Source organism: Mycobacterium sp. SMC-21, from assembly GCF_045310825.1.
Taxonomy (GTDB): Bacteria; Actinomycetota; Actinomycetes; order Mycobacteriales; family Mycobacteriaceae; genus Mycobacterium.
Map to the genome: position 1 here is coordinate 1 of NZ_JBJIAO010000032.1, position 57,671 is coordinate 57,671.

Annotated in this window: 48 protein-coding genes and 2 tRNA genes (1 of these 50 running past the window's edge); 19 read left to right on the top strand and 31 right to left on the bottom strand. The window is 67.3% G+C overall.

Features of this window, described 5'->3' with window-relative positions:
* Positions 1-138: 138 nt before the first annotated feature.
* Genes smc through ACJH6H_RS23060 form a run of 3 tightly spaced genes read right to left on the bottom strand, consistent with a single transcriptional unit; the run spans position 139 to position 4,460 of the window.
* Complete coding sequence (gene smc / locus ACJH6H_RS23050; RefSeq protein WP_406775884.1) at positions 139-3,726, bottom strand: chromosome segregation protein SMC; 3,588 nt, start codon at positions 3,724-3,726, stop codon at positions 139-141.
* A 51-nt stretch (positions 3,727-3,777) separates the two neighbouring features.
* Positions 3,778-4,056 (bottom strand): acylphosphatase, encoded by a 279-nt coding sequence (locus ACJH6H_RS23055; protein WP_406775885.1) that lies wholly within the window; start codon positions 4,054-4,056, stop codon positions 3,778-3,780.
* Positions 4,053-4,460 carry an OsmC family protein gene (locus ACJH6H_RS23060; protein ID WP_406775886.1) on the bottom strand — a complete coding sequence of 136 codons (408 nt, stop codon included), beginning with the start codon at positions 4,458-4,460 and terminating at the stop codon, positions 4,053-4,055. Before ACJH6H_RS23060 ends, ACJH6H_RS23055 begins: the two co-directional genes overlap by 4 nt.
* A 99-nt stretch (positions 4,461-4,559) precedes the next feature.
* Here ACJH6H_RS23060 and ACJH6H_RS23065 point away from each other — a divergent pair, with 99 nt between their 5' ends.
* From ACJH6H_RS23065 to ACJH6H_RS23080, 4 genes are all read left to right on the top strand, one after another.
* The gene (locus ACJH6H_RS23065; RefSeq protein ID WP_406775887.1) at positions 4,560-5,255 is read left to right on the top strand and encodes a hypothetical protein; all 696 of its coding nucleotides are present in this window, start codon (positions 4,560-4,562) and stop codon (positions 5,253-5,255) included.
* Positions 5,256-5,339: 84 nt separating this feature from the next.
* Positions 5,340-6,017, top strand: coding sequence for a hypothetical protein (locus tag ACJH6H_RS23070; protein WP_406775888.1), 678 nt, complete (start codon positions 5,340-5,342; stop codon positions 6,015-6,017).
* Between the two features lie 88 nt (positions 6,018-6,105).
* A complete protein-coding gene (locus ACJH6H_RS23075; protein ID WP_406775889.1) occupies positions 6,106-6,798 on the top strand; it encodes a hypothetical protein in 693 nt (230 codons plus the stop codon).
* 95 nt (positions 6,799-6,893) lie between these two features.
* A complete protein-coding gene (locus ACJH6H_RS23080) occupies positions 6,894-7,658 on the top strand; it encodes a hypothetical protein (protein WP_406775890.1) in 765 nt (254 codons plus the stop codon).
* 9 nt (positions 7,659-7,667) lie between these two features.
* On the opposite strand, the gene mutM is transcribed toward ACJH6H_RS23080, so the two are convergent.
* The 10 genes from mutM to ACJH6H_RS23130 all read right to left on the bottom strand — a co-directional run bounded on the left by mutM (position 7,668) and on the right by ACJH6H_RS23130 (position 17,830).
* On the bottom strand, positions 7,668-8,528 hold the full coding sequence (mutM, locus tag ACJH6H_RS23085) for a bifunctional DNA-formamidopyrimidine glycosylase/DNA-(apurinic or apyrimidinic site) lyase (protein ID WP_318985964.1): 861 nt from the start codon (positions 8,526-8,528) through the stop codon (positions 7,668-7,670).
* On the bottom strand, positions 8,521-9,252 hold the full coding sequence (rnc, locus tag ACJH6H_RS23090) for a ribonuclease III (RefSeq protein ID WP_212811911.1): 732 nt from the start codon (positions 9,250-9,252) through the stop codon (positions 8,521-8,523). The genes mutM and rnc overlap by 8 nt, the downstream gene beginning before the upstream one ends.
* Positions 9,249-9,821 (bottom strand): DUF177 domain-containing protein, encoded by a 573-nt coding sequence (locus tag ACJH6H_RS23095; protein WP_212811912.1) that lies wholly within the window; start codon positions 9,819-9,821, stop codon positions 9,249-9,251. The genes rnc and ACJH6H_RS23095 overlap by 4 nt, the downstream gene beginning before the upstream one ends.
* Before the next feature lie 56 nt (positions 9,822-9,877).
* Positions 9,878-10,615: a cell division protein SepIVA gene (gene sepIVA / locus ACJH6H_RS23100; RefSeq protein ID WP_020103794.1), complete on the bottom strand. Its 738-nt coding sequence runs from the start codon at positions 10,613-10,615 to the stop codon at positions 9,878-9,880.
* Between the two features lie 87 nt (positions 10,616-10,702).
* Positions 10,703-11,179: a pantetheine-phosphate adenylyltransferase gene (gene coaD, locus ACJH6H_RS23105; RefSeq protein ID WP_212811913.1), complete on the bottom strand. Its 477-nt coding sequence runs from the start codon at positions 11,177-11,179 to the stop codon at positions 10,703-10,705.
* Positions 11,180-11,222: 43 nt separating this feature from the next.
* Positions 11,223-11,780 carry a 16S rRNA (guanine(966)-N(2))-methyltransferase RsmD gene (rsmD, locus tag ACJH6H_RS23110; protein ID WP_212814854.1) on the bottom strand — a complete coding sequence of 186 codons (558 nt, stop codon included), beginning with the start codon at positions 11,778-11,780 and terminating at the stop codon, positions 11,223-11,225.
* Positions 11,777-15,160, bottom strand: a complete 3,384-nt coding sequence (locus ACJH6H_RS23115; RefSeq protein ID WP_318985962.1) for a pyruvate carboxylase — start codon at positions 15,158-15,160, stop codon at positions 11,777-11,779. The genes rsmD and ACJH6H_RS23115 overlap by 4 nt, the downstream gene beginning before the upstream one ends.
* A 34-nt stretch (positions 15,161-15,194) precedes the next feature.
* The gene (locus tag ACJH6H_RS23120) at positions 15,195-15,803 is read right to left on the bottom strand and encodes a vitamin K epoxide reductase family protein (protein WP_406775891.1); all 609 of its coding nucleotides are present in this window, start codon (positions 15,801-15,803) and stop codon (positions 15,195-15,197) included.
* A complete protein-coding gene (locus ACJH6H_RS23125; protein WP_212811916.1) occupies positions 15,800-16,633 on the bottom strand; it encodes a thioredoxin domain-containing protein in 834 nt (277 codons plus the stop codon). Before ACJH6H_RS23125 ends, ACJH6H_RS23120 begins: the two co-directional genes overlap by 4 nt.
* Positions 16,634-16,681: 48 nt before the next feature.
* Complete coding sequence (locus ACJH6H_RS23130) at positions 16,682-17,830, bottom strand: alpha/beta hydrolase (protein ID WP_406775892.1); 1,149 nt, start codon at positions 17,828-17,830, stop codon at positions 16,682-16,684.
* Here ACJH6H_RS23130 and ACJH6H_RS23135 point away from each other — a divergent pair.
* The 3 genes from ACJH6H_RS23135 (at position 17,829) to ACJH6H_RS23145 (ending at position 20,281) form a co-directional block, all read left to right on the top strand.
* Entirely contained in the window at positions 17,829-18,677 is an 849-nt protein-coding gene (locus ACJH6H_RS23135) for an aldo/keto reductase (RefSeq protein WP_406775893.1), read from the top strand. The two genes, ACJH6H_RS23130 and ACJH6H_RS23135, sit on opposite strands and share 2 nt — an antisense overlap.
* Positions 18,678-18,682: 5 nt before the next feature.
* Positions 18,683-19,519: an aldo/keto reductase gene (locus tag ACJH6H_RS23140; protein ID WP_406775894.1), complete on the top strand. Its 837-nt coding sequence runs from the start codon at positions 18,683-18,685 to the stop codon at positions 19,517-19,519.
* 372 nt (positions 19,520-19,891) lie between these two features.
* Positions 19,892-20,281, top strand: coding sequence for a hypothetical protein (locus ACJH6H_RS23145; RefSeq protein WP_212811920.1), 390 nt, complete (start codon positions 19,892-19,894; stop codon positions 20,279-20,281).
* A 323-nt stretch (positions 20,282-20,604) separates the two neighbouring features.
* Here ACJH6H_RS23145 and ACJH6H_RS23150 read toward each other — a convergent pair whose 3' ends face one another.
* Genes ACJH6H_RS23150 through ACJH6H_RS23160 form a run of 3 tightly spaced genes read right to left on the bottom strand, consistent with a single transcriptional unit; the run spans position 20,605 to position 25,225 of the window.
* Positions 20,605-21,312 carry an HNH endonuclease family protein gene (locus tag ACJH6H_RS23150; RefSeq protein ID WP_212811921.1) on the bottom strand — a complete coding sequence of 236 codons (708 nt, stop codon included), beginning with the start codon at positions 21,310-21,312 and terminating at the stop codon, positions 20,605-20,607.
* Positions 21,309-23,531 (bottom strand): ATP-dependent DNA helicase RecG, encoded by a 2,223-nt coding sequence (gene recG, locus ACJH6H_RS23155; RefSeq protein WP_318985955.1) that lies wholly within the window; start codon positions 23,529-23,531, stop codon positions 21,309-21,311. The genes ACJH6H_RS23150 and recG overlap by 4 nt, the downstream gene beginning before the upstream one ends.
* Before the next feature lie 2 nt (positions 23,532-23,533).
* Positions 23,534-25,225, bottom strand: a complete 1,692-nt coding sequence (locus ACJH6H_RS23160; RefSeq protein WP_406775895.1) for a DAK2 domain-containing protein — start codon at positions 25,223-25,225, stop codon at positions 23,534-23,536.
* Positions 25,226-25,443: 218 nt separating this feature from the next.
* On the opposite strand from ACJH6H_RS23160, the gene rpmB reads away from it, so the two are divergent.
* Positions 25,444-25,638 carry a 50S ribosomal protein L28 gene (rpmB, locus tag ACJH6H_RS23165; RefSeq protein WP_029105766.1) on the top strand — a complete coding sequence of 65 codons (195 nt, stop codon included), beginning with the start codon at positions 25,444-25,446 and terminating at the stop codon, positions 25,636-25,638.
* A gap of 97 nt (positions 25,639-25,735) precedes the next feature.
* Here rpmB and ACJH6H_RS23170 read toward each other — a convergent pair whose 3' ends face one another.
* Positions 25,736-26,419 carry a uracil-DNA glycosylase gene (locus ACJH6H_RS23170; protein WP_064860454.1) on the bottom strand — a complete coding sequence of 228 codons (684 nt, stop codon included), beginning with the start codon at positions 26,417-26,419 and terminating at the stop codon, positions 25,736-25,738.
* 9 nt (positions 26,420-26,428) lie between these two features.
* Positions 26,429-27,391 (bottom strand): thiamine-phosphate kinase, encoded by a 963-nt coding sequence (locus ACJH6H_RS23175; RefSeq protein ID WP_133425937.1) that lies wholly within the window; start codon positions 27,389-27,391, stop codon positions 26,429-26,431.
* A 69-nt stretch (positions 27,392-27,460) separates the two neighbouring features.
* On the opposite strand from ACJH6H_RS23175, the gene ACJH6H_RS23180 reads away from it, so the two are divergent.
* Complete coding sequence (locus ACJH6H_RS23180; protein ID WP_133425936.1) at positions 27,461-28,036, top strand: DUF3515 domain-containing protein; 576 nt, start codon at positions 27,461-27,463, stop codon at positions 28,034-28,036.
* Here the strand turns inward: ACJH6H_RS23180 and ACJH6H_RS23185 are convergent.
* The 3 genes from ACJH6H_RS23185 to ACJH6H_RS23195 are packed head-to-tail and all read right to left on the bottom strand — an operon-like array spanning position 28,033 to position 31,269.
* Positions 28,033-29,142, bottom strand: a complete 1,110-nt coding sequence (locus ACJH6H_RS23185) for a D-alanine--D-alanine ligase family protein (RefSeq protein ID WP_133425935.1) — start codon at positions 29,140-29,142, stop codon at positions 28,033-28,035. The two genes, ACJH6H_RS23180 and ACJH6H_RS23185, sit on opposite strands and share 4 nt — an antisense overlap.
* A gap of 20 nt (positions 29,143-29,162) precedes the next feature.
* Positions 29,163-30,266 (bottom strand): cystathionine gamma-lyase, encoded by a 1,104-nt coding sequence (locus ACJH6H_RS23190; RefSeq protein ID WP_133425934.1) that lies wholly within the window; start codon positions 30,264-30,266, stop codon positions 29,163-29,165.
* Positions 30,267-30,270: 4 nt separating this feature from the next.
* Positions 30,271-31,269: an NAD(P)H-dependent glycerol-3-phosphate dehydrogenase gene (locus ACJH6H_RS23195; protein WP_174814031.1), complete on the bottom strand. Its 999-nt coding sequence runs from the start codon at positions 31,267-31,269 to the stop codon at positions 30,271-30,273.
* Between the two features lie 43 nt (positions 31,270-31,312).
* Between ACJH6H_RS23195 and cofC the strand changes: the two genes are divergently transcribed.
* The 3 genes from cofC to ACJH6H_RS23210 all read left to right on the top strand — a co-directional run bounded on the left by cofC (position 31,313) and on the right by ACJH6H_RS23210 (position 35,185).
* Complete coding sequence (gene cofC / locus ACJH6H_RS23200; RefSeq protein ID WP_064860485.1) at positions 31,313-31,969, top strand: 2-phospho-L-lactate guanylyltransferase; 657 nt, start codon at positions 31,313-31,315, stop codon at positions 31,967-31,969.
* A 58-nt stretch (positions 31,970-32,027) separates the two neighbouring features.
* Positions 32,028-34,193 carry an RNA degradosome polyphosphate kinase gene (locus ACJH6H_RS23205; RefSeq protein WP_374704296.1) on the top strand — a complete coding sequence of 722 codons (2,166 nt, stop codon included), beginning with the start codon at positions 32,028-32,030 and terminating at the stop codon, positions 34,191-34,193.
* A gap of 62 nt (positions 34,194-34,255) precedes the next feature.
* Positions 34,256-35,185 carry an NUDIX domain-containing protein gene (locus tag ACJH6H_RS23210; RefSeq protein WP_406775896.1) on the top strand — a complete coding sequence of 310 codons (930 nt, stop codon included), beginning with the start codon at positions 34,256-34,258 and terminating at the stop codon, positions 35,183-35,185.
* A gap of 71 nt (positions 35,186-35,256) precedes the next feature.
* On the opposite strand, the gene ACJH6H_RS23215 is transcribed toward ACJH6H_RS23210, so the two are convergent.
* The 3 genes from ACJH6H_RS23215 to leuC form a co-directional block, all read right to left on the bottom strand.
* A complete protein-coding gene (locus tag ACJH6H_RS23215; RefSeq protein WP_029118439.1) occupies positions 35,257-35,913 on the bottom strand; it encodes an HU family DNA-binding protein in 657 nt (218 codons plus the stop codon).
* A 248-nt stretch (positions 35,914-36,161) separates the two neighbouring features.
* Complete coding sequence (leuD, locus tag ACJH6H_RS23220; RefSeq protein ID WP_020103818.1) at positions 36,162-36,755, bottom strand: 3-isopropylmalate dehydratase small subunit; 594 nt, start codon at positions 36,753-36,755, stop codon at positions 36,162-36,164.
* 12 nt (positions 36,756-36,767) lie between these two features.
* Complete coding sequence (leuC, locus tag ACJH6H_RS23225; protein WP_020103819.1) at positions 36,768-38,192, bottom strand: 3-isopropylmalate dehydratase large subunit; 1,425 nt, start codon at positions 38,190-38,192, stop codon at positions 36,768-36,770.
* A 75-nt stretch (positions 38,193-38,267) separates the two neighbouring features.
* Here leuC and ACJH6H_RS23230 point away from each other — a divergent pair, with 75 nt between their 5' ends.
* The 3 genes from ACJH6H_RS23230 (at position 38,268) to ACJH6H_RS23240 (ending at position 41,632) form a co-directional block, all read left to right on the top strand.
* Positions 38,268-38,969 (top strand): IclR family transcriptional regulator, encoded by a 702-nt coding sequence (locus tag ACJH6H_RS23230; RefSeq protein WP_029105769.1) that lies wholly within the window; start codon positions 38,268-38,270, stop codon positions 38,967-38,969.
* Between the two features lie 124 nt (positions 38,970-39,093).
* A complete protein-coding gene (locus tag ACJH6H_RS23235) occupies positions 39,094-40,407 on the top strand; it encodes a DUF1800 domain-containing protein (protein WP_322790396.1) in 1,314 nt (437 codons plus the stop codon).
* A gap of 10 nt (positions 40,408-40,417) precedes the next feature.
* Positions 40,418-41,632 (top strand): DUF1501 domain-containing protein, encoded by a 1,215-nt coding sequence (locus tag ACJH6H_RS23240; RefSeq protein WP_138248784.1) that lies wholly within the window; start codon positions 40,418-40,420, stop codon positions 41,630-41,632.
* Positions 41,633-41,685: 53 nt separating this feature from the next.
* Here ACJH6H_RS23240 and ACJH6H_RS23245 read toward each other — a convergent pair.
* From ACJH6H_RS23245 to ACJH6H_RS23265, 5 genes are all read right to left on the bottom strand, one after another.
* Positions 41,686-41,758 (bottom strand) — tRNA-Glu (locus tag ACJH6H_RS23245).
* A 60-nt stretch (positions 41,759-41,818) separates the two neighbouring features.
* Positions 41,819-41,890 (bottom strand) — tRNA-Gln (locus ACJH6H_RS23250).
* Between the two features lie 128 nt (positions 41,891-42,018).
* A complete protein-coding gene (gltX, locus tag ACJH6H_RS23255) occupies positions 42,019-43,476 on the bottom strand; it encodes a glutamate--tRNA ligase (RefSeq protein WP_138248783.1) in 1,458 nt (485 codons plus the stop codon).
* Between the two features lies 1 nt (position 43,477).
* On the bottom strand, positions 43,478-44,260 hold the full coding sequence (locus ACJH6H_RS23260) for a fumarylacetoacetate hydrolase family protein (protein ID WP_212811937.1): 783 nt from the start codon (positions 44,258-44,260) through the stop codon (positions 43,478-43,480).
* Positions 44,261-44,286: 26 nt separating this feature from the next.
* On the bottom strand, positions 44,287-45,477 hold the full coding sequence (locus ACJH6H_RS23265; RefSeq protein WP_406775897.1) for a prolyl oligopeptidase family serine peptidase: 1,191 nt from the start codon (positions 45,475-45,477) through the stop codon (positions 44,287-44,289).
* A 75-nt stretch (positions 45,478-45,552) separates the two neighbouring features.
* Here ACJH6H_RS23265 and ACJH6H_RS23270 point away from each other — a divergent pair, with 75 nt between their 5' ends.
* Positions 45,553-46,767, top strand: a complete 1,215-nt coding sequence (locus ACJH6H_RS23270) for an MFS transporter (RefSeq protein ID WP_406775898.1) — start codon at positions 45,553-45,555, stop codon at positions 46,765-46,767.
* A 244-nt stretch (positions 46,768-47,011) separates the two neighbouring features.
* On the opposite strand, the gene ACJH6H_RS23275 is transcribed toward ACJH6H_RS23270, so the two are convergent.
* Positions 47,012-48,610 carry a hypothetical protein gene (locus ACJH6H_RS23275; protein ID WP_237162782.1) on the bottom strand — a complete coding sequence of 533 codons (1,599 nt, stop codon included), beginning with the start codon at positions 48,608-48,610 and terminating at the stop codon, positions 47,012-47,014.
* Positions 48,611-48,981: 371 nt separating this feature from the next.
* A complete protein-coding gene (locus tag ACJH6H_RS23280) occupies positions 48,982-49,290 on the bottom strand; it encodes a helix-turn-helix domain-containing protein (RefSeq protein WP_082761789.1) in 309 nt (102 codons plus the stop codon).
* A gap of 193 nt (positions 49,291-49,483) precedes the next feature.
* Between ACJH6H_RS23280 and ACJH6H_RS23285 the strand changes: the two genes are divergently transcribed.
* The 3 genes in view from ACJH6H_RS23285 to ACJH6H_RS23295 are tightly spaced (at most 1 nt apart) and all read left to right on the top strand, a layout consistent with a single transcriptional unit that may run on beyond the window.
* The gene (locus ACJH6H_RS23285) at positions 49,484-52,894 is read left to right on the top strand and encodes a helicase-related protein (RefSeq protein ID WP_061001008.1); all 3,411 of its coding nucleotides are present in this window, start codon (positions 49,484-49,486) and stop codon (positions 52,892-52,894) included.
* Positions 52,894-55,713: a DUF1156 domain-containing protein gene (locus ACJH6H_RS23290; protein ID WP_064860468.1), complete on the top strand. Its 2,820-nt coding sequence runs from the start codon at positions 52,894-52,896 to the stop codon at positions 55,711-55,713. The genes ACJH6H_RS23285 and ACJH6H_RS23290 overlap by 1 nt, the downstream gene beginning before the upstream one ends.
* A 1-nt stretch (position 55,714) precedes the next feature.
* Positions 55,715-57,671, top strand: partial view of a Swt1 family HEPN domain-containing protein gene (locus ACJH6H_RS23295; protein ID WP_207546857.1) — the 5' portion only. It continues 1,373 nt past the right edge of the window; 1,957 of the gene's 3,330 nt are visible here — the first part of the coding sequence; it begins with the start codon at positions 55,715-55,717; its stop codon lies beyond the right edge, outside the window.

Consider the following 57,671-nt stretch of genomic DNA (forward strand, 5'->3'; position numbering starts at 1 on the left):
TCAAAACCCCAGGCGCACAACCTAAAATAGCCCCTGAACAGCGCAAAGGCGCCCACGAAAACCCGTGGAGCGCCACATGTGTTCGAACATGCCATCAAGGACCGACACGTGCCACAAAAGGGCCACGCCGAACCCCGCCTATGACTGGCTGGAAACCAACTCCTGGCCGCGCATGCGCTGCGAGATCACCTGGGTGATGCCGTCGCCCTGCATGGTGACGCCGTAGAGCGCGTCGGCGACCTCCATGGTCGGCTTCTGGTGGGTGATGACGATCAGCTGCGACTTCTCCCGCAGCTGCTCGAACAGACTGATCAGACGGCGCAGGTTCACGTCGTCCAGCGCGGCCTCGACCTCGTCCATGACGTAGAAGGGTGACGGCCGCGCCCGGAAGATCGCCACCAGCATCGCCACCGCGGTCAGTGACTTCTCACCGCCCGACAGCAGCGACAACCGCTTGACCTTCTTGCCCGGTGGCCGGGCCTCGACCTCGATGCCGGTGGTGAGCATGTCGCTTGGGTTGGTCAGCAGCAGCCGGCCCTCGCCGCCGGGGAACAGCGTCGAGAAGACCTGCGTGAATTCCTGCTCCACATCGGCGTAGGCCTCGGTGAACACCCGCAGGATGCGCTCATCGACGTCGGCGATGACGTCCATCAAGTCCTTGCGGGCGCCCTTGACGTCCTCCAGCTGGGTGGACAGGAAGTTGTAGCGCTCCTCGAGCGCGGCGAACTCCTCAAGCGCCAGCGGATTGACCCGACCGAGCTCGGCCAGTTCCTTCTCGGCCTTCTTCGCGCGGCGCTCCTGGGTGGGCCGGTCGAACGCCATCGGCGTGGGCGCGCTGACCTGCTCACCACGCTCCTTGGCCTGCTCGTACTCGGCCATCTCGAGTTCGGTCGGCGGCAGCGGCACGTCCGGTCCATATTCGGCGACCAGGTCGGCAACGGCCATACCGAACTGCTCCAGCACCTGCTGTTCGAGTTGCTCGATGCGAAGGGCCGCTTGCGCTTTGGCGACCTCGTCGCGGTGCAGCGCCTCGGTCAGCGCGCCGGCGCGGGCGCTGAGTTCGGACACTTCCGCCCTGACCCGCGTCAGACCCTCGGAACGCTGAGCCCGCTCGGCGGCCAGTGCATCACGCTTGCGTGCCGCCAGACTCACTGTGGCAGCGAGCTTTTCGGCCACCAGCCGGCCGGAATCGGCGACAGCGGCCGCGACCTTCGCCGCGTTCTCCCGGGCTTCGCGGGCCCGCGCCGCCCGCACTCGGGCCTCACGCTCGGCGGCCGCGGCCCGGCGCAGCGAATCCGCCCGCCCGCGAACGGCATTCGCGCGTTCCTCCGCCGTCCGCACTGCCAGCCGGGCTTCCACCTCGACTGCGCGCGCCTCTTCGGCGGCCGCCGTCGTCTCGGACCGGTCGACGAACTCGACATCGAACATCGGCTCCTGCTGCGCGTTGTGGAACCGGTCTTCCAGCTCGGCCAGCTCGGCCAGCGTGCGGCTGCGGCCGGCGTCCAGTTCGTCGCGCTGCCGGAGCAGCTGTTGCCATTCGGCCTCGGCGGTCCGGGCCTCGTGCCCGAGCCGGGCCAGTTGCTCGTAGATCGCCGAGATCGCGGCGTCGGACTCGTGCAGTGCGGCCAGCGCATGTTCGACGGCGTCGCGCCGCGCCTTCTGTTCGGCGAGGGCACCGGACAGCGCGGCGCCGTATTCGCTGGTCTGGCGTTCGGCCTCGACCAACGCGGCGCGCGCCTTGTCGATCTCCGCGGTGATCTCGAGCGCGCTCGGCTTGCGGTCGGAGCCGCCATTGACCCACCCGGCACCGACCAGGTCGCCGTCGGCCGTGACGGCCTGCAGGTCCGGTCGCGCCGCGACCAGCTCCAGCGCCGCAGGTAGATCCGCGACCACGGCGACCCGCGCCAGCATGGCGTGCATCGCACCCGAGAGCCGAGCCGGTACTTCGACCAGATCCAGCGCCCACTGGGCGCCGGACGGCAAATCCCCACGCGGCGAAGCGTTTTCGACGGGCCAGTCACCGAGCACGATGGCCGCACGGCCACCGTCACCCTTCTTGAGCGCGTCGACCGCGGCGCGTGCGGCATCGAAACTTTCGGCCGCGAGCGCGTCGGCGGCGGCACCCAGCACCGCGGCGATGGCTGCCTCGTGCCCCGACTGCACCCGCACCAATTCGGCCACCGAGCCGAAAAGGCCTGCGCCGTCATGGTTTTCCTGCAACCACGCCGATCCGTCTTTGAGGTCGAGGGTCACCGACAGGGCGTCGATACGTGCGCGCAGCGAGGCCACCTGCTTCTCCGCGGCGCGCTCGGCGGCCTGCAATTCGTCGACGCGTTCGTCGGCCTGCAACATGGCGTTGATGGTGCGATCGTGATGCTCATCGAGCCCGTACTCGCCGGCATCGAGCTCACCGACCTTGCTCTGCACGAGTTCGAACTCGGCTTTCGCCTGCTCGACGCGGGCGGCCGCCTCCTCGATGCCGCCGGTCAGCCGTACCGCGGCCTCGTCGATCGATTCGATACGGGTGCGCATGGTGTCGACCTGCCCGGACAACCGGGCGAGCCCTTCCCGCCGGTCCGCCTCGGCCCGAGCCGCCGCCATCTGGGCACGTTCGGCATCGGCCGCGGCGCGTTCGCATTCGGCCAGCGCACCGCGCGCCGCCTCCAGCCGGGTCCGGGATTCGGCGAGCTCGGCGAGCAGTTGTTCCTCATGCTCGGCGACGGCGTCGGCCTCGGCGTCCAGCGCGTCCGGGTCCGGCCCGGTCGACACCTCCGGATCAGAGTCCAGCAGGTTCGTACGTTCGGTGGCGATACGCACCGTGGCGCTGACCCGCTCGGCGAGCGCGGACAGCCGGAACCAGGTCTGCTGCGCCGCCTCGGCGCGGCCGGACAGGCCCGATACCGCCGCTTCGTGTCCCGCCAGTTCGGCCGATGCTGCTTCGAGACGCTCGGTCACCTCGCCGTGCTCACGCCGCAGCGCGGTCTCGGTCTGGTTGGTGTCGTCGAACTCGGCCTGGCGGGTCACCAGATCGTCGGCGGCCAGGCGCAGCCGGGCGTCACGCAGATCGGCCTGGATGGTCTGCGCGCGCCGCGCCATCTCGGCCTGCCGGCCCAGCGGCTTGAGCTGACGGCGCAGTTCGGTGGTCAGGTCGGTCAGGCGCGCCAGGTTGGCCTGCATGGCGTCGAGCTTGCGGACCGCCTTCTCCTTGCGCCGACGGTGCTTGAGCACACCGGCGGCCTCCTCGATGAAGGCACGACGGTCCTCGGGGCGCGATTCCAGGATTTCCGAGAGCTTTCCCTGACCGACGATGACGTGCATCTCGCGGCCGATACCGGAGTCGGAAAGCAGTTCCTGCACATCCATTAGCCGGCAGCTGCTGCCGTTGATCTCGTACTCGCTCGCGCCGTCGCGGAATACACGCCGCGTGATCGAAACCTCGGAGTACTCGATCGGCAGGGCGTTGTCCGAGTTGTCGATGGTCAGGGTCACCTCGGCCCGGCCCAGCGGGGCCCGCGACGACGTGCCGGCAAAGATGACGTCTTCCATCTTGCCGCCGCGCAGGGTCTTGGCGCCCTGCTCACCCATCACCCAGGTCAGGGCGTCGACGACGTTCGATTTGCCCGAACCGTTCGGCCCCACCACGCAGGTGATGCCGGGTTCGAAGCGAAGAGTCGTCGGCGACGCGAAGGACTTGAAGCCCTTCAGCGTCAGACTCTTCAGATGCATGGGGTGAAACCCTACCGTCGCGCCGGTTAAATGCCGGGGACCCCTGGGCTTCTAACGCTCAGAAAATCCCTCGATCGGGTCGCCCGCAGCGGCCCAGTCGTCGACCACCGTCGTCACCGTGCCAGGGGTGGTACCGCTGCGCAGGAGTGCCAGCAGCCGCTCGCAATCGGCACGCGGCCCCTGCGCGACGACGTGCACGCGGCCGTCCGGCTTGTTGCTGGCGTAGCCCGTGAGGCCCAACTCCAGCGCGCGGGCCCGGGTCCACCACCGGAACCCGACGCCCTGCACCTGGCCGTGCACCCAGGCCGACAGCCGAACTGCCTCGCTCACTTGCCGGCGAACCCGAAGGTGACCTCGGTGCCCGCCTTGAGCGTGCGGCCCACCGTGCAGACCTTGTCGATGGCTCGCTCGACGACGATCTTGAGCCGCTTGATCTCGTCCTCGGACAGGCTCGAGAGGTCCAACTCCATGGACTCCTCCAGCAGCGGGTAGACCTCGTTCTCGCGGTCCGGCGGGCCCGACACCCGGATGGTGGTCTGGTAGTCGTCGCCGAGCCGGGCGCGCAACGGCGCGTCACTGCTCATACCGCTGCACGCCGCCAACGCGATCTTGAGCAATTCCCCTGGGGTGAAGACGCCCTCGACGTCCTCGGACCCGACGAGGACCTCGGCTCCTCGCGAGCTGTGCCCGGTATAGCGGCGCACCCCGGTCCGTTCGACCCACAGTTCCGTCATGGCTCATTTGTACCGTGCCGACGCCATTGTTCCTGCGGGGAACCTCGTTGAGGCCCAGGTAATGTCAGGGTCCACACAACTCTCGGGGGGAGAGATCACATGACGTACCCACCGCAGGGCCCATATCCAGGCCCGTCCGGGTACCCGCAGCAGGGTCCGTACGGTGTCGGCCAGCCGGTTGCTCCTGGCTATCCCGCCTATGGCCCGCCTGGATACGGTCCGATGCCCGGCCAGCCGATGCCCTACGGCCATCCCGGTGCCACACCGCCGAACTCCGGCGGTCCGGGCAAGTGGCTTCTGATCGTCGGCGCGGTGGTGCTGGTTCTGGTCCTCGGCGGCGTGGGCGTCTACGCGCTGACCAGTTCCTCCGACGACGACCAGTCCACGTCCGCGAGCAGTCAGTCCGGCAAGCGCAAGGGTGCGGCGGGCAGCACAGGTTCGACGGACGAGGCCACAGCGCCGGGAGCGTCCGCTGGTGGCGGTTCCGACGAAGACGAGATTCGCCAGTTCCTGGCCTCGTTCGGTGGCGGCGACATGGCGTCGATCTCGTGCGCCGGCGACCGCAAGTTCTTCGGCCAGGCGGGCGGCGGCGCCTTCGGGAGTATGCCGATGCCGAAGGTCTCGGGCGACCCGGAGAGCATGAAGACCCTCGACATCACCGTCACCGGCGACCGGGCCACGGTCCAGGCGCCGGGCTCCTCTCAGGTAGCCATCTACCTGCGCAAAGAAGGCGGCGAGTGGAAGTTCTGCTCCACCGACAATCCCGTGTTCAAGAATCTGCCCGGCACCCGCTGATCGGGCGACGCGGCTTGTCGCCGCTCCCGTCCGATGTCGACGGGCCTCTCTGCCGTATCCGGCGTTCACAAGGAGCGACCAAACATGACCTATCCGCCGTTCGGGCCGCAGTCGGGCGGCCAGCCGTGGCAGCCACCGCAGCAGCCGGCACCCGGCTATCCGCCGGCCGGCTACGGGCAGGCGCCCGGGTATGGGCAGGCCCCCGGCTACGGACAACCGGCCGGGTACGGACCGGCACCCGGCTATCCGATGGGGCCCGGATACGGCCAGGCGCCGGGCTTTCCGCCGGGACCCGGCCATCCCGGCGCGCCCACCCCGAACAACAACAAGAAGCTGCTGTTCGGCGGGCTGGCCCTGCTGGCGGTCATCGCCATCGTGATCGGCGTGGTGCTGTGGACCTCGGGCTCCGGCGGTGGGCTCAGCGCGCTGGGCGGTAACTCCGACGAGGACCGGATTCGCAGCCTGCTGAGCGATCCGACGGCGTTGAAGGACCACCGGTGCGACGCCGACAACAAATTCTTCAGCAAGTTCCCCGGCCTCTCCGACGGCAAGAAGGCGCCCGTCGGACCGAAGGTGAAGGTCACCGTCAACAGTGTCGACGTGACGGGCGAGCGTGCCACCGTGAACGTCACCACGCGCGCGGAAAGCGGACGTGAGGCAACCACCACGATCTATTTCCGCAAGGAAAGCGGCGAGTGGAAGTACTGCCTGACCGACTCCCCGGAGATGAAGAAACTTCAGCAGCTGCCCGGGATGAGGTAACGCCCGAGGCTGACCGGCGTTTCCGGTGGTAGACGGCCCAGCGGTGTTAACTTGGACGGCAAGCACAGTTCACAGGGAGCGACCAGACATGACCTATCCCCCGCTCGGGCCGCAGCCAGGCGGTCAGCCGTGGCAGCAGCCGCAGCAGCCGGCACCCGGGTTCCCGCCGAGCGGCTACGGCCAGCCGGGATACGGCCCGTCCCAGCCCGCCTATGGACAACCCGCATATGGTCAGCCGGCGTACGGCCAACCGGCCTACGGCCAGCCTGGATACGGACAGCCGCCGGGATATCCGATGGGCCCGGGTTTCCCTGGGGCGCCGCAACCCAAATCGAACGGTCCCAAGTGGGCGCTGATCGGTGGCCTCGCGGCCATCATCGTCGTCGGCATCGTGCTCGCCGTGGTTCTGGTCTCGAATTCCGGAGGTGGGCTGAGCGCGCTGGGCGGCAACTCCGACGAGGACCAGATCCGCAGCCTCATGAGCTCGGGTCCGTCGTCAATCAAGGAACGCTCGTGCGAGAACGACCAGAAGTTCTTCAGCAAGTTCCCCGGCATCGCCGACAGCACGGGCACCAATCCGACGGGCGCCAAGGGCAAGGCGACCGTCGACAGCGTCAACGTGACCGGGGATACCGCCACCGCGGAGGTCACCGCGACGTCGAGCACCGGCCTGGAGCGTTCCGGCACGCTCTACTTCCGCAAGGAAAGCGGCGAGTGGAAAATCTGCTTCACCGATTCACCGCAGTTGAAGCAGCTCCAGAACCTGCCCGGCATGAAGTAACCGACCTGTGACTTACCCGGCCGCTGTTGGCATTTCGGGTAGTGGCGCTGGTGTTACGTTGGACACCAAGCACAGTCCACAGGGAGCGCGTAGACATGACCTATCCCCCGTCCGGCTCTGATCCGGGCGCCCAGCCCTGGCAGCCGCCACAGCAGCCGACCGAGGGATACGGCCAGCCCGCGTACGGTCCACCGGCCTACGGGCAGCCGGCCTACGGCCAACCCACGTACGGCCAACCCGCGTACGGACAGCCGGCGTATGGACAGCCGCAGTACGGGCAGCCCGCCTACGGTCAACCGGTCTACGGACCGCCGCCCGGCTACCCGATGGGGCCGGGATTCCCGGGGCAACCGGGGTTCCCGCCGCCCACCCCGCCCAACAACACCCGCAAATGGGCGCTCATCGGCGCCGGGATCTTCGCCGTCGTCCTCGTGATCGGCGTCGTCTTCGCGGCGGTGGCCACGCGCTCCGACTCCGGCTCGGATTCGGCGTCCGGCAGTAGCGAGGTGACGATCGGCGGCGGGTCGTCGTCGGACGAGGAGAAGATCCGCGACCTGATGACGTCGCAGATCGAGACCTTCGACGACTTCAAGGCGCACTCCTGCGCGAACGACGTGAAGCTGTACGACAAGGTGCCCTCGATCGCGGGCAAGTTCGGCAAGGGCAGCGACGGCGACGCCGGCCCCGGTTCGACCAAACGCGCGGAGATCACCGACATCGACGTCAACGGAGATCGGGCGACGGTGAACGTCAGCTCGTCCACCGGGGTCACGAACGTCCCGCTGCGCAAAGAAGGCGGCGAGTGGAAGTTCTGCATGACCGATTCGCCGAAGTTCAAGGGCATTCCCGGGCTGAAGTAGCCCGGGACGTCAGATCGGGCGCGGGATGCGGGGCCGCGGTTGACATTTCGGGCAGTAGTACGACGAGCGGTTCATGAATTTCTCCCGCCGGATCGCCGTGCCACAGCGGCGGCACGGCTCTCCTTCCTGGCCGTAGGCGTCCAGTGAGCGGTCGAAGTACCCGGACTCGCCATTGACGTTGACGTACAGCGAGTCGAACGACGTACCGCCCTGTGCCAGAGCCGAATTCATCACATCCGCCGCGTGGACCAGGAGCTCCCCGAGCCGGCGGCGTGCCAACGCCGAGGCCGGGCGAAACCCGTTGACCTGCGCCCGCCACAGCGATTCGTCGGCGTAGATGTTGCCGACACCGGACACCACGGTTTGGTCCAGCAGCTGGCGCTTGATCTCGGAGTCCTTGCGGCGCAACACATTCACCACGGCGTCCGGATCGAATGCGGGATCCAGCGGATCCCGGGCGATGTGCGCCACCGGCACGGGCACGACGCTGCCGTCGACCTCGACCAGATCGCACACCTGCCAGCCACCGAACGTCCGTTGGTCGACGAAACTCAGCTCGGTACCGTCGTCGAGCACGGCCGCGATGCGCAGGTGCGACGGCCGCGCCGGCGGCCCGATCAGCATCTGGCCGCTCATGCCCAGGTGCACCACCAGCGCCTCGTCACCGTCGAGGGTCAGCCACAGGTACTTTCCGCGGCGGCCCGTCCCGGTGATCCGGCGCCCGGCCAGCCGACCGGCCAGATCCGCCGGACCGTTGTCGTGCCGTCGCACCGCGCGCGGGTGCAGCACCCGTACCGTGGTGAAACCCTTTGCCACGACATGTGTTTCGAGGCCGCGGCGGACGACCTCGACCTCGGGCAGCTCAGGCATTGCTGACGGCGTCAGCGTCGGGATCGACCGCGGGACTGGCCTCCAGCGCCTGGTATGCGGCCGCGGCGGCGTGCTGTTCGGCTTCCTTCTTGGTGCGCCCCGTGCCTTCGCCGTAGTCGACGCCGCCGACCACCGCGCGCGCGGTGAACTCCTTGTCGTGCTCCGGACCGGTGGACGTCACGACGTAGGACGGGACGCCGATCCGGCGGGCCGCGGACAACTCCTGCAGGCTGGTCTTCCAGTCCAGACCCGCACCGAGGCTCGCCGCGGTGTCGAGCGCGGCGCTGAACAGCCCCATCACCACGGTCTGGGCCACCTCATGGCCGTGCTCGACATACGTGGCACCGAGCAGGGATTCGAGTCCGTCGGCCAGCAGGTTCGCCTTCTGGGCGCCGCCGCTGGCCATCTCGCCGCGGCCCAGCAGCAGGTAGCTGCCCAGCCCGTCGGGAGTGAGGCTGCGCGCGATCTCGGCCAGCGCCTGGGTGTTGACCACCGCGGACTTGAGCTTGGCCAGCTCGCCTTCGCTGCGGTCCGGGTACCGGCGGAAAATCTCGGCGGTGATCACCAACCCGAGCACGGCGTCGCCCAGGAACTCCAGCCGCTCGTTGGTCGGCAGACCGCCGTTCTCGTACGCGTAGCTGCGGTGGGTGAGCGCCACGGTCAGCAGATCGTCGGGCAACTGCACGCCCAGCGCTGCCAGCAGCGGCGCACGATCTACCGTCACGAACCGTCCTCCGACGAGGACCCGTCGGCGTCGGAGGTCTCCGGCAGCAGCGCCGACAACTTCGCCCACCGCGGGTCGATCTTGTCGTGGTGATGGCCCGGTTCGGCGTCGAGCAGGCGCACCCCGCAATCCGGGCACAGTCCCGGGCAGTCCGGCGTGCACAACGGCGAGAACGGCAGCGTCAGCCCCACCTCGTCGATGATCGACTGTTCGAGATCGACGGCGTCGTCGACGACATGGCCGACCTCGTCTTCCTCGGTGGTGGCCTCGGTCGTGCTGTCGGGATACGCGAACAGCTCGGTGAGGTCGACGGTGACGTGGCCGGACAGCGGGTTGAGGCACCGCGAGCACTCGCCGGTGGTCGGCGCGGACACCGATCCCGTCACCAGCACGCCCTCGGACACCGACTGCAGTTGCAGATCGAGTTCGATGGGCGCACCGGGCGCGATCGCCATCAGATCCAGGCCGATCCGCTCGGGACTGGGCACGGTTTCGACGTGCGTGATCATCGACCCGGGCCGGCGGCCCAATCGGGCAATGTCAATGGTCAGCGGACTCGGGCCAGGCATTGCTCAATCCTACGTCGGCGCCGATCGTCGACCGGACGCCATTCCCGCAAAGCGGTTCAGCGCTGGGCGTAGTCGTGCGTGCCGGCGGCGGTGCGCAGCTGGTGCCGGCCCCGGCTGACCGAGCGCAGGGTGCCCTGGAGGTGCTCCTCGAACTCGGCGAGCTTGGTGTCGACGTAGATGTCGCACTCGCCCCGCAGGCGGTCGGCCTCGGCGTGCGCGGAATCGATCATGCGGGTGGCCTCGGCGTGGGCGGTCTGAACCACCTCGGTCTCGGACACCAGGCGCTGCTGCTCCTTGATGCCCTCCTGCACGGCCTTCTCGTAGGACAGGTTGCCGCTCTCGAGCAGCCGGTCGACCTCGGCCTTGGCCCGGTTCGTGCTGGCCTCGTACTCACGCTTGGCGGTGCTGGCGATCCGGTTGGCCTCTTCGCGGGCCTCGACGACCATGCGCTCGCTGTGCGCACGCGCCTCGGAGACCATCCGGTCGGCCTGCGCCTTCGCGTCGGCCAGCAGCCGGTCCGCTTCGGCACGGGCGTGGTTGACCAGCGAATCCGCCTCGGCCGTGGCCGACGACACCATCGAGTCGGCATGCTGCTTGGCCTCGCGCAGCATCCCGTCGCGCGCGTCGAGGACGTCCTGGGCGTCGTCCAGTTCGCCCGGGATCGCGTCCTTGATGTCGTCGAGCAGTTCCAGAACATCGCCCCGCGGCACCATGCAGCCCGCGGTCATCGGCACTCCGCGTGCCTCTTCCACGATCGCGCCGAGCTCGTCCAGCGCCTCAAATACTCGGTACACGGCAACATCCTCCAGGCGTAGTTGGTTGTTACCAGTGTGCCTGTTGTTACTCGTGTGACTCGGCTTTGCCGACCGGTGTGTCGCGACCTATCCGGCCAGCTTGGCCTGCAGGCGCTTGTTCACCACCGCGGGCAGCAGGTCCGTGACATCGCCGCCGAGGGCCGCCACCTCCTTGGCCAACGACGACGACACGAACGAGAACTGCGGCTTGGTCGCGACGAAGAAGGTATCGACGCCGGCGACGTGCCGGTTCATCTGCGCCATCTGCAGCTCGTACTCGAAGTCGGTCCCGGTGCGCAGGCCCTTGACGATGGCCGTCAGCCCGCGCGCCCGGGCGAAGTCGACGACGAGCCCCGACCCGGCCTCGGCGCGCAGGTTCGGCAGGTGCGACGTCGCCTCGGTGATCATCGCGATGCGTTCCTCGGCGGTGAACATGCCCTTCTTGTTGGGGTTCACCAGCACCGCCACCACCACCTCGTCGAACTGGGCCGCCGCCCGCTCGAAGACATCGAGGTGACCAAGGGTTATCGGATCGAAGGATCCCGGGCAGACCGCACCACTCATAGCCCATGACGGTACAAGGCGCAGCCGGCTCAGGCCCGACTGGTCAGCCGGCCCACTCCGCCATTTCCAGTCGGGTGTCGCCGTAGCGCCGCTCCTTCAGCACGGTCCAGCCGGCCGGCCAGACGAGCGCTGGGCCGGACGCCGGGCGCTCGATCACCGCGACGGCACCCTCGGCCAGCCAGCCGCCCGAAACGAGTTGCCCGACAACGGCTTCCACGTCGGCGGCCGGCACGTCGTAGGGCGGGTCCGCGAACACCAGGTCCACCGGCCGCGGCGCCGTCGTCGCCGTCACGCTGGACGCCGTCCCGCACCGCACGACGGCGCCGTCGACCCCGAGTTCGGCGATGTTGCGCGAGATCACCGCCGCGGCGCGCCGGTCGGCCTCCACGAACAGGGCCGACGCCGCACCGCGCGACAGCGCCTCCAATCCGAGCGCCCCCGATCCGGCGTACAGGTCGAGCACCCGGGCCCCGTCGAAGTCCACCCGGGCCGCCAGCACGTTGAACAGCGACTCGCGGACCCGATCCGTCGTCGGCCGAGTCCCTTTGGCGGGCACCGAGATCCGGCGGCCGCCGTGGCGGCCGCCGATGATCCGGGTCAGCTGATCACCACGAGCAGATCGCCACCTTCCACGCCCGCGGTGGGGGTGACGGCGATCCGCGCGACGGTACCGGCCTTGGGTGCGGTGATGGCCGCCTCCATCTTCATGGCCTCGATGGTGGCGATGGTCTGGCCCGCGTCGACCTGGTCACCGACCGCGACACCGACCGTGACGACACCCGCGAACGGGGCGGCGACATGGTCCGGGTTGGTGCGATCGGCCTTCTCGGCGGCCGGCACGTCCGCGGCGATGGCGCGGTCACGCACCAGCACGGGCCGCAGCTGTCCATTGATCAGGCACAACACGGTACGCATGCCGCGCTCGTCGGGCTCGGACACCGCTTCCAGGCCGATGAGCAGCTCGACACCCTTCTCCAGCTGCACGCGGTGCTCTTCACCGCGGCGCAGGCCGTAGAAGAACTGGTTGGCACTCAGCCTCGAGGTGTCGCCGTACTCCTCGCGGTGCGCCAGGAACTCCTTCGTCGGGCCGGGGAACAGCAGCCGGTTCAGGGCACCCTGGCGCACAGGGCCGGGGGTCGCCAGCTGGGCCTCGTCCTCCGCGGTCAGCTGCTGCTCGGGCCGGGCCGGGCCGCGGCCCTCCAATGCCTTGCTGCGCAACGGCTCCGGCCAGCCGCCGGGCGGGTCACCCAGCTCGCCGCGCAGGAATCCGATGACACTGTCCGGGATGTCGTAGCGCGACGGGTCGGCCGCGAAGTCATCGGCGGTGACGTGCGCACCGACCAGCGACAGGGCCAGGTCACCGACCACCTTGCTCGACGGTGTCACCTTCACCAGGCGGCCGAGGATGCGGTCGGCACCGGCGTAGGCGTTCTCGATCTCCTCGAACTGGTCCCCCAGGCCCAGCGCGATGGCCTGCTGGCGCAGGTTGCTCAGCTGGCCACCGGGGATTTCGTGGGTGTAGACGCGGCCGGTCGGCGCCGGCAGGCCGGACTCGAACGGCGCGTAGACCCGGCGCAGCGCCTCCCAGTACGGCTCGAGGTCGCAGACCGCCTCCAGCGACAGCCCGGTGTCGTACTGCGTGTGCGCGGCCGCCGCGACGATGGACGACAGCGCGGGCTGGCTGGTGGTCCCGGCCAGCGGCGCCGAGGCACCGTCGACCGCGTCGGCGCCGGCCTGCCAGGCGGCCATGTACGTCGCCAGCTGCCCGCCCGGGGTGTCGTGGGTGTGCACGTGCACCGGCAGGTCGAAGCGAGACTTCAACGCCGACACCAGTTTTGCCGCGGCCGGCGGTCGCAGCAGGCCGGCCATGTCCTTGATGGCCAGCACGTGCGCACCGGCTTCGACGATCTCGTCGGCGAGCTTGAGCCAGTAGTCCAGCGTGTAGATCGTCTCGCCGGGATTCATCAGGTCGCCGGTGTAGGACATCGCGACTTCGGCCACCGCGGAACCGGTTTCGCGCACCGCCTCGATGGCGGGACGCATCGACGAGACGTTGTTGAGCGCGTCGAAGATCCGGAAGATGTCGATGCCCGTCGCCGTGGCCTCTTCGACGAACGCCGATGTCACCAGCTCCGGGTACGGCGTGTAGCCGACGGTGTTGCGGCCGCGCAGCAGCATCTGCAGACAGATGTTGGGCATCGCCTCACGCAGTGCGGCCAGGCGCTCCCACGGATCCTCCTTCAGGAAGCGAAGCCCCACATCGTATGTGGCACCACCCCAGCACTCGACCGACAGCAGCTGCGGCGTCGATCGGGCGATGTAGGGCGCGATCTCCAGCAGACCCGTGGACCGCACGCGGGTGGCGAGCAGCGACTGGTGCGCGTCGCGGAAGGTGGTGTCGGTGACGCCCACGGCGGGGGTGTCACGCAGCCAGCGCGCGAAGCCCTCGGGCCCCAGCTCGTCCAGCCGCTGCTTCGACCCCGCGGGCGGCGCCGCCTTCAGGTCGACGGCGGGCAGCTTGTCGCGCGGGTACACCGCCGCCGGCCGCGGCCCGTGCGGCTGGTTGACCGTCACATCGGCTAGGTAGTTGAGGATCTTGGTACCGCGGTCGGCGCTGCTGCGCGCGGTCAGCAGCTGCGGACGCTCGTCGATGAACGACGTCGTCACCTTGCCGGCGACGAAGTCGGGGTCGTCGAGCACCGCCTGCAGGAATGGGATGTTCGTCGAGACGCCGCGGATGCGGAACTCGGCCAGGGCCCGCTTGGCGCGCGCCACGGCCGTCGTCAAATCCCTTCCGCGACAGGTCAATTTGACCAGCATGGAGTCGAAGTGGGCCGACACCTCGGCACCGAGGTTGGTGCCGCCGTCGAGCCGGATGCCGGCGCCACCCGGGGTGCGGTAGGCGGTGATGCGGCCGGTGTCGGGCCGGAAGCCGTTGGCGGGATCCTCGGTGGTGATGCGGCACTGGAGCGCGGCGCCGCGGGCCTGCATGGTCTCCTGGCTCAGACCCAGCTCCTCGAGCGACGAGCCGGAGGCGATACACAACTGCGACGCGACGAGGTCGACCGCGGTGATCTCCTCGGTGACGGTGTGCTCGACCTGGATGCGCGGGTTCATCTCGATGAACACGTGCTGGCCGCGCTGATCGACGAGGAACTCGACGGTGCCGGCGCACGTGTAGCCGATCTGCCGCGCGAAGGCCACAGCGTCGTTGCACATGCGCTCCCGCAGTTCGGGATCCAGGTTCGGCGCGGGCGCCAGCTCGATGACCTTCTGGTGCCGGCGCTGGACGCTGCAGTCGCGCTCGAACAGGTGCATGACGTTGCCGTGGGTGTCGGCGAGGATCTGCACCTCGATGTGCCGCGGGTTGACGACGGCCTGCTCCAGGAACACCGTCGGGTCACCGAACGCCGAATCGGCTTCGCGGGACGCCGCTTCGATGGCCTCGCGCAGGTCGGCCGGGTCGGCCACGCGGCGCATACCGCGGCCGCCACCACCGGCGACGGCCTTGACGAACAACGGGAACTGCATCTGCTCGGCGGCGGCGAGGAGGTCGTCGACCGACGACGACGGCTCCGACGAGGCCAGCACGGGCAGCCCCGCGGCGCGGGCCGATTCGATGGCGCGCGCCTTGTTGCCGGTCAGTTCGAGAATGTCGGAGCTGGGTCCGACGAATGTGATGCCCGCGGCGGCGCACGCGGCCGCCAGTTCGGGGTTCTCCGACAGGAAGCCGTAGCCCGGGTAGATCGCGTCGGCGCCGCATGCCAACGCGGTGGCGACGATGTCGTCGACGTTCAGGTACGCCCGGACCGGATGGCCTTTCTCCCCGATCTGATACGACTCGTCAGCCTTGAGCCGATGCAGCGAGTTGCGGTCTTCGAACGGGTACACCGCGACGGTGGCGATACCCAGTTCGTTGGCTGCGCGAAAGGCCCGGATCGCGATCTCACCGCGGTTGGCCACCAGGAGTTTGGAAATCACCCAGTGACCCTAGCGGTTACGGCCAGCTGAAGCACTAGATCAGCGTGGACCAATAACTCCAGAATCGATCAAGGATCAGCAGGGCGATCGCGGTGATCCACACGGCGTACAGCGGCCACCGCCACTGGTACAGGGTGTCCGCCACTTTGTTGCCAGCGGCCAAGGGCCGCAACGCAATTGACGCCACCACGACCAGCAGCGCCATGGTGACGACCCAGACCACCATGCAGTACGGGCACAGGGCGCCGATCTCGTACAGGCTCTGGTAGATCAGCCAGTGCACGAACACCGCACCCAGCAGCGTGCCACCGGCCAGACCCGCCCAGTACCACCGCGGCAGCCGCACGCCCGCGACGGCGAGCACGCCGGTCACGATTACGACGCTGAAGGCGGCGATGCCCAGGAGCGGGTTCGGGAATCCGAACAGCGAGGCCTGCTTGGTCAGCATCACCGACCCGCAGGACAGCACCGGGTTGATGCTGCACGACGGGACGTACGACGGGTTCTGCAGCTGCCGGACCTTCTCGACCGTCAGCACGAACGCGGCGACCTCGCCGATGATGCCGGCGAGGAGAATCCAGACGGCGGCGGGGCGGCTGACCGCCACCCCCACCTGCCGCTGGGACGTGTCGACGTCGGTCACTGGTGCGGTGCCGGAGCGGGCTGCGGTGCCGGGGCGCCCGGGGCCGGAGCGGCGGGGGCTGCCGGTGCGGCGGGCAGGTTCGGCAGATCCGGCGCGACGGCCTTGATCTTCTCGATCAGGCTGTTCGGGTCGCCGTTCGGGACCAGGCTGGTCTCGGTGCCGTTGATCTTGATGGTCGGGGTGCCCTGAATCTCGGCGTTGCGGGCCATGTTGTTGACCATCTCGGTGTAGACGCCGTTCTCGACGCACTTGCTGACCGGATCGTTCGGGCCGACGGCGACACCGGACTGGCGTGCGTACTCGAGCAGCTTGGCGTTGTCGGGGAACGTCGCCGCGGTCTCCTCGGGCTGGTTCTTGTACAGCGCTTCGTGGAAGCGCCGGAACGCGGCCTTGTCCTCGTCGGCGACGCAGTACGCCATGGCGCCGGCGCGCGTCGAGTACGACTTCGGGTCACCACGGCCGATGATCGAGACGATGTTGTAGTCGACGGCGATGTCGCCGTTGTCGATCAGCTTGGCGATGGTCGGGCCGTACGTCTTCTCGAAGACGCCGCAGACCGGGCAGAGGAAATCCTCGTAGATCGCGAGGGTGACCTTCGGGTCCTTGGTGCCGGGGTTGGTGACGACGTTGCTCGCCGCGATCTGGACCGCCTGCACCTTGTGCGGGTCCGCCTTGGGCTTGCCGTTCATGACGATGTACGCCACCAGTACCACCGCGAAGATGATGACAAGCGCGGTCAGCCCGCCCTTGACCACCCAGTCCCGCTTGCGGTCCGCAGCCTTCAGGTCATAGCTGGCGTTCTTCGATGACTTCGACGATTTCGACGGCACGGCGTCAAGGGTACCGACGCCGTCCCCGAACTCGGCCGGAGCCGTACCTCAGCGGGTGAGGTGTGCCCGGAACGCGGAGATGAAGTCCGCCGTCGCGACCGCGCTGTCGCCGCCGAGCGGGAAGAAGTTCGCGAAGGCGTGGACCAGGGATCCGTACCTGCGGTGGTCCACCGGCACGCCGGCGGCGGCCAGTGCCGCGGCGTAGGCGTCGCCTTCGTCGCGCAGCGGATCGAACCCACCGGTGAGCACCAGCGCGGGCGGCAGGCCCGACAGATCCTCGGCCAGCAGCGGCGACACGCGCGGGTCCGCCGGATCGAGCGTCGATTCGGCGAGGTAGTTGGCCCGGAACCAGTCCATGTCGACCTTGCTCAGGAAGTAGCCGTCGGCGAACAGCACCTTCGACCGGGTGTCGCCCGCGAAATTCGTGACCGGATAGATCAGCAGCTGCAGGGCCGGCAGCGGCGCGCGGTTGTTCCGGGCCAGCTGGGAGACGACGGCCGCCAGGTTGCCGCCGGCGCTGTCGCCACCCACGGCGATCCTTGCCGGGTCGGCGCCCAGCCGCGCCGCGTTCTCCACACACCAGAGATAGGTGGCGTAGCAGTCGTCGGAGGCGGCCGGAGCCGGGTGCTCGGGGGCCAGCCGGTACTCGACGGAGACGACGTGTACGCCGGCGTCCCGGCTGATCAGGCGGCACAGCCCGTCATGCGACTCGATGCCGCCGACGACGAATCCGCCACCGTGGAAGAAGACCAGCAGCGGCGTGGGCCCGGTGGTGTCGGCCCGGTAGTGCCGGGCGCGCAGGGGTTCGACCGGACCGGGAACCGTGAAGTCGGTCGTCGTCACGGCGATGGCCGGGTCGAGGTACTGCGACAACGCCAGCAGCTGAGTGCGCGAGACGTTGATGTCGCTGCTCACGACCAGGCCCCCGGCGCCGGTGGCGTTCTGCGCCGCCAGCATCAGCTGCAGGGTGGTGTCCAGGGTGTTGCCGTCGATCGTGACGCGACGCCCGCCGAGCAGCACGCGCTTCAGCCGGTCGGGAATCTTGGGGAGGATGCGGAGGGCGATGCCGCCGGCCCGGGTCAGGACCGCCAGGCGCAGGCGGTTGGGCCGTCCGACCGGATGCTCGGGCCGGACGACCAGTTCGGCGTCGGTTGTCGCTGCCGACAGCTCAGCGTCGCCTGGCATGCTCATTGTCATGGCTGATCCTTCAGGTGCTCCGAGTCCAACACTGACGCTCAACGACGGTACGTCCATTCCCGTGGTGGGTCTCGGGGTGTGGCAGACACCGGCCGAGGACACCGAACGCGCCGTCAGTGCAGCATTGCACGCCGGATATCGCCATATCGACACCGCCGCGGCCTACGGCAACGAGGACGGCGTCGGCCGGGCCGTCGCGGCCTCCGGCATTCCGCGCGAGGACGTCTTCGTCGTCACCAAGCTGTGGAACTCCGACCAGGGTTATGAGAAGACCCTCGCCGCGTTCGACGCCAGCATGGCGCGGTTGGGGCTCGATTACCTCGACCTGTACCTGATCCACTGGCCGACGCCCGCCCAGAACCTGTTCATCGACACGTTCAAGGCTTTCGCCCATCTGCGTGACCAGGGCCGGATCCGCGCGATCGGCGTCAGCAACTTCGAGCCCGAGCATCTCAAACTGCTCATCGACGCCACCGGGATCGTGCCCGCGGTGAACCAGATCGAGCTGCATCCGCGGCTGCCGCAGGCCGAGCTGCGGGAAACGCACGCCCGCTACGGCATCGCCACCGAGGCCTGGAGCCCGCTGGGCCAGGGTTCCCTGCTCGCGGACCCGATCGTCACCACCATCGCGGAGCGACACGGAAAAACGCCAGCACAGGTGCTGATTAGGTGGCATATACAGCTGGGTAATATCGTCATCCCGAAATCGGTGAACCCAGACCGGATTGCGAGCAATTTCGACGTGTTTGATTTCGAGCTGAGCGAAGCGGACATCGCGTCCATCGCGACCCTCGACAACGGCACCCGCCTGGGCCCGGATCCACGAACATTCAACTTCACAGGGTAGGTGACATGGCCTCCGCAGAGATTCCCAATGTGGCGCTCCACGACGACAACACGATCCCGGCGCTCGGTCTCGGTGTCGGCGAGCTGTCGGACGCCGACACCGAGCGCGCCGTATCGGCCGCGCTCGAGATGGGCATCCGCCTGATCGACACCGCCGCGGTCTACGGCAACGAGGAAGCCGTCGGGCGGGCCATCGCGTCGTCGGGTATCCCGCGCGCCGAGATCTTCGTGACGACCAAGCTGGCCAACGCCGACCAGGGTTTCCAGGCCGGTCAGGACGCCTTCAAGGTCAGCCTGGAGAAGCTGGGCATGGAATACGTGGACCTGTACATGATCCACTGGCCCGCCGGCGACATCAGCAAGTACGTGGACAGCTGGGGCGCCCTGATCAAGCTGCACAACGACGGCACCGCGAAGTCCATCGGCGTCTGCAACTTCTCGGACGAGGACCTGTCGACCATCATCGACCTGAGCTACGTCAGCCCGGTGGTCAACCAGATCGAGCTGCACCCCCTGCTCAACCAGTCGGCGCTGCGCGCGGTGCACGCCGAGCGCGGCATCGTCACGCAGGCCTACAGCCCGCTGGGCGTCGGCAACCTGCTGACCCACCCGACCGTGCAGTCCGTCGCCGCCGAGTACGGCAAGACCCCGGCCCAGGTGCTGATCCGGTGGAGCCTGCAGCTCGGCAACTCGGTCATCCCCCGCTCGTCGTCGCCGGAGCGCATCGCCGAGAACCTCGACGTGTTCGGCTTCGAGCTGGCCGCCGAGCACATGGACGCCCTGAACGGGTTGGACGACGGCACCCGCTACCGCCCGGACCCCGCCACCTACACCGGCATCTGAGGCACCGGCGGTTCATCAACCGATACCGACACAAGTGGTCGTTCTCCCATCGGGGAGGACGACCATTTGTGTTTGGCGCGAACGATTTTGGGTAGTGGCGACGGGCGCCTGGGCTGCCCTGTCACAGATGTGCCCAGTGGGTCACGTGGGTCGCTTGTGGAAAAACTCGCAGCAATTGATTCGTGTTAACTATCCCACTATTACCCCCGGTGCGTTAATTTGATATTGCGTCCATTTATTCCGGCGCAACCAGACATCATCGAGCAGGGGGTTCGAGAAATGGTTCATTCATTCAAGAGCACTTCGCAATTAACGGCTCCGACAATTGGTCGCTTCTCCCAACGCTTGCTATTGGGTGCGGCAACAATTGGCATGGGCGCATTGCTATTCACATTCGGAGCGGGCACAGCACAGGCCGACACCTCCACCACCGGTGTGGCGGGCCACAGCAACGCACCCACCTCCAGCGCGAGGGCGGCAGCCGCGGGCAGCCCGGTGGGCGGCATCGCGGGCGCACTCGACGGCACGGTGAAGACAGTGGCCGGTGCCCTCCACGGCACCACCAAGACGCTGGCCGCTGACCTCAACGGCACCACCCACACCGTCGCCGCCGACCTCGACGGCACCACCAAGACCGTCGCGGGCGGACTGCACAACACCACCAAGACGGCCGCGGGCGCACTCGATGGCACCACCAAGACCGTCGCCGGCGCACTCAACGGCACCCTGAAGACGATCGGCGGCATTTTCGGACGCCGCTGACGGATACCGCAACAGACAGGAGCGAATTTGGCATCAGGCTGCGGCGAATTGTTGACCGATTGCTGAATTGACGGCATTTCGACCCGAAATTCAGTCGCCCCGCCATCGGTCATTTCGCCGTGGTCGTATGAGCAGATATTGGTTGCCGAGACGTGGTAGCTCGGCAACCAATATCTGCGCAATTCCCACGGCTTCGGCTCGAAATTAGCGGTTCCACCGATCTCAGGAATACCAGCAAACGATTCCCTGCTCTTTTTTGTGCGGAATCGCTCATACCGGCAACAAAATCGCGGAATCTCGGCGATGTACTGGAACCAGCCGACCTAGTTCACCGGACAGGTGGCCGCGGCATCGCGCAGGACGGGCACCGACGGCGCGTCCACGGGCAGCCCATAGCCACGCAGCACCGCGATGTACTGCACGGCGTACTGGCACCAGAAGCCGTGGTTCGGCGGCATCCAGTCCGAGGGCTGCTTGTCGCCCTTGTCCTGGTTCGCTTTTCCCGAGACCGCGAGCAGATTCGCCGGATCGTTGGCGAACCGCAGCCGGAGTTCGTCATTCCAGTCCCTGGCGCCGAGGTCCCAGGCCAGCGCGAGCGGCACGATGTGGTCGATCTGCACCGCAGCGCCGATCTGGTTACCCCGGGTGAAGGCGATGGTGTCATTGGTGTAGGGGTCGCGGAGGACGCCGGTCTTCACCGCCTGCGGGCAGCGCTTGATCGACACGACGGTCTTGTCGGTGAGATCCCGGTTCAGGATGTCGTTGCGGGTGTCGCAGCCGTTGTGGCCCTCGGGCGCCGAAGTGTCGTCGGTCCAGGACTCGCCGAACGCCGCGCGCCGGTAGTTCGGGTCACGCACCCGCCGCGGGATGACGGCCAGGCCCGCCAGGATGTCGGTGCCGGGAGCGATGGTCGGGACGACGGCGCCGTCGACACCATCGGCGACCGCCGCCGGTTCGTCGGCCGTGCCGACCTGGATGGCCACCACCACCGCCAGCACCACGGCCGCCACCAACCACAGCAGGCGCTTCACGCCTTGTCCAGGTACTCGACGCGATCGGTGTCGACGAATTGGGCGGCGAGTGCGGACATGCCCGGATCATCCGGATTCTGCGCGTAGGCCGCCTGACAGAAGGCGCGGGCCGACTCGATGACTTCCTGGTGATCGGCCAGCGACAGGAACCGCAGATGCCCGGCCCGTCCGGATTGGTTGAGACCGAGGACGTCGCCTTCGCGGCGCTCCTGCAGGTCGAGATCGGCCAGTTCGAAGCCATCGAGGGTGCCGGCCACCGCCTCCAGCCGGGCACCGGCTTTCGATCCCGGCGGCAGCTTCGTCGCGAGCAGGCACAAGCTGGCGTGCGAGCCGCGGCCGATGCGGCCGCGCAGCTGGTGCAGCTGGCTGATGCCGAAGCGGTCCGCGTCCATCACGACCATGACCGTCGAGTTGGGCACGTCGACGCCGACCTCGATGACGGTGGTGCACACCAGCACGTCGATCTGTCCGGCGCGGAAGGCCGACATGATGGCGTCCTTCTCGTCACCGGGCAGCCGGCCGTGCATGAGCCCCAGCTTGAGGTCCTTCAGTGGCCCGGCCCGCAGCTTGTTGTACAGCTCGACGACCGTCACCGGCGGCGGTCCGGCCTGATTCTTCTCGTCGCCCGTCTTGTCGTTCTCGTCGATCCGGGAGGCCACCACGTAGGCCTGCCGTCCCGCCGCGACCTCTTCACGGATGCGGGCCCACGCCCGGTCGAGCCACGCCGGTTTCTGGGTGACGAAGATGGTCTTGGTGTCGATCGGCTGCCGGCCGCGCGGCAGCTCCCGCATGGTGGAGGTCTCCAGGTCCCCGTACACCGTCAGCGCCACGGTGCGCGGGATCGGGGTGGCGGTCATGACCAGCAGGTGTGGCGTCAGACCGTCGGGGGCCTTGGCACGCAACCGATCTCGCTGCTCCACCCCGAACCGGTGCTGCTCGTCGACCACCACCATGCCGAGCCGGTCGAATTCCACGGCGTCCTGCAGCAGGGCGTGGGTGCCGATCACGATGCCGGCCCGCCCGCTCGACACTTCCTCGCGCACCTGGCGCTTCTGCTGCGCGGTCATGGACCCGGTCAGCAGCGCCACCGAGGTTGCATCATCGGGGGCACCGAGCTGGCCCGCCATGGCGAGCGGTCCCAGCACGTCGCGAACCGACCGCGCGTGTTGCACGGCAAGCACTTCCGTCGGCGCGAGCAGCGCGCACTGGTATCCGGCGTCGACCATCTGCAGCATGGCGATCAGAGAGACGATGGTCTTGCCCGAGCCGACCTCACCCTGCAGCATCCGATTCATCGGCCTCGACTCGGACAACTCTGCCGACAGCACCTCGAGCACGTCACGTTGACCCGCGGTCAGTTCGAACGGCAGCCGGTCACGCAGGGCGGCCGCGAGACCGGTGTCGATCGGCGGTGCCGGCGGACCGGACTGTGATTGGGTGCCGTGCCGGCGGGCGGCCAGCGCCCACTGCAGCCCGGCGGCCTCGTCGAAAGTCAGCCGCTCCCTGGCCTGTTCGCGATCGGCTTCGCGCTCGCCGAGGTGAATGTCGCGCAGCGCCTGGTCCTCCGAGATCAGGCCCCGCTGCGCCCGGATGGATTCCGGCAGCGGATCGGCTATCGGGTCCAGCACGGCGAGGACCTGCAGGATGCACGCGTAGATGTCCCAGCTCTGCACCTTCGCGCACGCCGAGTAGATCGGGAAGAACTCCCGCTCGAACGCCGACATCTGGAGTTCGCCGTGCATCTTCTCGGAGGCGTCGGCGATCTTCTTCAGCGCCGGCGAACCGAACGTGCGGCCGGCCCCGGAACCCAGCACGAGGTGCGCGGGATGCGTCAATTGCATTGTGCGCCCGTAGAATCCGACCACGCCCGACAGCATCACGCGGGTGCCCTCGACGAGTGACTTCTTGAGGAACTTGGCGTTGAAGAAGGTTGCGGTGACCTTCGGGTTGCGGTTGCCCAAGGTCACCACCAGGTATTCGCGCTTGGGCGCCCGGTTGGTCCAGCGCGTCTCCGCTTTGGTGATGACGTCGACGAACGTGACGTGGTCGCCTTCTTCCGGCAGCTCGGTGTCCTCGCCGAGCACCGTCATGCCCTGGCTGTACTTGCGCGGGTAGTGCCGCAACAGATCGTTGACGGTGCGGATACCGAGGAATTCTTCCAGCGGCGCAGCCGATTTCGCGCCCAGTACGTGCACCAGTGAGTCGGTCAGCGCGACCACCGCTACTCCACCCCTATCAGAAGCGCATCGCCGCGGTGACCGGTGTGATAGGTCACCAACTCGGCCGCCAGGTGTTCCTGGCGCACATGCTCGGCCAGCGCGACGCCCACCTCGGCGTCGACGCCGGCGCCGGTCAGCACCGTGACCAGTTCTCCGCCCGACGACAGCAGCAGGTCGATGAGCCCGCTGGCGGCACTGACCAGGTCGTGCCCGACGATCAGCACCTCGTCACCGGCGATGCCCAGTCCGTCGCCCGGGCGGCACCGGCCGGCCCAGGTCAGCGCCGCCTCGGTGGCGATCCGTACCGAGCCGTGCCGGGCGCCCGCCGCGGCGCGCGCCATGTTGTAACCGTCGTCGACGGCCTGCCGGGTGGGGTCGTGCACGGCCAGCGCGGCCAGTCCCTGCACCATGGATCCGGCCGGTACCGGCACGACGTCCATGCCCCAGCTGATCGCCGTGGCGCAACCGGCCACCAATTCCTCGGCGGCCAGAAAACCGTTGGGCAACACCATGATCTGCGCGGCACCCGTGCCGACCAGCCCGGCGAGGAACTGCTGCGCGCTGACCGGTCCGCCGTCGGGCCGCAGCACGTGCGCACCCTCGCCGCCGAACAACTCCCCCGCGCCGTCGCCGTCGACGATCGCCAGCACGGCACGGTCGCGGCTCCAGCCGCCCGACGGCCGGGCCCCGGCGGCCCCGAGCAGCGCGGTGACCTGAATCCTGCTGACAGCGCCCAGATCGAGAGCGGCCTCGATCGCGGCGCCGGCGTCGTCGGCGTGTACGTGCACGCTGTATTGGCCGCCGGCGACGGCGGTGGCGATGGCAACGGATTCACCGAGCCGCACCAGCCGGGCCCGCAACACCTCGACGTTGTCCGGGTCGCAGTCACCCAGCAGGTACATCACCTCGAATTGTGGTGGCGCGCCGTTGATTTCGTGGTGGTCATGATGGTCGTGATCGTGGTGGCCGTCGCCGTGCTCTGCCCGCGGGTGTCCCGGTTGGTATTGCGGCCGCGGCGGGGAGCCGCCGGACAGTGTCGCGGTCAGGGCGTCGAGCAGGACCAGCAGACCGCGCCCGCCGGCGTCGACGACACCCGCTTCGGCGAGCACGTCGAGCTGGTCGGTGGTGCGGTCGAGCGCTGCCGCGGCGGCATCCGCGACCGTCGCCGCGATGGTCGCGAGGTCCGTCACGCCGTCGTGCTTCTCGGCTTCCAATGCGGCCGCCTGCAGCACCGAGACGATGGTGCCGGGCACGGTCTGCCCGACCGACGCGACGGCCAGCACCTGGGCGTGGTGCAGGGCCGCGGTGAATTCCGGCGCAGTGATCTCGCCGCACTCCCTGTCCTCGCCGCGCTGCAACGCGGCCTCGGCAACCACGTCGGCCACGCCGCGCAGGATCTGCGACAGGATGACGCCCGAGTTGCCCCGGGCGCCGTGCAGCGCCCCCGCCGACAATGCGGCCGACACCGCCACCACGTCGTTGCCCGCCGCCTTCACGGCCTCGTCGGCCTGCGCGGCGGCGGCGCGCATGGTGAACAACATGTTGGTGCCGGTGTCGGAGTCGGCGACGGGATAGACGTTCAGCCGATTGATCTCGTCCGTGTGGGCGATCAGGTGCAGGACCGCGGTGTGCGCCCAGTCACGTAATGCGATCCCATCCAGCGGACGGGGTATGCGACCCACGCCAGCTGACATGTGACCTCCATCGCGTCCGCCCTCGACCCTCAGTGCTCCGCCAGCCTAGCCACAGGCCCCGACAAATCTCCTGACCAACTCCCCTGGAACAGCAGCCACCAGACCCATTTTGGTGATCGTCGGGCGGCCCGGTATCCTGGTCAGGTTGTCTGTTCGCGCCGCACAACGCTGTGGCCGTCGGACTCAGACCCCAAGTACTGATTTTCGAGGAGTTCTTCATGGCCGCCGTGTGCGACATCTGCGGAAAGGGACCGGGCTTCGGTATGTCCGTCTCGCACTCCCACCGTCGGACCAACCGCCGCTGGGATCCGAACATCCAGACCGTGCGTGCCGTGGATCGTCCGGGCGGCAACCGCAAGCGCGTCAACGCCTGCACCTCCTGCCTCAAGGCCGGCAAGGTCACCCGCGGCTAGTTTGGGCTACCGCCGGGCGGATTGATTCCGCCTGACAACTGAAAGCTTCACACCTGAGCGCTGCACGAACCCCGTGCAGCGCTTTCGTGTGTCTTCACTAGGGCAGGCGCCAGTCGATCGGGTCCGCACCGAGGCCGGCCAGCAGCTCGTTGGCCCGGCTGAAGGGCCGCGACCCGAAGAAACCGCGCGACGCCGACAACGGTGACGGGTGCACCGATTCGATGCTCGCGCAGCGTTCGCCGGTGAGCATGGGCTTGAGGGTCTGCGCGTCGCGGCCCCACAACACCGCAACCAGCGGCTGCGGCCGCGCGATCAGGGCATTGATGGCGCATTCGGTGACAGCTTCCCAGCCTTTCCCGCGGTGCGACGCGGGATTGCCCGGCCGGACCGTCAGCACCCTGTTCAGCATCATGACGCCCTGCTTCGACCACGGGCTCAGGTCGCCGCAACTGGGCGGCTCGTATCCCAGGTCCGCGGTGTACTCGGTGAAGATGTTGGACAGACTGCGCGGCAGCGGCCGCACGTCGGGCGCCACCGAGAAACTCAGCCCGACGGCATGCCCTGGGGTCGGATAGGGGTCCTGGCCGACGATCAGCACCCGCACCTCGTCGAAGGGGAACGTGAAGGCGCGCAACACATTCTCCCCCGCCGGCAGATAGCCGTGACCGGCCGCGTTCTCGGCGCGCAGGAATTCACCCATCGCGGTGATCTGCGGGGCGACGGGTGCCAGGGCCGTGGCCCAGCCGGGGTCGATCAGGTCGTGCAGGGGTCGGGCGCTCACGCCAGTACCTTACTGACCGAACGATTCCCATCCGCCGGCTCCATGCCATGACGCGCCGTCGACCGTCACGCGCGCTTCGCCGGGCCCGACGGTTCCGATCGCCCGCCACCCCGCCGGCAGTGCGCCACCGAAAGTGCCGACCAGCACGTGGTCCTCACCGCCGCCGAGCACCCAGTCACGGGCGTCGCCACCGACCATCGCGGCCGCCGGCGTCAGCGTCGCCACGTCGGCCTCGAGCGCGGCCATGGACAGGTCTACGGCGACGCCGGAGGCCGACGCGATGTGACCGAGGTCGGCGACCAGCCCGTCGGACACATCTGTCAACGCGGTCGCGCCCGCCGCCGCGGCGGCCGCCCCCTGTCCGTACGCCACGTGCGGCACCAGATGCCGTCGGCGCAACTCGTCGAACTCGTGGATACCTTTGCGCCACAAGGTATATCCGGCTCCAGACCAGCCCAGGTCACCGATCACCGCGACGGTGTCCCCCGGTTGCGCACCGGACAGCAGCACGGGCGCGCGGCCACCCAGGTCGCCCAGCACCGTCACCGAGACCACCCACTGCGGTGCGGCCACCAGGTCACCGCCCACGATTCCGGCACCGAATTTCGTTGCCTCCGACCACATTCCGTCAGACAACCGCTGCGCGTCGGCGGCCTCGGTGTCCACGGGCGCCCCGAAGCCGACGACGAACGCGTAGGCCCGGCCGCCCATGGCCTCGATGTCCGCGGCGTTCTGCGCGATTGCCTTGCGGCCCACATCATGCGGTGTGGACCAGTCCAGCCGGAAATGCCGGCCCTCGACCAGCATGTCGGTCGACACCACGACCCGGCCGTCGGCGGCCGTCAGCAGCGCGGCGTCGTCACCCGGACCGACGACGACCTCGGCGGGCTGGGTGCGGCGAGCGGTTATCCGCCCGATCACCGCGAACTCACCGAGCCCCGCCAGGGTCTCCCGGGATTCCGCGCTGCTCATGGTGGTGGAGTCTATGGCGCACGACCGCCGTCGGCCGCCCGGGGCGACGGGCGCTCTAGAGTTGCCGTCATGACCGAACCCGGCGACCACAGCGCCCTGGCCGGCGATCCGGATGGGCCGCCCCGCGGCGCCATCATCGCGGCTGTCGTCGTGGCGGTCGCCGCTATCGTCGGTCTGCTCGCGTATGCGGCACTGCGGCAGGCGCCCGCGGACAAGCCCGTTGCGCTCCCGCTCGCCGGCGCGCCGGCGCCGCAGGCCGACAGCGACCAGTGCCGGGCACTCCTCGCGGCGCTGCCCGACACCATGGGCGATTTCCGGCGGGCGACGCTCGCGGACCCCGCCCCGCCCGGCGCCGCCGCGTGGCTGGGCCCGACCGGCATCGACACGGTGGTGTTGCGCTGCGGTGTCGAGCGGCCCGACGATTTCGTGGTCGGCGCCCCGCTGCAGATGGTGAATGCGGTGTCGTGGTTCGAAGCCAGCGGCCCCTCGGCCAGCACCTGGTACGCCGTCGACCACGGGGCGCAGGCCACCTACGTCGCGCTGACGCTGCCGCAGGGCTCCGGCCCGACACCGATCCAGACCATCTCCGAGCTCATCGAAAAGGTGATGCCGCCCCGGCCGCTGGACCCGGCACCGGCCCGCTAGCGCAGACCGGTCCCCCGCCCGACCGCGGTATCGACCATGACGCTGAGCAGCGTGGCGTAGTCGACACCACTGGCCGCCCACATCTGCGGGTACATCGAGATGGTGGTGAAGCCGGGCATGGTGTTGATCTCGTTGATCACCGGCCCGTTCTCGGTGAGGAAGAAGTCGACGCGGGCCAGGCCCTGGCAGTCCAGCGCCTTGAACGCGCGGATGGCCAATTGCCTGATCTCGTCGGCGGTTTCGTCATCGACCTTGGCGGGCACGTCGAGTTCGGCGGCGTCCTCGAGGTACTTGGTGGCGAAGTCGTAGAACCCGCCACCCACGCGAATCTCGCCCAGCTCACTGGCCGCGATCCGGCCGTCCGGGTACTCCAGCACGCCGCATTCCACTTCGCGGCCCGGCATCGCGGCTTCCACGATCACCTTCGGATCATGTTGGCGCGCATAGGCGATCGCCTGATCCAGCTCGTCCCACGACGCGACCCGGCTGACACCGATGGACGATCCGCCGCGGGCCGGCTTCACGAACACCGGCAACCCCAGCCGTTCCCGGTCGTCGAGGCTCAGCGTCGCGTCGCGCGGCCGCAGCACCACCTGGTCGCCGATCGGCAGGCCGTCGGCGGCCAGCAGCTTCTTGGTGAATTCCTTGTCCATCCCGGCCGCGCTGGCCAGCACACCCGCGCCGACGTACGGCACCCCGGCCAGTTCCAGCAGGCCCTGGATGGTGCCGTCCTCGCCGTACGGGCCGTGCAGTACCGGGAAGACGACGTCGACGGCCGTCAGCACCTGCGCTACGCCGTCCTGCAGCGACAGCAGTTCGCCGCGGCGGTTCGGATCGGCGGCCAGCGTCAGAGCGGTTCCGGACGCCTCGGTGACACCCGGCAGCTGCCCGTCGGTGATGGCGAGGGTCTCCGGACGACCGTCGCCCAGCACCCAGGAACCCTCCGGGGTGATGCCGACGGCGACGACCTCGTAGCGGGCCGGGTCCAGGTTCCGCAGGATGCTCCCGGCCGAAACGCAGGAGATGGCGTGCTCTGAGCTGCGTCCGCCGTAAACGACGGCGACCCGGGTACGGCCGGCGGCTGCTGAGGATTGAGGGGCAGTCACAATCTGGAGAGGCTACCTGGCTACCCCAGTGCACCCGTGATGTCGGCCAGTAGGTCGTCGGTGTCCTCGATCCCGAGCGATATCCGCGCAAAACCTGGTTCCACCGCATCGCCCCAGCGTGCGCGCCTGTCGACTGAGGTGTGGATACCGCCGAAACTGGTCGCGGCAACCAGCAGCTGACTGCGGTTCACCAGCTCCCGCACGGCGGCGGCGTCGGCCAGCTCGATCGCGATCAGGCCGCCGAAACGTCGCATCTGATCGCGGGCGACGGGGTGCGCCGGGTCGGTCGGCAGGCCCGGATAACGCACGGTCCGCACGGCGGGGTGGGCGTCGAGCGTCATCGCCAGCGCCAGCGCGTTGCCGCACTGCCGCTCGAACCGCAGACCTGCGGTGCCGAGGCTGCGCAGGGCCAGCCAGGCCTCGAAGTGGCCGAGGATCGCGCCGGCCAGCAGGCGGTCGCGTTCGATGGCGGCCATGAGGTCGCGATGGCACCCGGCGACGTAGCCGGCCAGCAGGTCGCTGTGCCCGGACAGCCCCTTCGTCGCGCTGGCCACCACCAGGTCCGCGCCGAGCGACAGCGGCCGCTGCCCCAGCGGGGTCGCGGCGGTGTTGTCCACCATGAGGGTCGCGCCGCGGGAGCGGCAGATCGTGGACAACCGGTGCAGGTCGACGACATCCAGCGTCGGGTTGACGGGAGATTCGGCGAGCACGACGTCGGCGCCCGCGGCGGCGTCGTACATCTGCGCGGCGGTCGCCTCGATCACCGTGACGCCACGGGCCGCGAGATGCTCGGCCGCGTATCTGCGGACCTGGTAGTAGCCGTCGGCGGGGACCACGAGCGTGGTGCCGGGGGTTGCCAGCACCCGCAGCGCGGACGATATGGCGGCCATCCCCGAGGAGAACGTCAGCGCCGAGGTGGCGCCCTCCAGCTCGGCCAGGGCCGATTCCAGTTGACGCCAGGCCGGATTGGAGTTGCGGCCGTAGAAGTCCAGACCGTCCGATTCGTCGTCGGACAGGTGATACGCCGCCACCGGAACCGGGGGCGGCGCCACCGGCAGCCCTGGAACCCGTTGCGACGCAGTCGCTTTGACGCTACGGGTGGAGTCGCCGAGCTGGCCGTCCACGGCCCTACTCCGGCTTGGTGCTGCGGCCGAGCAACAACGCGAACGCCTGGTCCACCGACAAACCCTTGTGGCACACCCGGTTCACCGCGTCGGTCAGCGGCATCTCGACGTCGTAACTCTCGGCCAGCGCCAGCACCGACTGGCAGGACGTGACGCCCTCGGCGACCTTGCCGCTGGCCGCGGCCGTCGCCGACTCCATGGTGCCGCCGCGCGCCAGGCGCTCGCCGAAGCTGCGGTTGCGGGACTGCGGCGAGGTGCAGGTGGCGACCAGATCACCGACGCCGGCCAGTCCGGCCAGCGTTACGCCCTTGGCGCCGAGCGCGATTCCCAATCGCATGATCTCGGCCAGCCCGCGGGTGATGATCGCGGCGGCCGTGTTCTCGCCGAACCCGGCGCCCGCCGCCATCCCGCAGGCCAGCGCGATGACGTTCTTGCAGGCCCCGCCCACTTCGGCGCCGATCACGTCGGCGCTGGTGTACGGCCGGAAGTAGCCGGTGGCGAAGGCGCGCTGCAACGCGACCGCACGTCCCGAATCGGTGCACGCGATCAGCGTGGCGGCCGGCTGCTCGTCGACCACTTCGCTGGCCAGGTTGGGTCCGCTGAGGACGGCGACCCGGCTCGGGTCGGCACCCGTGACCTGGACGATTACCTGGCTCATGCGCAACAGGTTGTCGAGCTCGATGCCCTTGGCCACGCTGACGAGCGTGGTGTCGTCACCGAGGTATCCGGTCCAGGCGGTCAGATTGGTGCGCAGCGTCTGGGACGGCACCGCAAGCAGCACGGTGCAGGCGCCCGTCAGCGCCTCGGCGGGATCCGCCGTCGCCTTGATGGACGCCGGCAGCGTCCGGTCACCGAGATACTTCGAGTTCCGGTGGGTCTCGTTGATCTCGCGCGCCACCTCCGCGCTGCGCGCCCACAACGTCACATTGTTGCCCGCGTCCGCCAGGACTTTAGCCAGTGCCGTCCCCCACGCGCCGGCACCCATCACCGCTGCCTCCACCACGCGTCAACAGTAGCCCCGCCGGCCCTTTGGCAGTATGGCGGTCATGAGCGGCGACCCGAGGGTGCAGACGGCCGACGGTGGCGCCGGCGTCGGGTTGATCATCGCGGTGAAACGACTGGCCGCGGCCAAGACCCGACTGGCCCCGGTTTTCGCCGGCGATCTGCGCGAGCAGGTGGTGCTCGCGATGCTGCTCGACACCATCACCGCCGCCCTGGCCGTGCCGGCAGTCGGCTCGGTGACTGTCGTCACCCCGGACCCGGACGCCGCCGCCGCGGTGCGCGAACTCGGTGCCGGCGTGCTGCTGGACCCCACGCCGGCCGGTCACCCCGATCCGTTGAATCACGCACTCGCCGCCACCGAGCGCGCCCTGCGGGACCGGGTGACGAACATCGCGGTGCTGCAAGGTGACCTGCCTGCGCTGCGCACCGCGGAATTGGCCGACGCAATCGCCGGCGCCAGTCGGCATGCCCGCAGTTTCATCGCCGACCGGCACCGGACCGGCACCGCGGCACTGTTCGCCTTCGGTGCCCCACTCGTTCCCGAGTTCGGCGCCGATTCCGCACGGCGCCATGCCGATTCGGGCGCGGTGGAACTGCCGGGTGACTGGCCGGGCCTGCGCTGTGACATCGACACCCCGGACGACCTCGAGACGGCGCGCCGGCTCGGTGTCGGCCCGGCCACGACGCGGATCGTCGGCTGACCACCGGCGTTCACCAACCATGTGGCCTGCACCCAGCAGATAGGGAATGATCGTCGGGGTGACCGAAGCCGACACCCGTTCAGCACACACCGACCGCACACCCGTCGACTCGGACCCGGAGACACTGCCCGCTGCCACCGCGGATCCGACGGACGGCGCGCTACCCGATGACCGGTACCTCAACCGCGAGCTGAGCTGGCTGGACTTCAACGCCCGGGTGTTGGCGCTCGCCGCCGACCGGTCGCTGCCGTTGTTGGAGCAGGCCAAGTTCCTGGCGATCTTCGCCTCGAATCTCGATGAGTTCTACATGGTCCGGGTGGCCGGGCTGAAGCGCCGTGACGAGACCGGGCTCTCGGTCCGGTCGGCGGACGGGCTGTCGCCGCGCGAGCAACTGCGCCGGATCGGTGAACGCACCCAGCAGATCTCGACCCGACACGCCACGGTGTTCGGAGAGGTGGTGCGCCCGGCACTGGCCGAGCAGGGCATCACGATCGTCAACTGGAGCGAGCTGGACGAGCACGAGCAGTCCAAGCTCTCCACGTATTTCCACGATCAGGTGTTCCCGGTGCTGACGCCGCTGGCCGTCGACCCCGCGCACCCCTTCCCCTTCGTGAGCGGCCTGAGCATCAACCTCGCCATCACCGTGCGCAATCCCGACGACGGCACCCAGCACTTCGCCCGAATCAAGGTGCCGGACAACGTCGATCGGTTCGTGGAGCTGCCCGAGCCGGGCACGACGGGCGACGGCGTGAAGTCGCGCGTGCGGTTCCTGCCGATGGAAGAACTCATCGCGGCGTTCCTGCCGGTGCTGTTCCCCGGGCTGGACATCGTCGAGCACCACGCGTTCCGGATCACCCGCAACGCCGACTTCGAAGTCGAAGAAGATCGCGACGAGGATCTGCTGCAGGCGCTGGAACGCGAGCTGGCGCGCAGGCGGTTCGGCTCACCGGTTCGGCTCGAAGTCGCCACCGACATGACCGAGAACATGCTCGACCTGCTGCTGCGCGAGCTCGACGTGCACCCCGGCGACGTGATCGAAGTTCCTGGACTGCTGGACCTTTCGTCACTGTGGCAGATCTACGGCGTCGACCGGCCCGACCTGAAGGACCGGCCGTTCGTGCCGGCCACGCCCCCGGCGTTCGGCGAGCGGGAGACACCGAAGAGTATCTTCTCGACGCTCCGCGACGGCGACGTCCTGGTGCACCACCCGTACGACTCGTTCTCCACCACGGTGCAGCGTTTCATCGAGCAGGCCGCCGCCGACCCGAATGTGTTGGCCATCAAGCAGACGCTGTACCGCACCTCGGGTGACTCCCCCATCGTCAACGCCCTGATCGACGCCGCCGAGGCCGGCAAGCAGGTGGTGGCGCTGGTGGAGATCAAGGCCCGGTTCGACGAGCAGGCCAACATCAAGTGGGCCCGCGCGCTGGAGCAGGCGGGCGTGCACGTGGTGTACGGGCTCATCGGGCTCAAGACCCATTGCAAGACGGCGTTGGTGGTGCGTCGCGAAGGTTCGACCATCCGCCGCTATTGCCATGTGGGCACGGGCAACTACAACCCGAAAACCGCACGCCTGTACGAAGACGTCGGCCTGCTGACGGCCTCGCCGGAGATCGGCGCCGACCTCACCGACCTGTTCAACTCGCTGACCGGCTACTCACGCAAGGTGTCGTACCGCAACCTGCTGGTCGCTCCGCACAGCGTGCGGCGCGGCATCATCGAGCGCATCGAGCGCGAGATCGAGGCCAAGCGGGCCGGCGGCGACGGCCGGATCCGGATGAAGATGAACGCCCTGGTCGACGAACAGGTCATCGATGCGCTGTATCGGGCGTCGCAGGCCGGGGTGCGGGTCGAGGTCGTGGTCCGGGGTATCTGCGCGCTGCGTCCGGGCGCCGAGGGATTCTCCGAGAACATCGTCGTGCGCTCGATTCTCGGCCGCTTCCTTGAACATTCACGCGTTATTCACTTCAACGCCATCAATGAATTCTGGATCGGCAGCGCCGACATGATGCATCGTAATCTCGACCGACGCGTCGAGGTGATGGCGCAGGTGAAGGACCCGAGACTGACCGAGGAGCTGAGCGGGGTGTTCGATTCCGCGATGGATCCGGCCACCCGTTGCTGGGAGCTGGGTCCGGACGGACACTGGACCGCGCTGCCGCGCGAAGGCGAGAAGGTCCGGGATCACCAGGTGTCGATCATGGAGCGGCATCGCACGCCGTAGTTTTCGCCCGGCGGCAACGCACCGCGAAAACCTGATCCCGACAACCACATCCAGGAGCACAGGTGCCGAACAAGACGGCGCATGACACCCGCGCGACGCCGGTGCTGGCAGCGGGGGCGGTGTTGTGGCGCCCCGGCGAATCCGGCGCGCCACTGATCGCCGTCGTCCACCGACCGCGCTACGACGACTGGTCTCTGCCCAAGGGCAAGGTGGATCCCGGTGAAACCGAACCGGTTACCGCCGTACGGGAAATCCTGGAAGAGACCGGGTACGAGTCGGTGCTGGGCCGCCGGCTGGCCTCCGTCAGCTATCCGCTGGAGTACGGCACCAAGAAGGTTCGCTACTGGGCGGCCCGCACGACCGGCGGCGGGTTCAGCCCCAATGCCGAGGTCGACAAGCTCGACTGGCTGCCGGTGGCCGAGGCCATGCTCCGGCTGCAATATCCGCATGACCGAAAAGTTCTGCGGCGCTTCACCCGTCGGCCCGCCGATACCCGCACCGTGCTGATCGTCCGGCACGCAACCGCGGGCCGCAAGGCTCGGTACAAGGGCGACGACCGGCTGCGGCCGCTCGACAAGAAAGGCCGGGCACAGGCGGAATCGCTTGTCGGCCAACTGCTCGCTTTCGGGGCCAGCGAGGTCCATGCGGCGTCGCGGACCCGGTGCCACCAGACCGTGGAACCGCTGGCGCAGGAGCTCGGTGTCCGGGTACGGGATGAACCGACGCTGACCGAAGAGGCTTTCGCGGCCGACGCCGACGCGGCCCGCAAGCGGGTGCTGAAGATCGCCGCAAAAGCCGACGACGAAACGGTCCCCGTCATCTGCACGCAGGGCAAGGTGATCCCGGACCTGATTTCGTGGTGGTGCGAGCGCAGCGGTATCCGGCCCGACAAATCGCGTAATCGCAAGGGCAGCATGTGGGTGATGTCACTGCACGGTGACACGCTCGTCGCCGCCGATCACATCGGCAGCCCCTTGCCGACCAAAAGCTAGCGCTCCACACACAGACACGCCGTGGATCGATTGATCCACGGCGTGTCCGAGTCGGACCTATCGGATAGGGCTTAGCGGCGGCCCTTCTTGGCGGGAGCAGCCTTCTTCGCCGGAGCGGCCTTCTTGGCGGGAGCGGCCTTCTTGGCCGGAGCCGCAGCCTTCTTCGCCGGTGCAGCCTTCTTCGCCGGTGCAGCCTTCTTGGCCGGAGCCGCAGCCTTCTTCGCCGGTGCAGCCTTCTTGGCGGGAGCAGCCTTCTTGGCCGGAGCCGCAGCCTTCTTCGCCGGAGCGGCCTTCTTGGCGGGAGCGGCCTTCTTGGCCGGAGCCTTGGTGGCGGCAGCCTTCTTGGCGGGAGCAGCCTTCTTGGCCGGGGCGGCCTTCTTGGCAGCGCCGCGCTTGGCCGGAGCTGCGGTGGCGCCGCGCTTCACGGCGGGGCCATCAGCCGAAAGACGCTGCTGGCCAGCGACAACGGCCTTGAACTGAGCGCCCGGGCGGAAAGCCGGAACCGACGTCGGCTTCACCTTGACGGTCTCACCGGTGCGCGGGTTGCGCGCAACGCGGGCGGCGCGGCGACGCTGCTCGAAGACGCCGAAGCCGGTGATGGTGACGCTCTCACCCTTGTGCACGGCGCGGACGATGGTGTCCACGATGTGCTCGACGGCCGCGGTGGCCTGACGACGATCGGTGCCCAACTTTTCTGTCAGGGCATCGATGAGTTCTGCTTTGTTCATCCAAAACCTCCGATTTCAGTGGCCCTGGCTGGACCGACTAATGCACACGGTAAACCCAGTACCCGCCGATTTCCAAGAGCCACGCCCGGTTTCGGGCATAGCTATGACGAAATTCGGCAATCCGGTTGGCCCACTTGGGAGGTGGTTGAGAGGTTTCGAAACGTGGTTGCGGGGGCAGGGATTCGAGCTGCGCCCGAGTGCCGAAATTGCTCCGCAGGCCCTCTGACGGGACCTGCGGAGCCCCTTGGTCAGGCCGGCAGAGTGCGCGGTTTGTAGCTCGGCCGACGCTTCTCGAAAGCCTCGATCTCGTCGCGTTTTCGCAGCGTAAGGCCTATATCGTCAAGTCCTTCGAGCAGCCGCCACGCGGTGTAATCGTCAATCTTGAAGGGCAGCACGACCGTTCCCGCGGTCAAATTCCGATCTTGAAGATTCACAGTGATTTCCAGCCCCGGATTCTGCTCGATGAGCTTCCAGAGCAGTTCGACATCGTCCTGTGCGACCTCCGCGGCGAGCAATCCGGCCTTGCCAGAATTTCCCCGAAAAATATCTGCGAAGCGCGACGAGATGACGACCCGGAATCCGTAATCCATCAATGCCCACACCGCGTGTTCGCGCGACGAGCCGGTGCCGAAATCGGGTCCGGCGACCAGAACCGAGCCGCGGTCGAACGGCGGGAGGTTGAGGATGAACGACGGATCGGTGCGCCAGCCGGCGAACAGTCCGTCCTCGAAACCCGTTCGGGTGACCCGCTTCAGGTACACCGCGGGGATGATCTGGTCGGTGTCGACATTGGACCGGCGCAGCGGAACGCCGATTCCGGTGTGGGTGTGGAAAGCCTCCATTACAGTGCGCTCCTAGCTCAGATCAGCGGGTGAGGACAGGGTTCCGCGCACCGCGGTGGCGGCGGCGACGGCGGGAGACACCAGGTGGGTGCGGCCGCCCTTGCCTTGGCGGCCTTCGAAATTCCGGTTGGATGTGGAGGCGCTGCGCTCGCCCGGAGCCAGCTGGTCGGGGTTCATGCCCAGACACATCGAGCAGCCGGCCTGCCGCCACTCGGCGCCGGCGGCGGTGAAAACCTCTCCCAGACCCTCGGATTCGGCCTGTGCACGCACCGCCATCGACCCGGGCACCACGAGCATCCGCACGCCGTCGGCGATCTTGCGGCCACGCAGCACATCGGCCACCACCCGCAGATCTTCGATCCGGCCGTTGGTGCAGGAACCGACGAACACGGTGTCCACCGCGATGTCCCGCATGGGCGTATTGGCCCGAAGGTCCATGTAGGCCAACGCCTTTTCGGCGGCCAGCCGGTCACCTTCATCGAACATTTGTTCTGGGTCAGGGACATTCGCGGACAGCGGCACGCCCTGCCCGGGGTTGGTACCCCAGGTGACGAACGGGCTCAGGGTGGCCGCGTCGATGTGCACCTCGGTGTCGAATTCGGCACCCTCGTCAGTACGTAACGCCGTCCAGGCCGCCACGGCCGCGTCCCAATCCGCCCCCTGCGGCGCATGCGGACGGCCCTTGAGGAACTCGAACGTCGTCTCGTCGGGCGCCACCATGCCGGCGCGGGCACCCGCTTCGATGCTCATGTTGCAGATCGTCATGCGGCCTTCCATCGACAGCGATTCGATGGCACTGCCGCGGTATTCGATGACGTGACCCTGGCCGCCGCCGGTACCGATCTTGGCGATCACCGCGAGAATGATGTCCTTGGCACTGACTCCCGGTGGCAGTTCGCCGTCGACATTGACCGCCATGGTCTTGAACGGCTTGAGCGGCAACGTCTGGGTCGCCAGCACATGCTCGACCTCGGACGTGCCGATGCCCATCGCGATCGCGCCGAAGGCACCGTGCGTCGAGGTGTGGCTGTCACCACACACCACCGTCATACCGGGCTGGGTCAGACCCAGCTGCGGTCCGATGATGTGCACGATGCCCTGCTGCGCGTCACCCATCGGGTGCAGGCGGATGCCGAATTCCGCACAGTTGCGCCGCAGCGTCTCAACCTGAGTGCGGGACACCGGATCCGCGATCGGCTTGTCGATGTCGATCGTGGGGACGTTGTGGTCCTCGGTCGCGATGGTGAGGTCCGGGCGATGGACGGGACGACCGGCCAGGCGCAGGCCGTCGAATGCCTGCGGGCTGGTGACCTCGTGCACCAGATGAAGGTCTATATAGATGAGATCGGGTTCGCGGGCGGCGCCTTCACCGGCACCCTCGACCACCACATGGTCCGCCCAGACCTTCTCCGCCATGGTGCGTGGCTTGTTCGTCATGACTGTGCAGTTCCTTCCGCGATACCCGGGAGGGCTGACCTACCATCTCACAATGCGAGACGTTAGTATCTCCCTGTGAGACAGGATAGCGGCATCGGCGTCCTCGACAAAGCGGTGGGTGTGCTGCATTCAGTGGCCGAGTCACCGTGTGGACTGGCCGAACTGTGCACCCGGACCGGGCTGCCCCGGGCGACCGCCCACCGACTGGCCGCGGGCCTGGAGGTCCATCGACTTCTGGCCCGCGACAACGAAGGACGGTGGCGGCTCGGCCCGGCACTGACCGAACTGGCCGGGCAGGTAAACGATCCGCTGCTGAGCGCTGCGGGCGCGGTACTCCCCCGACTACGCGAGATCACCGGCGAGAGCGTGCAGCTCTATCGCCGGGAAGGCATGGCCCGGGTGTGCGTCATGGCCCTCGAGCCACCGTCGGGCCTGCGCGACACCGTGCCGGTCGGCAGCCGGCTGCCCATGACCGCCGGCTCCGGCGCCAAAGTCCTGCTGGCGTACAGCGATCCCGCCACCCAGCAGGCGGTGCTGCCGACGGCGAAGTTCACCGACCGCGTCCTGGCCGAGGTCCGCCGGCGCGGTTGGGCACAGAGCGCCGCCGAACGTGAGCCCGGCGTGGCCAGCGTCTCGGCGCCGGTGCGGGACAACCGCGGCGCGGTGATCGCGGCGGTGTCGGTCTCCGGGCCGATCGACCGGATGGGCCGGCGCCCCGGCGTGCGCTGGGCGAGCGATCTGCTGGCCGCGGCCGAAGCGCTCACCCGCCGCCTGTGAGACGAACCAGCAAACCTTTGAATACGCCGCATACGGTGACGACGGTGGCGCCGATCACCTAAGTTCCTAAGTGACCCCGGCAGCGCCGGCGGGGACGTACCGCTGTAGGAAAGTAGGTTTCATCGTGTCGCAGCCACCGCAGTGGCTGGCAACCGCACGGATGCTGCGCCGCACCGGCTTCGGAACCACCGGAGCCCAGGTGGATGCTGTCGTCAAACAGGACTGGTCGGGGTATCTCGATTGGGCGCTGAGCCTCGATCCGAACGCCGACCCGGGTGCCATCGCGACCCCGATGCCGAAATCCGCCATCCCGCAGTACCCACCGTCGGGCGCCTCGGCCACCGAGATCGCCACATTCGGCCAGGAACTCGTGGCGCGCATGCAGGAACTGTCGGGGTGGTGGTTGCGCCGCATGGCCGCCGTGCAGCAGCCCGTCCACGAGAAGCTGACGCTGTTGTGGCACAACCACTTTGCCACCTCGGCGGAGAAGGTCAACGCGGCCCAGTTGATGGGCGAGCAGAACGAGAAGCTGCGTACCCTCAAGCTCGGTGACTTCGGCAGCCTCGCGTGGGCCATGCTCACCGACGGTGCGATGCTGCACTGGCTCGACGGTGACGTGAACACCGCCGCGGCGCCCAACGAGAACCTGTCCCGGGAGTTCATGGAGCTCTTCACCATGGGACATGCCAACGGCTACACCGAGATCGACGTCAAAGAGGGCGCCAAGACCCTCACCGGGCGGCACCTGAAGCCCGACGGCAGCACTGTCATCTACGCCGAGCATCATGACGAGTCCGTCAAGACCGTGCTCGGTGTCACCGGCAACCTCACCGACACCGACTTCTGCAACATCGTCCTGCGTCAGCCCGCCTCCGCGGCGTTCGTCGCCGGAACCCTCTGGCGCCTGCTGGCTTCGGACCAGCCGGCCTCCCCCGACACCGTGACCCGCCTGGTCGCCGCCTACGGCCACAACCGAGATCTCAAGGCGCTCACCAAGGCCGTCGTGCTCGATCCCGAATTCACCAAGGCCGCCGGCACCGTCGTGAGCACTCCCGTGGAATGGCTGATGGGCATCGTCCGGTCGCTCGCGGTTCCCCTCGACGACGAGCACGTCCTCGCCGACCTCGACCAGGTGCTCCGGGTGATGGGTCAGCGCCCCTTCTATCCGCCGGACGTCGGCGGCTGGCCCCGCGGCCAGCTCTGGTTGTCGACCAACAGTGCGGCGGCGCGGGTCTGGGCCGCCAACCGGCTGCTGGCGCTCAGCGACATCAGCGCCGTCGAGCAGATGGCGTCCAGTGAGCGGATCGACGGCGTCGGTTACCTGTTCGGCATCGGCGCCTGGTCGGATCGCTCGGCAGCCGCGCTCAAACCGTTGGTCTCCGATCCACACCGGCTGGTGGCAGCGGCCGTCATCACCCCCGAGTACGTGACGTCCTGAAGAGATCCCCATGCCCGAGTTCAATCGCCGCAAGTTCTTGATCGCCAGCGCCGGGGCCGGCGCCGCCGGTCTGCTCGGCGGTGTCGCCGCGGTGACGCTGCCCGATCTGCTGCGCGAAGGTCAGGACCGTCCGCTGCCGACCAACCAGGGCATCCTGGTGATCGTCACGCTCTACGGCGGCAATGACGGCCTCAACACCGTTATCCCGTACGCCGACAACGCCTATCACGACGCCCGCCCCGAACTCGCCTACAAGCCCGAGGAAGTGCTCCACCTCGATCCGGCGTTCGGGCTCAACCCAGCGCTCACCGGGATGTCGAAGCTGTGGCAGTCCAACAAGCTCGCGATCGTGCGCGGTGTCGGCTACCCGAGGCCCGACCGCAGCCACTTCCGCTCCATGGACATCTGGCAGACCGCCAACCCCGTCGACGCGGTCACCAGCGGCTGGATCGGCCGCTGGCTCGACACCAGCGGCGACGACCCGATCCGGGCCGTCAACATCGGCACCGTGCTGCCGCCCCTGGCCGTCGGCCAAAAGCACGTCGCGGCATCACTTTCCGACTTCGTGCCGGCCATCCCGCCCGACGTCGCGCGCACTTTGGCCGCGCTCAGCGCCGACGACCCGAACGACACCACCGCCATGAGCCAGGTGTGCGAGTCCTACCGTGCCAACCACGCCACCAACAGCCGCTTCGCGCCGGTGATCAACGGCCGCCTGCAGACCATCGGCCAGGCCGACAACCAGTTGGCCAGCGACCTGGAACTGGTGGCCCGCTGCATCCGCGCCGGGGTGCCCACACAGGTGTACATGACGCAGCTGCTGGGCTTCGACACACACGCCGACGAGCGCGCCCCCCAGCAGGCATTGCTCAAGACCCTCGACGACGCCCTGACGCCGTTCTTCCACAAGCTCCAGGGCACGCCGTACGGCCGCAACGTCGTGGTGCTGATGTACTCGGAATTCGGGCGGCGCGTCGCGGCCAACGCCTCACAGGGCACCGACCACGGCACGTCCGGTCCGGTGTTCATCGCCGGCACCCCCGTCAAGGGCGGGTTCTACGGCGACGCACCGAGCCTGACCGATCTCACCGACGGCGATCTGAAGACCACCGTCGACTTCCGTGACGTTTATCACGAACTGCTCCACGGCACCCTAGGCGCCGATCCGGAGCCGTCGGTCGGGCGCGGCCGGCGGGATCTCGGATTCCTGGCCGGCGGCAGGTGAGACCCCGAGAAAGACAAAACGCCGGACCTGTTGTCAGGTCCGGCGTTCGTACGTACCCCCGATGGGATTCGAACCCACGCTACCGCCGTGAGAGGGCGGCGTCCTAGGCCGCTAGACGACGGGGGCTAGAACTTCCGGAGCGATAGCTTAGCTCAGTTGCGCTGGCTGACCTAATCGCTCCGGCAGCTGGGGTACCAGGACTCGAACCTAGAATGGCTGAACCAGAATCAGCTGTGTTGCCAATTACACCATACCCCATTTGATGCCCATCACCGCAGGTCACGGGCATCTTCGGCCTGGAAACCTCAGCGGATGTTCGCCGCTTTGCGCTTTCCGGGCCGACGAGCAGACTACCAAACAGTTGGCCCTGCCTTTAAATCGCCCGCTCACAGGCCGTTTCGGGCCGCCTGCAACCGCGCCAGACTGCGCTCACGGCCGAGCAATTCCATCGACTCGAACAGCGGCGGGCTGACCGTCGCGCCGGTGACCGCCACCCGGATGGGACCGAACGCCTTGCGGGGCTTGAGTTCCAGGCCGTCCAGCAGCGCCGCCTTGAGCGCGGCCTCGATGTTGGCGGTGTTCCACTCGCCGACGCCCGCCAAGGCGCTCAGCGTCGCGTCCAGGACCTCGGCAGCCTCGGGCTTGAGTTCCTTGGCCGCCGACTTCTCGTCGATCACGTAGGCGTCGTCGTTGAAGAACTTCACGAGGTCCCACGCGTCGCCGAGGACCACGATGCGGGTCTGGATCAACTCGGCCGCCGCGGCGAAAGCCAAGGCGTTCAACGTGGTGTCGTGGCCGTGCGCGTCGAGATACGCCTTGAGCCGTGCGGCGAAGTCCTCCGGGGCCAGCCGGCGGATGTGCTCGGCGTTGATGGCGTCGGCCTTCTTCTGGTCGAAGCGCGCCGGGTTCGAGTTGACGTCGGCCACGTCGAACGCCGCCACCATCTCGTCGAGGCTGAAGAGGTCGTTGTCGTCGGCGATGCCCCAGCCCAGCAACGCCAGGTAGTTCAGCAGGCCCTCGGGGATGAATCCGCGGTCGCGGTGCAGGAACAGGTTGGACTGCGGGTCGCGCTTGGACAGCTTCTTGTTACCGTCACCGAGAACGCTTGGCAGGTGGGCGAATTGCGGCACCGCGTCGGCGACACCGATCCGGATCAGCGCCTGGTACAGCGCGATCTGCCGCGGCGTCGACGGCAGCAGATCCTCGCCGCGCAGCACATGGGTGATCTTCATCAGCGCGTCGTCGACCGGATTGACCAAGGTGTACAACGGCTCTCCGCTCGCGCGCGTGATCGCGAAGTCCGGAACCACGCCGGCGGCGAAGGTCGTCTCGCCACGCACCAGGTCCACCCAGGAGATGTCCTCGTCGGGCATCTTGAGGCGCAGCACCGGCTTTCGGCCCTCGGCCTCGAACGCGGCCTTCTGCTCGGCGGTGAGGTCGCGGTCGTAGTTGTCGTAGCCCAGCTTGGGGTTACGGCCCGCCGCGAGGTGCCGGGCCTCGACCTCTTCGGGCGTCGAGTAGGCCTCGTAAACCTCGCCCGCGGCAAGCAGTTTCGCGATCACGTCGCGGTAGAGGTCGCCGCGCTGCGACTGCCGGTACGGCTCGTAGGGGCCGCCGACCTCGGGCCCCTCATCCCAGTTCAGCCCGAGCCAGCGCAGCGCGTCGAGGATCGCGTTGTAGCTCTCCTCGCTGTCGCGCGCAGCATCGGTGTCCTCGATCCGGAAGACGAAGTCGCCACCGGTGTGTCGCGCGTACGCCCAGTTGAAGAGGGCGGTGCGGACCAGGCCGACGTGCGGCGCGCCGGTCGGCGACGGACAGAAGCGAACCCTGACAGGTGTGTTCACGTTATTTCCCTTTACGCACAACAGGATTGGAGAGGGTGCCGATACCCTCGACGGTGATGCTGACGGTGTCGCCGTCCTCGATCGGGCCGACGCCCTCGGGGGTTCCGGTGAGGATGATGTCGCCGGGCAGCAGCGTCATGACGGCCGAGACCCATTCGATGATGGCGCCGACATCGTGCAACAGCAGCGCGGTGTTGCTGTCCTGCCGCTTCTCGCCGTTCACCTCGGTGCGGATGTCCAGATCGGCCGGGTCCACGGCGGTCTCGATCCACGGGCCGACCGGGCAGAACGTGTCGTGCCCCTTGGCCCGCATCCACTGGCCGTCCTTCTTCTGCTGATCACGTGCCGAGACATCGTTCGCGATCGTGTAGCCGAGGATGTAGTCCTTGGCCTTGGCCGCCGGGATGTCCTTGCCCGGACGTTCGATGACCACCGCCAGTTCGCCCTCGTGGTGCACGGGGTTGGCGTCGGCGGGCAGCTGGATCGGGATGTTCGGCCCGATGATCGCGGTGTTGGGTTTGAGGAAGATCACCGGGTCCTCGGGCGGTTCGCTGCCCATCTCGCGGGCGTGCGCGGCGTAGTTCTTGCCCATGCAGACCACCTTGCTGGCCAGGATCGGCGCCAGCAGCCGGACGTCGGCCAGCGGCCAGGAGCGCCCGGTGAAGGTGGGGTTGCGGGACAGGTACTGCTCGGCGATTTCTTTGCAGACCGCATCGGAGTTCGGGTCGCCCTCGATCACGACAAAAGCGACACCGTCTGGACTGGCAATTCGACCTAGACGCATCCGCCCAGCCTAATGAGGCCCGCTGGTCAGCCCGCGAACTGGGCTTGAAGGAACGGCGTGGAGTCCGCCATCGAGGTCAGCACCGTGCTGGAGTGGTCATCCTCGGGGTAGACGTACAGCGCCACGTCCTGGCCGTTGGCCTTGAGTTGGTCGACGAACCTCAGGGTCGACGACGGCGGCACGTCCCGGTCCTTGAGACCGACGCCCAGGAAGATCGGCCGGTCGTAGCCCGCGATGGGCGTGCCCATGAAGTCGGCCAGCGCCCGGCGCATGTCCGGTAGCGACGCCAGTGGGGCGGAGAAGAACTGTGGCGGCGCGAGGCCGGCCACCGCCGCGCTCAGTGGTGCGGTGCACAGGGTCTCGGCCTGGTTCGCCGCGGTCAGGCCGGCAGGCGTGAGCACGCTGTTGACGTCCGGGCGGAGCTCCCGGAAGCCGGCGAGGATGTAGGCCGTGTAGGCCGACGCGATGGGACCCAACCCGGGCGGCAGCACCATGTCAGGGCCTGCCGTGATGATGACGTCGTCGATATTCGCCGGGGTGCCGGTCGCCACGACGCCGCGGTAGTCGAGGCCGCTCCCCTTGCTGAATTCGGTGGCCCACCGCGCGCTCGCGACGGCCGCCGCGCCACCCTGCGACTGCCCGACCAGAGCCCACTTCGGCGACAGCGGCAGGTTCATGTGACGCGCGGCGATCACCGAATCGATGATGGCGTGCGCGGTGGCGACGCTGTTGAGGTAGCTCATCAGACCGGGGGTGCCCAGACCCGTGTAGTCGGAACCGACGACGACGTAACCCTCACTCAGCCAGTGGCTCAGATATTCGTTGTCGCGTGCGCTGCGCGGCTGCGCCGAGGGCGTGCAGTCGTCGCCCAGGCCGACGGTGCCGTGCGCCCAGGCGATGACGGGCCAGCCGCCCGGCGGGGCCTCGCCGGGCGGCACGAACACCACGCCGGTGCTGACCGCCGGCGAATTGTGTTGGTCGGTGGTCGAATACAGGATTCGGTAGGCGCGGGCCGCACCGGCGACCGACAGCCCGGGGTTCAGCGGGACGGTCCGGATGAGCCCGCCCGGCGGCGGCACCCGGTCCGCGAATGCCCGGGCGTCCAGGCCCGACCAGTTCGGCGCAGCTGCCGATGCCGTGGGTATCGGTGCCGCCACCAGCATCAGGCCGGCCACCAAGGCCGCCGTCAAACGTGAGAAGTACGCGCGCTGAGCCATGTTGCCGACCCTAGTTGTTCTCAAATATTGAGAAACAGATTCATATCTTGAGAACCGTGATGGCACCATGAAGCCATGGTCACCAACGTCTCAGCCGTCCGCCGCTGGTCGATGCTGGTGATCGCACTCGGCTCGACGATGTGCGCCAACGTCTTCATCAACGGCGCAGCCTTCCTGATCCCGACGCTGCACGGCGAACGGGGGCTGGACCTGTCGCGCGCCGGACTGGTCTCGGCAATGCCGAGCTTCGGCATGGTGCTGACGCTCATCGCGTGGGGCTGGGTCGTCGACCGGGTCGGTGAACGGTTCGTGCTGACGGTCGGCGCGCTACTGACCTCGCTGGCCGCGTTCGCGGCGGCCTGGGCCGACTCGTTGGTCGCCGTCGGAGCCTTCCTGTTGCTGGGCGGCATGGCGGCCGCGAGCTCCAACTCCGCGAGCGGCCGGTTGGTGGTCGGCTGGTTCCCACCCGAACAGCGCGGGTTGGTGATGGGCATCCGCCAGACCGCCCAGCCGCTGGGAGTTGGGCTGGGCGCCCTGGTCATTCCGCGAGTGGCCGAGTCATCCGGCGTGTCTGCCGCACTGTTGTTCCCCGCGATCGCGTGTCTGGTCGCAGCAGTCGTGACCGCGCTGGGCGTCATCGATCCCCCGCGGCCGCCCCGATCATCTGCTCCCGCAACCGATCTGGCCAATCCCTACCGCGGGTCGTCGGCACTGGCCCGTATCCACGCCGTGTCCGTCCTGCTCGTTGTCCCCCAGTCACTGGTGTGGACCTTCTCGTTGGTGTGGTTGATGACGGCGCACGGCTGGTCGGCCGGCGCGGCGGGCGCCATGGTGACGGTGGCCCAATTGTGCGGGGCCGCAGGCCGAATCGCCGCCGGCCGGTGGTCGGACGTGATGGGATCACGGCTGCACCCGGTGCGCGTGATCGCCGTCTTGGCCGGCGTCACGATGGGCCTGCTCGCATTGACCGACTACCTGCACTGGCCCGTCGCGGTGTTCGTGATGGTGGTGGCGTCGGTGGTGACCGTGACCGATAACGGGTTGTCGTTCACCGCAATTGCCGAAATCGCCGGGCCGTTCTGGAGTGGCCGGGCGCTGGGTGTGCAGAACACGACGCAATTGCTGACGGCAGGCATCGTGCCGCCGGTGTTCGGCGCCCTGATCGGAGCCTTCGGGTTCCCGGCCGCGTTCGCGGTGTGCGCGCTGTTCCCGGTGCTGGCCGTGCCGTTGGTCCCGGTGGCCGCAGACCCGTTGCGCGCCAAGCCCGTTCCCGCCCCCGCCGAGCATTGAGTGTGCGTCTACGCAGGTCACCACTCGCACTTTGTCTGCGCTGACGCGCAGTCAAAAGCGGCCCGGTCGGCAATAGTCACAGCCGTCACTCCAGTCCCGGTCTGCTTGCTGCATACCCATCTGGGATGCGGTATCGCCGGTGCTATCGGCCCATCTCAAGCCGACCGTGGGACCTGACGAGCCGACACGCCGAAGCGAAGCTCGGCAACCCCCACGCTCGGTGTAGAGACGAAGACCGCCACGTTCACCCCGCACTCCCCTGGTAGCGATCTCGCACTTGAATGATCGATCGACGTCGCGCGGCGGTCAGCAAGTCCGCCGCGCCGAGTCTCATGTCACCGTAAGCCGAATGTGGGGCAACCCCGTTCGCACGTAACAACGGCTCGGCACGCTGCGAAACACTGCCCTTGACCCCGAACCACCCCAGCAGTTCAGTGACCGGGGGCGTGCCGAATCGGCCGATGGAGTGGTTGGCTCGGCAGATCACCCAGGCCACGGTGGCCGCTCCGCGTTCCAACGATGCCTTACGACGGAAGATCGCTGGATCGGCCACCGCAGCACGGCCCAGGAAGCGACGCATCGCCGTCCGGTGCTCGACATCGAAGAGCTCGTCTGCGCAGCGGTCGCACAGGGCCAGCACCGTCTCGACGGCGGGCCGGATGTCGTCGGCTATGCCCGCCCAGTCAAACGGCTCATCGTCCAATGGCTCGTCGGTCAGATTCTGCAACTGGAAATGGCCGCCGACCATCGCGTCCAAGCGCTCGAGCATGATCTCTGCGAAGCTTGGGTCGTCATCGGCGAAGCCGCCGAAGCCCTCCCCCAGCAACCGGGCGGCCAGCGCCGCCGCACCCTGCGGACGATCCGTCCGGATCATCCGCTGAAATTCGCCTTCCCATCTGCCGACGGACGCCAAGGTGTCGGCCGTGAGGGTGGCGCTGATGCCTTGGCGGTGGTGGCAGTAGGCGATGAAGGCACGCAACAGACTGGGTAATTGTGCGAGATAACCCGTATCCGCCACTATCTTTCGCGGAGCCCAATCCACGAGAAGGATCTCTACGTTGACGGGGCTCCACCGGTAGGGGTCACCGGGTCCCCACTCGGTCGCGAACCACAAGATCGAGTCCAGCAGACCGTGCGCATCGGCGGTATCCATGGCGTCACCGAACCGCGAGGCGAAGAAATCGTCGGCGATTGCCGTTCTCTCCTTGTCAGTCCATTCATGACGTTCCGGAACCGCGCCTCCGGCAGGCTGCATCCGGACCAGCCATTCGACCAGTGGCCGGCACATGGGCCAGGAATCGGATTCCGGTGGCGGGAACAGTCGCGAACCGTGGTCGATAGCCTTCTCGACTATCGCCCGCGCGTCGGCCGGATGGAACCGCGAGAGTGTCTGCCCGTCTTCAATCGACGGTTGCAGCTGCCGCAGCACGACTGAGATCGCTTCCGGAATGACGAACGCGTCTTTGACCACCGTGCCCATGTTGTGGTCCACATAAACCAGCGCCGTCAACTGCCGGCCGCCGGGGAGCGTCGCGCCGAAGAAATAGTCGTCACCGTCACCGAGAACGTGCGTCAGGAACCACACTTCCGGGTCGGCGCGGGTATCCGCCAGCGCGCCAAGCCAATTCGGCAACGGTTGGCGGCGTGTAGTCAATTCGCGATCAATACGCGCCGCGATCTCCTGGTCGGGCACCATCTCGCGGATGACAGTCAGCGCGGCCGTGGTCTGCGCGAAAGAGGTACCGATCAGCGAGTCGACCAGCGCGTCGAGACTCGGGCCATCGTCATCGCGAGCCCAAGGATTGCGAGATCGTGGGTCGGTGGCAGTGATCAGCCCACTCACGAGTTCGAGCAGTGCCAGCGGCTGGTCAGAGCGCAGAGCAGACCGCAACGCCTGGAACAGCGGCTGGTCCTCAGGTCTGATCGAAGGCGGAGTCGGCACCGACCGAAGGTGACGCTTGGGTTGCTTGCCACGTGCGGACTTGGACATACCGGCCAGCGTAGGTTGTTGCCAACGGACGGAGGGTGAGCGAATCGCTCCTCGCTTACGGATTGGTATCGGATCGGGCTCGAAACCACGGGTCCGGAAGGTGTCACGGTGGCGCCAAGCCGGTCAAGGCCACCGGGCACCCATACAAGCTCATCTTCGGGCGCCGGAACATCGGAGACGCTACTTGGCGTCGATCGGCGCCCACCCAATGGAATGAACCCAGTTCAGTCGCGCTCACTCAAGACTTCGGCCACCAACTCCGCTGCCGACATACCCAATGCATCGCTGAGCGCCACCAACGTTGATAACCGCGGATTGGCCGGGCGCTTGGTCTTTCGGTTGCTGATGCCGCTTTCCAGCAGCTGGTAGTGATTCCGGCTGATACCGCTGGCTTCAGCCAGGGCTTCTTGAGTGAGTCCACGCTCCTCCCGGAGCCCCGCCAACCGTCGACCGAGAGCACCAGCGAGCTTTCGCTCGATCTCGGACTGCGGCACCCCTGCAATCTGCCGATACGCCATTCCGGCGTCGACCATCTATAGATGGCGTAATATGCCGACTTGTCGGCTGCACCATCTATACATGGCTCTCCCGACGGACGAAGGGAGCGTCGGGGTGGCCAGTCGACATGTCTGACGGTTGGCATACCCCTGCGCGCAACGCGCTCTCGGGCGACACCGGTTTGCAGACGACAGCGAACACCTCCAAGAAGTCATGCCTGGAGGTCGTGTGCAGCTAGAAGAGCTCAAATCGGGACTCCGCATCGAAGGACTGATCCCCGCTGAAATCGTCACCGTGCTCGCCGCCCAACAGCACGGCACCGAGGCAGTCGAGCTGACGTACCGGACCAACAACGGTGCGCTCGGTCAGCAAGTCGTCTTCAGGAAAGACCAGGACCAGCTGCGTGCAGCCGCGGCGGCCAGCCGACCATTCGACGCATCAGCATCTGACTACAAACTGGTAGCCGAGGCCCAAAGAATCAGCCTCGCAGGACTTTTCGACCCGATGCTGGCGGTGGCCACCAGCGACGTGCGTCCACTGCCGCATCAGATCCGCGCGGTCTACGGACAACTCCTCCCCCGGACGCCGCTGCGATTCCTCCTCGCCGATGATCCCGGTGCCGGCAAGACCATCATGGCGGGTCTCTACATCAAGGAACTCCTGCTGCGTGACGACGTCCGCCAATGCCTGATCGTCGCCCCGGGTGGCCTGGTGGAACAGTGGCAGGACGAACTGTTCTTCAAGTTCGGGCTGCGGTTCAACCTATTGACCAACCAGCTCATCGATGCCCACGTCGACCTCAACGTCTTCGAGACCAACCCGCTGCTCATCGCCCGTATGGACCAGCTGTCCCGCAACGAGGAACTGCAGGCTCAGCTCACGGAGACCGAGTGGGATCTGGTGATCGTCGACGAGGCGCATCGCATGGGCGCCCACTACTTCGGCGGAAAGCTGGAGAAGACCAAGCGTTTTCAGCTCGGCGAGCTTCTCGGCCGGATCACGCGTCATCTCCTCTTGATGACGGCGACGCCGCACTCAGGCAAGAACGAGGACTTCAATCTCTTCCTGACTCTGCTGGACCGTGACCGGTTCGAGGGCAGGAACACCAAGGCCACCGACACCGCCGACATCATGCGCCGAATGGTCAAGGAGGACCTCCTCACCTTCGACGGCAAGAAGCTGTTCCCAGAGCGCCGTGCCGAGACAGTGCCCTATGAGCTGACCGCCCTTGAACATTCGCTCTACGAGCAGGTCACCGCCTACGTCCGCGAAGGCATGAACCGCGCCGACCGGGTGGGCGGAAAGCGCAAGAACACAGTCGGATTCGCGCTCACCGTGCTGCAACGACGACTCGCGTCCAGCCCCGAGGCGATCTACAAGAGCCTGGTCCGCCGAACCGAACGGCTCGAGCGCAAGAAGCAGGAAATCGTCAACGGCACCTACGTCGAGAACGAACCGACCGTCGATGTCGATGCCCTTGACACCGACGACTACAACTCCGAAGAGATCGAAGCGCTCGAAGAGGAACTGCTCGATGCCGCTACTGCAGCGCAGACGGTGGACGAACTCGACGCCGAGTTGCTCGAACTGTCGGAGCTGACCCGCGCCGCCAAACAAGTTCGCGATTCCGGTACCGATCGCAAGTGGACCGAGCTGAGCAACATCCTTCACGACGAGGCACTGACGACGGATACCAACGGATGGCCGCGCAAGCTCATCATCTTCACCGAACATCGCGACACCCTCGATTACCTGGCCGGCCGGATCCGCTCGCTGCTCGGGAAACCTGCTGCCGTGCAGGCCATTCATGGTGGGGTCCGGCGTCGGGAGCGCCGCCAGATCACCGAAGAATTCACCAAGAACCGAGACTGCCAAATCCTCCTGGCCACCGATGCCGCCGGCGAGGGACTCAACCTGCAGGCCGCGCACCTGATGGTCAATTACGATCTGCCCTGGAACCCGAATCGCATCGAACAAAGGTTCGGCCGTATCCACCGCATCGGCCAGGAGGAAGTCTGCCGGCTGTGGAACATCGTGGCCAGCAACACCCGCGAGGGTGACGTCTTCGTCCGCCTGCTCGAAAAGATCGAAGAACAGCGGGAAGCCTACGGCGGCAAAGTTTTCGACGTACTAGGCGAAGCGTTCAACGAGACCCCGCTGCGCGACCTGCTGTTGGAGGCCATTCGCTACGGCGAGCTGCCCGAGACACGCGCCAAGATGCAGCAAGTCATCGATCACAACGTCTCCGACGGGCTCAAGGAACTGCTCGAAGAACGTGCCCTGGCGTCCGACCATCTCGCCGAGGCCGAGCTGGAGAAGTTGCGCGCGGCCATGGACGACGCGCGAGCACGCCGGTTGCAGCCCCACTACATCGAGATGGCCTTCAAGGCGGCCTTCACCCGACTCGGCGGACGCATCACCAAACGTGAGCGCGGCCGATACGAAATCACCAACGTCCCAGCACCTTTGCGCGACGGCAAGTTCGGGCCCGTTCCCACCAGATACGACCGCGTGACCTTCGACCTGGGACACGTACATTCCGAAGAACTCACCCGCGCTGATCTGCTCGCCCCAGGCCACCCCCTCCACGACGCGGTGATGCACGAAGCGATCCGTCGCTTCAGTGAAACTCTCACCAACGGGACCGTGTTGGTGTCGGCGACGCTGGACGAGCCGCAGCTCCTTGTGGGTGTCACCGAAGAGGTGACCGACGCTACCGGCGCTTCGGTGTCCAGGCGGTTCGGCTATGCATACGTGGACAGCCAGGGCGCCGTCAGGCCGGCCGGACCCGCTCCCTACCTGGACTGTGTCGCTGCGCCGGAGACGCCGGCAGTCACCGCAGCCCGCCAACTGTCCTGGCTTGCCGACGCCGAAGACCGCGCCACCAGCTGGATCATCACCACCCAACTACCCGAATACCTGGCAGAGGTACAGCCGCGCCGTGCCGCCGAACTCGCCAAGACCCGCGAACAGGTGACCAAACGCCTCGAGGAAGAACGCGATCGGCTACTGCTCGAGGCGCTCGTGGCGTCGGAGAAGGAGCAGGGCGGGGCGAAGCCCAAGGAATCCTCGGAGAACCTCAATCGCAAGGCGGTCGAGCTTGATTCCCGGCTCCGTAAACGGTTAGAGCTGCTGGACCGGCAGGCATTGATGTCGACCAAGCCGCCGCGCATCGTCACCGCGGCCTTGGTGCTTCCGGTGGGCATGGTAGATAACGAGCTACCGCCCTCTGCACCAATGCATGCCAAGGAGACCAAGGAAGTCGAGCGCCGCGGCGTCGATCTGGTGCTGGGTGTCGAACGAGCGCTGGGACGTGATCCGTTCGAACAAGCCTTCAACAACAAGGGTTTTGACATCTTGTCCTCGGATGCCAACGGCGACACCTACCGCATCGAGGTGAAGGCCCGCATCGACGGCGCCACCGACTTCTTCGTCACCCACAACGAGGTGATTCTCGGCAAGAATGCCGCGCCGCGGTACCGACTTGCGCTGGTGCGAGTCGACCCGCGCGGCGCTGAGTACGACGAGGTGCGCTACCTCGACAATCCGTTCGCCTCAACGGATCTCGGAGATTTCGACGCGACCGGGGTGCGCGGAGACTGGAAAAAGATGTGGGACAAGGGAACCGAGCCATTTTGATGACAGATGCTGATACAACGGCGAAGCCGGTGCGCAAACGCAAACTCATTGAGGTTGCACTCCCTTTGGAGGCGATCAACCGAGAGTCGGCATACGAGAAGGTTCCAGCGATCCGCCCACACCCACGCACACTGCATTTGTGGTGGGCCCGGCGCCCGAACGTGGCAGCGCGGGCGGTGCTGTTCGCTCAACTTGTCGATGATCCGAGCGCCCATCCGGACGAATTCCCAACCGACGAACTCCAACGCAAAGAGCGCGACCGGCTGCATGCCCTGATCCAGCGACTAGTCGTTTGGAGGAACTCGTGGGATGCGTCGCTGATGGCCGAGGCCCACGCTGAGATTCTCAAATCGACTGGCGGCAATCCGCCGCCCATTCTCGACCCCTTCGCCGGTGGCGGCACGATACCGCTCGAAGCACAGCGGCTCGGTCTGGAGGCGCACGCATCGGACCTCAATCCCGTTGCGGTACTGATCAATAAGGCGCTGATCGAGATTCCGCCGAAGTTCCGCGACCGGCCGCCAGTGTTCCCGGGCCTCGCTGAATCCGAGATCCGCTCATGGAAAGGCGCCGAAGGTCTGGCCGCCGACGTGCGGGCCTATGGGGCGTGGATGCGCGATGAGGCCGAAAAGCGGATCGGGCACCTGTACCCCAAGGCAGCCCTGCCGGATGGGTCGACAGCGACTGTCATTGCCTGGATTTGGGCACGTACCGTCACCTGCCCCAACCCGGCGTGTCGTATTGCGATGCCGTTGGTGCGGTCGTGGTGGCTCGGTAAGAAGAAAGGCAAAGAGGCGTACGTCGTGCCGTCCGTGGTCGACGGCAAGGTCAGCTTCTCCATCGGCCACGATCCGAAGACTGCGCCGACCTCGGAGACCGACGGCACGGTTGGGCGCAGCGGGGCGACCTGCATTGGTTGCGGGTCAGCAGTTGAGCTGAAATACATTCGGGCCGAGGGCCGAGGAGGGCGCATGGGCTCGCACCTCATGGCAACCGTCGCTGAGGGCGACCGGACTCGCGTCTATCTGGAATCGACGCCTGAGCACGAAGTAGCCGCACAAGTTCCGCATCCCGCCGACGTACCGGGGGGCGAACTACCGAACAATCCTCGCGACTTCAAAACTCCGAACTACGGCATGAGCACGTTTGCCGACCTATTCACACCGCGGCAGCTCATTGCGCTCACCACGTGCAGCGACCTTGTTGCTGAGGCTCGCGAGCGCGTACTCGCCGATGCCCTGACTTCAGGCTTGTCCGAAGGCGACCGTCTCGAATCCGGCGGCACCGGTGCCGCGGCCTACGCCGATGCGGTCGCAACCTACTTGGGGCTAGGCGTTAGCCGCACCGCCGATCGTTCATCGACAATCGCGAGCTGGGATTCATCTCTGGGCAAGGTACGCAATACCTTCGGCCGACAAGCGATCCCGATGACCTGGGACTTCGCGGAGGTCAACCTCTTCTCCTGTTCAACCGGAAATTTCGTCAGCCAGTTCGATTGGATCACTGATGCTTTCGAGAACGGGCCGACCCAAGTTGACGGGACTGTGACACAGGTCGACGCGACAAGTGCCAACTACAACGACGCCGTCATCTCCACGGATCCGCCGTATTACGACAACATCGGCTATTCGGATTTGTCCGACTACTTCTACATCTGGCTGCGTCGCGCAGTCCGGCCTATCCACCCGTATCTCCTCTCAACAATGTTGGTTCCCAAGGCGGAGGAACTCGTCGCCAACCCATACCGACATGCTGGCAGCCAGGGCGCACGCGAATTCTTCGAGGAAGGATTTCGGCAAGTGTTCGCCCGTGCGCAGGTCAGCGCATCGCCCAACTATCCGATCACCGTTTATTACGCGTTCAAACAGAGTGAGACAACGGAAGGCGGCGAGGCCTCGACGGGGTGGGAAACGCTGCTCGAAGGAATGATCCGCTCGGGTTGGGAGATCACCTCGACATGGCCACTTCGGAGTGAACAGGGCTATCGAATGATTGCGAGCGGCTCCAATGCACTGGCTTCCTCCATCGTTCTTTCACTTCGACCGCGGCCAGACGGAGCAGCGACAATAGACCGTCGGGGCCTAATTGCCGCGCTTGAGGCCGAATTGCCCTTCGCACTCAGAGAACTGCAGCAAGGCGCAATCGCCCCGGTCGACCTGCCACAGGCAGCCATCGGGCCAGGCATGGCGGTGTTCTCCCGATACTCAGCCGTCATCGAACCCGGCGGCTCGAAGATGTCGGTGCGGTCAGCGCTGGCGCGCATCAACGAGATCCTCGATCAGGTGCTCAACGAGCAAGAGGGCGATTTCGATTCGACAAGCCGATTCGCCATCGCCTGGTATCGCCAACATGGCTACGACACAGGTACTTTCGGAGACGCCAACAACCTAGCCAACGCCCGCAACACTTCCGTCGACACTATGGATCGTGATGGCATCCTGATCAGCAGGGCCGGCAAGGTCCAGCTGATCAAACCGTCTGACCTGGCCTCCGACTACGACGTGCTCGCCGACCTACACACCAGCAACTGGGAAGTCCTGCACCACCTGATCAAGAAGCTGGAAGGCGACGGCATCACCCCCGCCGGCGAATTCCTGCGCATCGCGCTGACCCGACCGGACGCAGCGATCGATGCCGATTTGGTGAAAGAGCTTGCGCACCTCCTGTTCCGGATCGCCGAGAGCAACGGCTGGACCAAGGACGCGCTGAGCTTCAACAGCCTGGTCACCAGCTGGCCCGAAATTCTCGATGTGGCACGGGCCGATGCTCCGGCAACGAGCGCACAGGGCACCTTGGACTACGACGAGGAAGACGACTGACATGGCGCTGAGCAATCGCGACCGCATCAACCGCATGTTCGAGGTCATCGCGCCTGCCTTGGACGACTTCATCTCCTCAGTGATCGGACAGGGCGACCCAGCCCTCGGCGCGGCCTGGCCCAAACTCGTCCAGAACAAGGACTCGAAAAACGGCGCCCCGTCGACCAAGACATACGAGCCACTCGACCCGCAGGTGCAATTGCGGATGCTGACCGAAGGCAACATCACCGGCGGGTTCAGGAAGGGCTGGTACCCATTCAACGAAGCGCTCGGCAGGGCCGGGGAGTCCTTCGCCATTGAGCTTCGGGAGGCGCGAAACACGTGGGCACACAACGGTTCGTTCAGCGACGACGATGCCTACCGCACCTTGGACACTGCCGAGCGCCTGCTGCGGTTGATCGGCGGCAGCACCGAGGCGGACGAAGTCCAAACCATCAAGCGCAATCTGCGCCGAGTTACCGCGGACAAAGACGACAAGAAGGTACTCAAGGCGGCTGTCGACAATCCCGAGGCCGCCGGCCTCCAGCCGTGGCGGGAAGTGCTGCCACCGCACGATGATGTTGCGACGGGAAACTTCGCGTCCTCCGAATTTGCGGCTGACCTCCACAAGGTTGCCTTCGGCGGAGAACAGGATTCGGACTATGCCGACCCGGTGACGTTCTTCCGACGCACTTACCTGACAGAGGGACTGACCGATCTCGTCGGCCGTGCCGTCAGGCGCTTGTCCGGCGACGACAACGCGCCGCCGGTGATCAACCTGCAGACCAATTTCGGCGGCGGCAAGACGCACTCGATGCTGGCCCTGTGGCACGTCGCGGCCGGGCTTCCGGTGGGTGATTTCCCGCAGGAGACCGCAGACTTGCTGACCACCAACGGTTACCAAGCCGGCATGGTGAACCGCGTCGCGATCGTCGGCAATCATTTCAGCCCAGCCGGCGAACCCAAGACGGACGGCCCTCACGTCAACACCCTGTGGGGCGAGTTGGCCTGGCAGTTGGGCGGCGCGGAGGCGTACGCACTTGTCGCCGAAGCCGATGTCAACCGAACGCCTCCGGGCGCGGCGCTCCACGAACTGCTGGCGAAGTACTCCCCCGCGGTCATACTCATCGACGAATGGGTTGCCTACGCCCGCTCACTCGTCGGACGCGATGACCTCGCCGGTGGCACGTTCGATGACCAGTTCACCTTCGCGCAATCGCTCACCGAAGCCGCCAAAGGAACGTCCGGCGTGTTGCTGGTCATTTCGATACCGGCTTCCAACGCCATCGACAGTTCAGAGCCCATCGCCGGAAGCGCCGAGGAAGTCGGCGGCTCCAACGGACTGGAGGCCCTACATCGCCTGCAGCGCGTCGTTGGCCGTCTCGCCGACCAGTGGCGTCCTGCATCATCGCTTGAGGCGTATCAAATCGTGCGGCAACGACTGTTCCAACAACCCGACGCGGCTGCGCTGGCATCGATCGGCGCTACCGCGCGCGCCTATGTCGACTTCTACCGCAAGTACAACGACGACTTCCCGCGAGAATCCCGGGAGCCGGCCTACGAGGACCGCATCAAACGGACCTATCCCATTCACCCCGAACTCTTCGACCGTCTCTACGAGGAGTGGTCGTCGCTGGAGCGGTTCCAGCGCACCCGTGGAGTTCTGCGCCTGATGAGCACCGTGATCCACGCGCTGTGGACCGGTGACGACTCGTCACCGCTGATCATGCCGGGCTCGATACCGCTGGCGGTCGGACGGGTGAACTCGGAATTGACCAGCTACCTCCAAGATTCGTGGAAGGCCGTGATCGACGCCGATGTCGACGGCCCGAACTCCGAACCGGCCCGCATCGACGTTGCGAAGCCGCTGTTCGGTCAGCGGTCCCTGACCAAACGTCTCGCTCGAACCGTGTTCTTCGGCGCCGTACCGACGATCGGCTCGGCGCACAAGGGGCTCGAAACCCAACGTGTCTTCCTGG

Excerpts from the sequence above, each read along its gene's own strand:
- smc (WP_406775884.1), bottom strand. The coding sequence starts at position 3,726 with ATGCATCTGAAGAGTCTGACGCTGAAGGGCTTCAAGTCCTTCGCGTCG.
- ACJH6H_RS23060 (WP_406775886.1), bottom strand. The coding sequence starts at position 4,460 with ATGACGGAACTGTGGGTCGAACGGACCGGGGTGCGCCGCTATACCGGG.
- ACJH6H_RS23065 (WP_406775887.1), top strand. The coding sequence starts at position 4,560 with ATGACGTACCCACCGCAGGGCCCATATCCAGGCCCGTCCGGGTACCCG.
- ACJH6H_RS23070 (WP_406775888.1), top strand. The coding sequence starts at position 5,340 with ATGACCTATCCGCCGTTCGGGCCGCAGTCGGGCGGCCAGCCGTGGCAG.
- ACJH6H_RS23075 (WP_406775889.1), top strand. The coding sequence starts at position 6,106 with ATGACCTATCCCCCGCTCGGGCCGCAGCCAGGCGGTCAGCCGTGGCAG.
- ACJH6H_RS23080 (WP_406775890.1), top strand. The coding sequence starts at position 6,894 with ATGACCTATCCCCCGTCCGGCTCTGATCCGGGCGCCCAGCCCTGGCAG.
- mutM (WP_318985964.1), bottom strand. The coding sequence starts at position 8,528 with ATGCCTGAGCTGCCCGAGGTCGAGGTCGTCCGCCGCGGCCTCGAAACA.
- ACJH6H_RS23095 (WP_212811912.1), bottom strand. The coding sequence starts at position 9,821 with ATGCCTGGCCCGAGTCCGCTGACCATTGACATTGCCCGATTGGGCCGC.
- coaD (WP_212811913.1), bottom strand. The coding sequence starts at position 11,179 with ATGAGTGGTGCGGTCTGCCCGGGATCCTTCGATCCGATAACCCTTGGT.
- ACJH6H_RS23135 (WP_406775893.1), top strand. The coding sequence starts at position 17,829 with ATGGCTGATCCTTCAGGTGCTCCGAGTCCAACACTGACGCTCAACGAC.
- ACJH6H_RS23130 (WP_406775892.1), bottom strand. The coding sequence starts at position 17,830 with ATGACAATGAGCATGCCAGGCGACGCTGAGCTGTCGGCAGCGACAACC.
- ACJH6H_RS23140 (WP_406775894.1), top strand. The coding sequence starts at position 18,683 with ATGGCCTCCGCAGAGATTCCCAATGTGGCGCTCCACGACGACAACACG.
- ACJH6H_RS23145 (WP_212811920.1), top strand. The coding sequence starts at position 19,892 with ATGGGCGCATTGCTATTCACATTCGGAGCGGGCACAGCACAGGCCGAC.
- ACJH6H_RS23160 (WP_406775895.1), bottom strand. The coding sequence starts at position 25,225 with ATGTCAGCTGGCGTGGGTCGCATACCCCGTCCGCTGGATGGGATCGCA.
- rpmB (WP_029105766.1), top strand. The coding sequence starts at position 25,444 with ATGGCCGCCGTGTGCGACATCTGCGGAAAGGGACCGGGCTTCGGTATG.
- ACJH6H_RS23175 (WP_133425937.1), bottom strand. The coding sequence starts at position 27,391 with ATGAGCAGCGCGGAATCCCGGGAGACCCTGGCGGGGCTCGGTGAGTTC.
- ACJH6H_RS23180 (WP_133425936.1), top strand. The coding sequence starts at position 27,461 with ATGACCGAACCCGGCGACCACAGCGCCCTGGCCGGCGATCCGGATGGG.
- cofC (WP_064860485.1), top strand. The coding sequence starts at position 31,313 with ATGAGCGGCGACCCGAGGGTGCAGACGGCCGACGGTGGCGCCGGCGTC.
- ACJH6H_RS23215 (WP_029118439.1), bottom strand. The coding sequence starts at position 35,913 with ATGAACAAAGCAGAACTCATCGATGCCCTGACAGAAAAGTTGGGCACC.
- leuD (WP_020103818.1), bottom strand. The coding sequence starts at position 36,755 with ATGGAGGCTTTCCACACCCACACCGGAATCGGCGTTCCGCTGCGCCGG.
- leuC (WP_020103819.1), bottom strand. The coding sequence starts at position 38,192 with ATGACGAACAAGCCACGCACCATGGCGGAGAAGGTCTGGGCGGACCAT.
- ACJH6H_RS23240 (WP_138248784.1), top strand. The coding sequence starts at position 40,418 with ATGCCCGAGTTCAATCGCCGCAAGTTCTTGATCGCCAGCGCCGGGGCC.
- ACJH6H_RS23260 (WP_212811937.1), bottom strand. The coding sequence starts at position 44,260 with ATGCGTCTAGGTCGAATTGCCAGTCCAGACGGTGTCGCTTTTGTCGTG.
- ACJH6H_RS23265 (WP_406775897.1), bottom strand. The coding sequence starts at position 45,477 with ATGGCTCAGCGCGCGTACTTCTCACGTTTGACGGCGGCCTTGGTGGCC.
- ACJH6H_RS23270 (WP_406775898.1), top strand. The coding sequence starts at position 45,553 with ATGGTCACCAACGTCTCAGCCGTCCGCCGCTGGTCGATGCTGGTGATC.
- ACJH6H_RS23280 (WP_082761789.1), bottom strand. The coding sequence starts at position 49,290 with ATGGTCGACGCCGGAATGGCGTATCGGCAGATTGCAGGGGTGCCGCAG.
- ACJH6H_RS23290 (WP_064860468.1), top strand. The coding sequence starts at position 52,894 with ATGACAGATGCTGATACAACGGCGAAGCCGGTGCGCAAACGCAAACTC.